This window comes from Nocardioides palaemonis, assembly GCF_018275325.1.
Lineage (GTDB): Bacteria > Actinomycetota > Actinomycetes > Propionibacteriales > Nocardioidaceae > Nocardioides > Nocardioides palaemonis.
Genome location: NZ_JAGVQR010000003.1, coordinates 336,972 through 393,394, shown reverse-complemented (window position 1 = coordinate 393,394; position 56,423 = coordinate 336,972). Strand labels below are relative to the sequence as shown.

Annotated in this window: 53 protein-coding genes and 1 pseudogene (2 of these 54 cut by a window edge); 34 read left to right on the top strand and 20 right to left on the bottom strand. The window is 71.2% G+C overall.

Annotated features, from left to right (window positions below):
* On the top strand, positions 1-640 hold the 3' portion of the coding sequence (locus tag KDN32_RS14235) for a cation diffusion facilitator family transporter (protein ID WP_211732905.1). The gene continues 266 nt to the left of window position 1, outside the view; 640 of the gene's 906 nt are visible here — the last part of the coding sequence; its start codon lies off the left edge, out of view; its stop codon occupies positions 638-640.
* A 702-nt stretch (positions 641-1,342) separates the two neighbouring features.
* Here the strand turns inward: KDN32_RS14235 and KDN32_RS14230 are convergent.
* From KDN32_RS14230 to KDN32_RS14215, 4 genes are all read right to left on the bottom strand, one after another.
* Positions 1,343-1,936 carry a cadmium resistance transporter gene (locus KDN32_RS14230; RefSeq protein ID WP_211732904.1) on the bottom strand — a complete coding sequence of 198 codons (594 nt, stop codon included), beginning with the start codon at positions 1,934-1,936 and terminating at the stop codon, positions 1,343-1,345.
* Between the two features lie 88 nt (positions 1,937-2,024).
* A complete protein-coding gene (gene lspA, locus KDN32_RS14225) occupies positions 2,025-2,537 on the bottom strand; it encodes a signal peptidase II (RefSeq protein WP_372446544.1) in 513 nt (170 codons plus the stop codon).
* A 104-nt stretch (positions 2,538-2,641) separates the two neighbouring features.
* On the bottom strand, positions 2,642-4,609 hold the full coding sequence (locus KDN32_RS14220; protein WP_211732902.1) for a heavy metal translocating P-type ATPase: 1,968 nt from the start codon (positions 4,607-4,609) through the stop codon (positions 2,642-2,644).
* A gap of 93 nt (positions 4,610-4,702) precedes the next feature.
* The gene (locus tag KDN32_RS14215; protein WP_211732901.1) at positions 4,703-5,098 is read right to left on the bottom strand and encodes an ArsR/SmtB family transcription factor; all 396 of its coding nucleotides are present in this window, start codon (positions 5,096-5,098) and stop codon (positions 4,703-4,705) included.
* A gap of 664 nt (positions 5,099-5,762) precedes the next feature.
* Here KDN32_RS14215 and KDN32_RS14210 point away from each other — a divergent pair.
* The 15 genes from KDN32_RS14210 to KDN32_RS14140 all read left to right on the top strand — a co-directional run bounded on the left by KDN32_RS14210 (position 5,763) and on the right by KDN32_RS14140 (position 19,900).
* On the top strand, positions 5,763-6,173 hold the full coding sequence (locus KDN32_RS14210; protein ID WP_211732900.1) for a hypothetical protein: 411 nt from the start codon (positions 5,763-5,765) through the stop codon (positions 6,171-6,173).
* Positions 6,170-8,539 (top strand): site-specific integrase, encoded by a 2,370-nt coding sequence (locus KDN32_RS14205; protein ID WP_211732899.1) that lies wholly within the window; start codon positions 6,170-6,172, stop codon positions 8,537-8,539. The genes KDN32_RS14210 and KDN32_RS14205 overlap by 4 nt, the downstream gene beginning before the upstream one ends.
* Positions 8,540-8,716: 177 nt before the next feature.
* Positions 8,717-11,113, top strand: a complete 2,397-nt coding sequence (locus KDN32_RS14200; RefSeq protein WP_249217059.1) for a heavy metal translocating P-type ATPase — start codon at positions 8,717-8,719, stop codon at positions 11,111-11,113.
* Between the two features lie 26 nt (positions 11,114-11,139).
* The gene (locus KDN32_RS14195) at positions 11,140-11,673 is read left to right on the top strand and encodes a hypothetical protein (RefSeq protein WP_211732897.1); all 534 of its coding nucleotides are present in this window, start codon (positions 11,140-11,142) and stop codon (positions 11,671-11,673) included.
* A gap of 123 nt (positions 11,674-11,796) precedes the next feature.
* The gene (locus KDN32_RS14190) at positions 11,797-12,438 is read left to right on the top strand and encodes a DUF305 domain-containing protein (RefSeq protein WP_211732896.1); all 642 of its coding nucleotides are present in this window, start codon (positions 11,797-11,799) and stop codon (positions 12,436-12,438) included.
* 144 nt (positions 12,439-12,582) lie between these two features.
* A complete protein-coding gene (locus KDN32_RS14185; protein ID WP_211732895.1) occupies positions 12,583-13,143 on the top strand; it encodes a hypothetical protein in 561 nt (186 codons plus the stop codon).
* On the top strand, positions 13,140-13,823 hold the full coding sequence (locus KDN32_RS14180) for a TlpA family protein disulfide reductase (protein ID WP_211732894.1): 684 nt from the start codon (positions 13,140-13,142) through the stop codon (positions 13,821-13,823). The genes KDN32_RS14185 and KDN32_RS14180 overlap by 4 nt, the downstream gene beginning before the upstream one ends.
* A complete protein-coding gene (locus KDN32_RS14175) occupies positions 13,820-14,668 on the top strand; it encodes a cytochrome c biogenesis CcdA family protein (protein ID WP_307854097.1) in 849 nt (282 codons plus the stop codon). Before KDN32_RS14180 ends, KDN32_RS14175 begins: the two co-directional genes overlap by 4 nt.
* Positions 14,665-15,417, top strand: coding sequence for an SCO family protein (locus KDN32_RS22955; RefSeq protein ID WP_211732893.1), 753 nt, complete (start codon positions 14,665-14,667; stop codon positions 15,415-15,417). The genes KDN32_RS14175 and KDN32_RS22955 overlap by 4 nt, the downstream gene beginning before the upstream one ends.
* A 176-nt stretch (positions 15,418-15,593) precedes the next feature.
* Complete coding sequence (locus KDN32_RS14165) at positions 15,594-15,971, top strand: metal-sensitive transcriptional regulator (RefSeq protein WP_211732892.1); 378 nt, start codon at positions 15,594-15,596, stop codon at positions 15,969-15,971.
* Between the two features lie 56 nt (positions 15,972-16,027).
* Positions 16,028-16,264 carry a DUF2933 domain-containing protein gene (locus KDN32_RS14160; protein WP_211732891.1) on the top strand — a complete coding sequence of 79 codons (237 nt, stop codon included), beginning with the start codon at positions 16,028-16,030 and terminating at the stop codon, positions 16,262-16,264.
* 7 nt (positions 16,265-16,271) lie between these two features.
* Positions 16,272-17,012 carry an ATP-binding cassette domain-containing protein gene (locus KDN32_RS14155; RefSeq protein ID WP_211732890.1) on the top strand — a complete coding sequence of 247 codons (741 nt, stop codon included), beginning with the start codon at positions 16,272-16,274 and terminating at the stop codon, positions 17,010-17,012.
* Between the two features lie 7 nt (positions 17,013-17,019).
* Positions 17,020-18,597 carry an ABC transporter permease gene (locus KDN32_RS14150; protein ID WP_211732889.1) on the top strand — a complete coding sequence of 526 codons (1,578 nt, stop codon included), beginning with the start codon at positions 17,020-17,022 and terminating at the stop codon, positions 18,595-18,597.
* Between the two features lie 95 nt (positions 18,598-18,692).
* Positions 18,693-19,082, top strand: a complete 390-nt coding sequence (locus tag KDN32_RS14145; RefSeq protein WP_211732888.1) for an ArsR/SmtB family transcription factor — start codon at positions 18,693-18,695, stop codon at positions 19,080-19,082.
* Positions 19,079-19,900, top strand: coding sequence for a cation diffusion facilitator family transporter (locus tag KDN32_RS14140; RefSeq protein WP_211732887.1), 822 nt, complete (start codon positions 19,079-19,081; stop codon positions 19,898-19,900). Before KDN32_RS14145 ends, KDN32_RS14140 begins: the two co-directional genes overlap by 4 nt.
* A gap of 88 nt (positions 19,901-19,988) precedes the next feature.
* Here KDN32_RS14140 and KDN32_RS14135 read toward each other — a convergent pair.
* Together KDN32_RS14135 and KDN32_RS14130 are read right to left on the bottom strand one after the other, a co-directional pair.
* Positions 19,989-20,904 (bottom strand): annotated as a pseudogene (locus tag KDN32_RS14135) (IS5 family transposase).
* 46 nt (positions 20,905-20,950) lie between these two features.
* The gene (locus KDN32_RS14130) at positions 20,951-21,229 is read right to left on the bottom strand and encodes an SHOCT domain-containing protein (RefSeq protein WP_211732886.1); all 279 of its coding nucleotides are present in this window, start codon (positions 21,227-21,229) and stop codon (positions 20,951-20,953) included.
* Positions 21,230-21,423: 194 nt separating this feature from the next.
* Here KDN32_RS14130 and KDN32_RS14125 point away from each other — a divergent pair, with 194 nt between their 5' ends.
* The 4 genes from KDN32_RS14125 (at position 21,424) to KDN32_RS14110 (ending at position 23,061) form a co-directional block, all read left to right on the top strand.
* Complete coding sequence (locus tag KDN32_RS14125) at positions 21,424-21,798, top strand: hypothetical protein (RefSeq protein ID WP_211732885.1); 375 nt, start codon at positions 21,424-21,426, stop codon at positions 21,796-21,798.
* Complete coding sequence (locus KDN32_RS14120; RefSeq protein ID WP_249217058.1) at positions 21,795-22,319, top strand: MerR family transcriptional regulator; 525 nt, start codon at positions 21,795-21,797, stop codon at positions 22,317-22,319. The genes KDN32_RS14125 and KDN32_RS14120 overlap by 4 nt, the downstream gene beginning before the upstream one ends.
* A complete protein-coding gene (locus KDN32_RS14115; RefSeq protein ID WP_211732884.1) occupies positions 22,316-22,642 on the top strand; it encodes a hypothetical protein in 327 nt (108 codons plus the stop codon). The genes KDN32_RS14120 and KDN32_RS14115 overlap by 4 nt, the downstream gene beginning before the upstream one ends.
* An 83-nt stretch (positions 22,643-22,725) precedes the next feature.
* Entirely contained in the window at positions 22,726-23,061 is a 336-nt protein-coding gene (locus KDN32_RS14110; protein ID WP_211732883.1) for a YnfA family protein, read from the top strand.
* 252 nt (positions 23,062-23,313) lie between these two features.
* Here the strand turns inward: KDN32_RS14110 and KDN32_RS14105 are convergent, their stop codons facing one another.
* Complete coding sequence (locus KDN32_RS14105) at positions 23,314-23,613, bottom strand: DF family (seleno)protein (RefSeq protein ID WP_211732882.1); 300 nt, start codon at positions 23,611-23,613, stop codon at positions 23,314-23,316.
* A gap of 148 nt (positions 23,614-23,761) precedes the next feature.
* Here KDN32_RS14105 and KDN32_RS14100 point away from each other — a divergent pair, with 148 nt between their 5' ends.
* From KDN32_RS14100 to KDN32_RS14085, 4 genes are all read left to right on the top strand, one after another.
* Entirely contained in the window at positions 23,762-26,287 is a 2,526-nt protein-coding gene (locus KDN32_RS14100) for a DinB family protein (protein WP_211732881.1), read from the top strand.
* Complete coding sequence (locus KDN32_RS14095) at positions 26,287-28,425, top strand: type ISP restriction/modification enzyme (RefSeq protein ID WP_211732880.1); 2,139 nt, start codon at positions 26,287-26,289, stop codon at positions 28,423-28,425. Before KDN32_RS14100 ends, KDN32_RS14095 begins: the two co-directional genes overlap by 1 nt.
* A gap of 122 nt (positions 28,426-28,547) precedes the next feature.
* The gene (locus KDN32_RS14090; RefSeq protein ID WP_211732879.1) at positions 28,548-28,736 is read left to right on the top strand and encodes a hypothetical protein; all 189 of its coding nucleotides are present in this window, start codon (positions 28,548-28,550) and stop codon (positions 28,734-28,736) included.
* 1 nt (position 28,737) lies between these two features.
* Positions 28,738-29,073: a hypothetical protein gene (locus KDN32_RS14085; RefSeq protein WP_211732878.1), complete on the top strand. Its 336-nt coding sequence runs from the start codon at positions 28,738-28,740 to the stop codon at positions 29,071-29,073.
* Between the two features lie 259 nt (positions 29,074-29,332).
* On the opposite strand, the gene KDN32_RS14080 is transcribed toward KDN32_RS14085, so the two are convergent.
* From KDN32_RS14080 to KDN32_RS14065, 4 genes are all read right to left on the bottom strand, one after another.
* Positions 29,333-30,034, bottom strand: a complete 702-nt coding sequence (locus KDN32_RS14080; RefSeq protein WP_307854095.1) for an FAD-binding oxidoreductase — start codon at positions 30,032-30,034, stop codon at positions 29,333-29,335.
* A 1-nt stretch (position 30,035) separates the two neighbouring features.
* On the bottom strand, positions 30,036-30,644 hold the full coding sequence (locus KDN32_RS14075; RefSeq protein ID WP_211732877.1) for a sulfite oxidase-like oxidoreductase: 609 nt from the start codon (positions 30,642-30,644) through the stop codon (positions 30,036-30,038).
* 86 nt (positions 30,645-30,730) lie between these two features.
* Positions 30,731-32,908, bottom strand: a complete 2,178-nt coding sequence (locus KDN32_RS14070) for an MMPL family transporter (protein ID WP_211732876.1) — start codon at positions 32,906-32,908, stop codon at positions 30,731-30,733.
* 60 nt (positions 32,909-32,968) lie between these two features.
* Positions 32,969-34,360 carry an MBL fold metallo-hydrolase gene (locus KDN32_RS14065; protein ID WP_307854094.1) on the bottom strand — a complete coding sequence of 464 codons (1,392 nt, stop codon included), beginning with the start codon at positions 34,358-34,360 and terminating at the stop codon, positions 32,969-32,971.
* A 229-nt stretch (positions 34,361-34,589) separates the two neighbouring features.
* Here KDN32_RS14065 and trxA point away from each other — a divergent pair, with 229 nt between their 5' ends.
* Together trxA and KDN32_RS14055 are read left to right on the top strand one after the other, a co-directional pair.
* Complete coding sequence (trxA, locus tag KDN32_RS14060) at positions 34,590-34,964, top strand: thioredoxin (protein ID WP_211732874.1); 375 nt, start codon at positions 34,590-34,592, stop codon at positions 34,962-34,964.
* 72 nt (positions 34,965-35,036) lie between these two features.
* Positions 35,037-35,303, top strand: coding sequence for a metal-sensitive transcriptional regulator (locus KDN32_RS14055; RefSeq protein WP_211732873.1), 267 nt, complete (start codon positions 35,037-35,039; stop codon positions 35,301-35,303).
* Between the two features lies 1 nt (position 35,304).
* Here the strand turns inward: KDN32_RS14055 and KDN32_RS14050 are convergent, their stop codons facing one another.
* Positions 35,305-36,189: an EamA family transporter gene (locus tag KDN32_RS14050; protein ID WP_211732872.1), complete on the bottom strand. Its 885-nt coding sequence runs from the start codon at positions 36,187-36,189 to the stop codon at positions 35,305-35,307.
* An 83-nt stretch (positions 36,190-36,272) separates the two neighbouring features.
* Between KDN32_RS14050 and KDN32_RS14045 the strand changes: the two genes are divergently transcribed.
* Positions 36,273-37,136: a LysR family transcriptional regulator gene (locus tag KDN32_RS14045; RefSeq protein ID WP_211732871.1), complete on the top strand. Its 864-nt coding sequence runs from the start codon at positions 36,273-36,275 to the stop codon at positions 37,134-37,136.
* A 6-nt stretch (positions 37,137-37,142) separates the two neighbouring features.
* On the opposite strand, the gene KDN32_RS14040 is transcribed toward KDN32_RS14045, so the two are convergent.
* From KDN32_RS14040 to KDN32_RS14025, 4 genes are all read right to left on the bottom strand, one after another.
* Positions 37,143-37,484, bottom strand: a complete 342-nt coding sequence (locus KDN32_RS14040; RefSeq protein ID WP_211732870.1) for a DUF2200 domain-containing protein — start codon at positions 37,482-37,484, stop codon at positions 37,143-37,145.
* 9 nt (positions 37,485-37,493) lie between these two features.
* Positions 37,494-37,652: a hypothetical protein gene (locus KDN32_RS14035; protein WP_211732869.1), complete on the bottom strand. Its 159-nt coding sequence runs from the start codon at positions 37,650-37,652 to the stop codon at positions 37,494-37,496.
* Entirely contained in the window at positions 37,649-40,306 is a 2,658-nt protein-coding gene (locus KDN32_RS14030; protein ID WP_211732868.1) for an FAD/NAD(P)-binding protein, read from the bottom strand. Before KDN32_RS14030 ends, KDN32_RS14035 begins: the two co-directional genes overlap by 4 nt.
* A gap of 82 nt (positions 40,307-40,388) precedes the next feature.
* Positions 40,389-40,991: a GNAT family N-acetyltransferase gene (locus KDN32_RS14025; RefSeq protein ID WP_211732867.1), complete on the bottom strand. Its 603-nt coding sequence runs from the start codon at positions 40,989-40,991 to the stop codon at positions 40,389-40,391.
* 47 nt (positions 40,992-41,038) lie between these two features.
* On the opposite strand from KDN32_RS14025, the gene KDN32_RS14020 reads away from it, so the two are divergent.
* Positions 41,039-41,740 (top strand): aspartate/glutamate racemase family protein, encoded by a 702-nt coding sequence (locus KDN32_RS14020; protein WP_283093538.1) that lies wholly within the window; start codon positions 41,039-41,041, stop codon positions 41,738-41,740.
* A gap of 234 nt (positions 41,741-41,974) precedes the next feature.
* Here KDN32_RS14020 and KDN32_RS14015 read toward each other — a convergent pair whose 3' ends face one another.
* Together KDN32_RS14015 and KDN32_RS14010 are read right to left on the bottom strand one after the other, a co-directional pair.
* Complete coding sequence (locus KDN32_RS14015) at positions 41,975-43,015, bottom strand: 1-aminocyclopropane-1-carboxylate deaminase (protein WP_211732866.1); 1,041 nt, start codon at positions 43,013-43,015, stop codon at positions 41,975-41,977.
* Positions 43,012-43,716 carry a GntR family transcriptional regulator gene (locus KDN32_RS14010; RefSeq protein WP_211732865.1) on the bottom strand — a complete coding sequence of 235 codons (705 nt, stop codon included), beginning with the start codon at positions 43,714-43,716 and terminating at the stop codon, positions 43,012-43,014. Before KDN32_RS14010 ends, KDN32_RS14015 begins: the two co-directional genes overlap by 4 nt.
* Positions 43,717-43,897: 181 nt before the next feature.
* On the opposite strand from KDN32_RS14010, the gene KDN32_RS14005 reads away from it, so the two are divergent.
* A complete protein-coding gene (locus KDN32_RS14005) occupies positions 43,898-44,836 on the top strand; it encodes a cation diffusion facilitator family transporter (protein ID WP_307854092.1) in 939 nt (312 codons plus the stop codon).
* A gap of 14 nt (positions 44,837-44,850) precedes the next feature.
* Positions 44,851-45,873, top strand: coding sequence for an LLM class flavin-dependent oxidoreductase (locus KDN32_RS14000; protein ID WP_211732864.1), 1,023 nt, complete (start codon positions 44,851-44,853; stop codon positions 45,871-45,873).
* A 15-nt stretch (positions 45,874-45,888) separates the two neighbouring features.
* Here KDN32_RS14000 and KDN32_RS13995 read toward each other — a convergent pair whose 3' ends face one another.
* Together KDN32_RS13995 and KDN32_RS13990 are read right to left on the bottom strand one after the other, a co-directional pair.
* Positions 45,889-46,446, bottom strand: a complete 558-nt coding sequence (locus KDN32_RS13995) for a hypothetical protein (RefSeq protein WP_211732863.1) — start codon at positions 46,444-46,446, stop codon at positions 45,889-45,891.
* A 1-nt stretch (position 46,447) separates the two neighbouring features.
* The gene (locus KDN32_RS13990) at positions 46,448-48,025 is read right to left on the bottom strand and encodes a multicopper oxidase family protein (RefSeq protein WP_211732862.1); all 1,578 of its coding nucleotides are present in this window, start codon (positions 48,023-48,025) and stop codon (positions 46,448-46,450) included.
* A gap of 174 nt (positions 48,026-48,199) precedes the next feature.
* On the opposite strand from KDN32_RS13990, the gene KDN32_RS13985 reads away from it, so the two are divergent.
* The 4 genes from KDN32_RS13985 to KDN32_RS13970 all read left to right on the top strand — a co-directional run.
* On the top strand, positions 48,200-53,635 hold the full coding sequence (locus KDN32_RS13985; protein WP_211732861.1) for a peroxidase family protein: 5,436 nt from the start codon (positions 48,200-48,202) through the stop codon (positions 53,633-53,635).
* Between the two features lie 125 nt (positions 53,636-53,760).
* Entirely contained in the window at positions 53,761-54,468 is a 708-nt protein-coding gene (locus tag KDN32_RS13980; protein WP_211732860.1) for a response regulator transcription factor, read from the top strand.
* A 122-nt stretch (positions 54,469-54,590) separates the two neighbouring features.
* On the top strand, positions 54,591-55,811 hold the full coding sequence (locus KDN32_RS22950) for a sensor histidine kinase (protein ID WP_211732859.1): 1,221 nt from the start codon (positions 54,591-54,593) through the stop codon (positions 55,809-55,811).
* A 138-nt stretch (positions 55,812-55,949) separates the two neighbouring features.
* Positions 55,950-56,423: the 5' portion of an AfsR/SARP family transcriptional regulator gene (locus tag KDN32_RS13970; protein ID WP_211732858.1), read on the top strand. Its footprint extends 402 nt past the window's final position; only the first 474 of its 876 coding nucleotides appear in the window; the start codon lies at positions 55,950-55,952; the stop codon falls past the right edge of the window.

The following is a 56,423-nucleotide window of genomic DNA, read 5'->3' as shown; positions in this document are numbered from 1 at the left end:
CGCTTCGGGACTCACGGTTCTCATCATGCTCGGCGTCTCGGCCTACGTGGTGATCGAAGCCCTGAGCCGGATCGGCGACGAGGTCGAGATCCAGGCAGGCCCCGTCCTGATCGTCGGCGCCATCGGTCTCCTGATCAACGTCATCTCAATCCTCCTGCTGCGGGGAGGCTCCGAGGAGTCCCTCAACATCAAGGGCGCCTACTACGAAGTCGTGGCTGACGCAGCCGGGAGCGTCGGCGTGATCCTGGCCGGACTTCTCGTCGCCACCACGGGTCAGGGCTGGTGGGACACGGTCGTCGCCCTGGCGATCGGGATCTTCGTGGCGGTCCGGGCCGTCGTCCTCGGCAGGGAGGTCCTTGCGGTCCTCGGCCAGCACGTTCCCGACGGCGTGCAGCTCGACGACGTCGTGCAGGACCTCGAGACCGTGCCGGGTGTGGCGGACGTCCACGACCTTCACGTCTGGACCCTCACCTCGGGGATGTTCGTGGCCACTGCGCACCTCGTGGTCGAGGATGGAGCGTCAGGCCAGAGCGTGCTCGACGAGGCGCGATCCCTCATGCGGACCAAGCACCACATCGAGCACGCCACGCTGCAGGTGGAGTCTCGTGCCTCGAAGGCGTGCGACGAAGCGACCTGGTGACGCCGCCTAGCGCGGCACGCGATCGGGGGGACTACGACAAGACAAGGCTTGCCGGCGCGCCCGCAGAGGCACTCGGCCGCCGTCGCCGTTCTTGAGGTGTCGCCAGGGGCGGCCGTCGTCAGCAGCAACATACGAGGACCGCGGCGTCCTCCGAGCCCTCGCCGTCGTCCAGGCCACAAGGGACGACCCCTACGATGCCGACACCGTTAACCTCTTCGCGGACAAATTCGACGGGGCTCCCTCCGCCTCATCTACGCACGTCTCGTCAGCGGCGACCAGCTGTACTTGAGCTCGTTTGTCGAGCCCGTCGCCGACCAGGGCCTGGCCGCAGCCAGCACGCTCGACCCGACCGTTGGCCCCGAACAGCGTCCTCCGCGCCGATTCGGCCAGCTTCACCGCAGCCGGCTACGGCACCATCCGCATCCCTGAGGACGTACAGTCGCGCTCGGGCAAACCGTGACCCTCACCGACGGCGAAGCCAACGCAATCGACTCCGAGGTGCTGACAATCGGCGACGACACGGCGCAGGTTCGCGTTCGTTGGAGCCAGTAGGCGAACAGCCATCTCGTGAACGGCGTGCATGTCCGGCCACGGCGAGCACGTCCCGAACTCTCCCTGTCACATTCCGCTACCGCCGTGGATAACCGCGGCCGCGCCACCGCCGGCTCGGCGCGAAGGCGAACGGTTCCTGAGCATGCGACGTCACAACCCGAAGGCGCCGCCCTCAACCAGGATGACAAGCCCAAGAACGACGAGGACCAGAGGGAACAAGATGTGCTCCCACCGCTCGAGCATCGCTGCTACCGGCTTGCGAGTGGCCACGAATCTGGCCGCCAAGACCAGGACAACGACGAGCGCCAAGAACACGATGCAGTAGGCCATCACCGCCGCCGTCCCGACGGTGAGGAACACCGGTACGTACACCCCGATGTTGTCCCCGCCGTTGGCGCACGTCACCGCCGCAACGAGCAGGACACTGACCGACTTGTCCGGCACCTCGTCGTCGTCATCGTCGCCGTCGCGCCATACGCGCCAGCCCGCGTACAAGCCCAGCAGCAGCGGGATGAGGCCGAAGTACGGGATGGCCGTGTCGGGAAGGAACAACCCCGCACCGAACGTCACAGCCACCGAGGCCAGCAGGATGCCGCCGAACCCGAGGTACTGCCCGGCAACGATGCGAGCAGTCGTCCCGCCCTGCCCGGCACCGCGAGCGAAGAACAGCGACAACACGATGATGTCGTCGATATTGGTGACGATGAACAGGCCGGCGGCCTGCAGCAGTGAGGTCACATTCATGGTCGGCGTTCCTTGGAGTTCTGGGTTGTGGCCATCGGTCCCGCATCGAGCGGTGACCTGGCGCAGGAAGGCGCAGGAAAAAGCCCGGTTACGCCGGCGGGTGGTCGTCGGCGGGCGCCGCACTTGCGGCGCGGCCGCGCGTCGTCGACGTGCCAGGAGACAGCCCACGCCCGCCGGCGGGGTCGTTCCGGTCGGTGGGGTCGGTGCGCGTATGCGCCAGCGCGAGCACGAGGAACCCGGTGACCAGGAAGGCGTCGGCGAGGTTGAACGTCGGCCACCATCCGGTGTGCAGGTAGTCGGTGACCACGCCGTCACCTGCTCGGTCGATGACGTTCGCGACAGCGCCACCGATGACCGCACCGGCGGCGATGCGTTCCACCCACCCCGCACGCGGCGCCCGGCGGAAGGCGTACACGGTGAGCGTCAGCGCGATGGCCGCTGTGATGGCCACGATGACCGCGACGGGGAGCCGGTTGCCCAGACTGAACGCGACACCCGAGTTGTACGCCAGCTGGAGCTGCAGCAGCCCCAGATCCACCGACGTGCCCGGCAGGCGTGCCTCCGATGCGGCCTTGGCAGCCAGGTCGAGACCGGCGACCACGGCCGCCGTCAGCAGGACCGCGAGTCGCCCCGTACCCCTCACCGTGCCACCGGAGCTCCTCGACCCGCCCGAGACGCCAGCGTCGCTGCTCACCGAGTCACTGCTCACCGCGTCGCTGCTTCCGCTGGCTCGACTACGGCCGCGGCCGCCGACGCGGGTGCCGGCGGAAGTGGGCGGACCCGCCCGGCGCGCACACCGTTGCCGATGACGAAGATCTCCGCCACCTCGTGAACCAACACCACCGCCGCAAGCCCGAGCACTCCGAACGCCGCGAGCGGGATGAGGATGGCGATGAGGGCGATGGACAGTCCGACGTTCTGCAGCATGATGGACCGGGCCCGTCGGGCGTGCGACAGCGTGTGCGGCAGGTGCCGAAGGTCCTCACCCATCAGGGCGACGTCAGCGGTCTCGATTGCGACGTCGCTGCCCATTGCACCCATCGCGATGCCGACATCGGCAGTCGCCAGGGCGGGGGCGTCGTTGACACCGTCGCCGACCATCGCGGTCGGCCTGCTCTCGCGGAGCCGGCGAACGATGGTCGACTTGTCCTCGGGCCGAAGGTCCGCGTGCACCTCGGTGATGCCGGCGCGAGCGGCCAGCGCGGCCGCGGTGCGCTCGTTGTCGCCGGTCAGCATCGCCACCTGGTAGCCGCCCGCACGCAGGCGTGCGACCACCTCGGCCGCCTCGGCCCGGAGGTCGTCGCGAACGGCTACTGCCCCAATGAGGGCCCCGTCGTACTCGATCATCACCGCGGTGGCCCCGGACTCCTGCATCTGAGCGACCGGGCTGCTCAAGTCGCCGGCGGGGATCCAGCCAGGGCGACCGAGCCGAGCCGGCCGCCCGTCCACCGTTCCGGTCAGGCCCGCGCCGGTGACCGCCTCCACATCAGCGGCGTCGCGATGGTTCTCGACGGCAGCCAAGATGGCGCGTGCCAGCGGGTGCTCGCTGCGCGCCTCCAACGCTGCCGCGATGTCGAGGACATGCTCACGCGTCTGACCGGCAGTGGTAGCCACCTTGACCACCGCGGGTTCGTTGCGAGTCAGCGTGCCCGTCTTGTCCAACGCAACGGCCCGGATCCGTCCGAGTGCCTCCAACGCCGCACCGCCCTTGACCAGGGCGCCGATACGGCTGCTGGCGCCGATGGCAGCGACCACCGTGACCGGTACCGAGATGGCCAGCGCGCACGGAGACGCGGCGACCAGGACGACCAAGGCCCGCTGGACCCAGGTTGCCGGGTCACCCAACACGCCGCCCACGACCGCGATGACCGCGGCCAACACCATGATGCCGGGCACCAGAGGCTTCGCGATGCGGTCGGCCAGCCGCTGTGCGTTGCCCTTGCGGGACTGCTCGGCCTCGACGATGGTCACGATGCGGGCCAACGAGTTGTCCTCGGCGGTGGCGGTGACCTCGACCTCGAGGACACCTGTGCCGTTGATGGAGCCGGCGTACACCGTGCTCCCCGGCCCAGCCTCCACCGGCACCGACTCGCCGGTGAGCGCCGAGACGTCCAAGGCCGTACGACCAGCACGGATGACACCGTCGGTCGCGACCCGCTCGCCAGGACGGACCAGGAGCGCGTCTCCCACCGCGAGTTCTGCGGGCGCCACCGTGACCTGATTGCCATCACGAAGCACGGTGGCCTCGGCCGGAACCAGCGACAGCAGCGCCCGCAGGCCGCGCCGCGTGCGCGCCACGGCGTACTCCTCCAAGCCCTCGCTGATCGAGTACAGGAACGCCAGCATCGCCGCCTCGGCGACCTCGCCCAAGATGACCGCACCAACTGCGGCGATCGTCATCAGCGTGCCGACGCCGATCTTGCCCCTACCCAGACGCCGCAGCGTGCTCGGCGCGAACGTCCATGCCCCCAACGCCAGTGCAACCGCATGCAGGCCAACGACGACGGACCCGGCAGCGTCGTTGAGGCCAGATACGAACCCTGCGAGGAGGAACACGCCCGCGGCCGCGGCGAACCTCAACTCGCTGACCTCCCACAGCTGTTGGGGCTCACGCTCCTCGGACTCGCCAGTCTCCGTTCCGAGCTCGTCGCCGCAGCCGCAGGCATCCGTCACGGTGCTACTTCCTTCGTCATTGGGGTCGTCATCGCGGTCCTACTCTGGTGCCTCGTCGGGTTCCCGTCGGGTTCCCGTCGGGTCCCAGTCGGGTCATGGCGCGAGAGTGTCGTCGGCACCCGTGGTGGGTTGCGTGCCGCGCGCGGTACTCGTCGTGCCGAAGTTCGGGCAGAGCTCGACCGCCTCGCCAGTCAGGGCGAGGAGCTGTTCGGCCGCACCCAGCAGCTCCATCAACTCGGGATGAGCGATGGAGTAGAACATCTGCCGGCCCTCAGGGCGCGCGAGGACCAGGCCGCATTCACGCAGGCAGGCCAGATGCCCCGACACGGTGCCTTGGGGCATCCCTAGGGCCACAGTCAAGTCGACCACCCGTCGCTCGCCACCAGCGAGCTCGCGCAGGATGGCGAGCCGGTTGCGCTCAGCCAAGCCGTGGAACAGGGATGCGCCACGCGTCAATGCCAGATCAGAAGGACTCGTTGTAAGCGGCATTCGCCGATGATAGCGACATCGCGGATGGCTGGCCAGAGGCCATTCGCTCCGCGTGTCGTCGTCGGTACCGTCGGCCGCGACGAATCTCCGTTTGCGGGTTGCTGAATCGTCGCGAACGGCGGCGGACCGCACCAGCGGCCCCATCAGTTAGTCGAGTGGACCGAGCAAGCGACTTGAGGGCCCGCCAGATACCTGCCACTTACAGTCCGAGCAGGACCACACCGATCCAGTAGAATTCGAGTTGACCGCAAGGTCTGCCCGCGTGAACCCAAGTAGATCCGTGATCTTCGAAGCCATCCCGTAGCGCTCGATCTCTTCCAGAGGTCGCAGGTTCAAATCCTGCCCCCGCTACAAAAGAATCGAAAGATTCGCACCTTGGCCCCCACATTTGGTGGGGGCCAAGCGCATTTCGGGCCACATCTAGTGGCTCGAGGTGCTTTCTCGAGGCCGATATCGGCTCCATTGTGCGTGGCACGCCCCTGGTGAACCCGGTCGCACCAGGTGCGCCCCACCTCCGATCCACGCTCACGGCGCCTTGACTCGCGTGCCGGACCTGGGGCGAGCGGGGGCGACCGGGGGCGCCCGGAGTGGCCTCTCGAGAAAGATTGAGCCCGACCGGTGGCGGGCATTGCGGGACCCCGAACGCGCCGGACGGTCCCCCCACATGACCGCACCGATGAAGCCCGGCGCCACGACGCCGGCCACCTACAGCCCCGACACCACCCTCACCCTCAGCGAGATCGCCGACCTCACCGGTCGCGACATCAAGACCATCAAGACCTGGAACGACTCCGGCCAGGGCCGCTGGCCCAACGCCGTCCAGGACGAGACCGGCCGCAAGACCTGGCGTGTCCCGGTCAGCGACCTCGTCGCCTCCGGCGACCTCGACCCTTCCCGGGTTGCGCAGGTCGAGAACGAGCTCGCCGCCCGTCGCGAGTCCAAGGAGACGAAGGCGCTGCGCGAGCAGGTCATCCGCCTCGAGGAGCAGCTCACCGCAGCCGTCGCGCTCGCCGACGAGCGCGCCGGCACCATCGCCCTTCTCAAGAGCCTCGTGCGCAAGGGCGGTGCAGCATGAGCCGCCCGCTGAAGGGGTCCAAGAAGCTGACGGACAAGGGCTGGACCGCCAGCCTCCCGATCCACCGCGGCGCGACCAAGCGCCAGACCTACACGTTCACCACCGAGGAGGCAGCCGACCGCTGGATCGCAGAGGGTATCCCCGCCATCGAGGGCGGCACCGACCTGCCGGTCCCTGACACCGAGGGCCGCGTCGCAGGCAAGCGGAGCACCAAGACCGGAACGGCCTTCCGCACGATGGCGGACCCGTGGCACACCGAGTACTACAGCGAGCTGAAGCGCGCGAAGCACGACCGTTCGACGGCCACCAAGGGCCACATCAAGCGCATCGAGGCCTTCATGGACCAGCGGGGTCTGGTGATGGAGACCATGGTGCGTGACGAGGTGAAGGCGTTGCAGGCGTCCCTCACCCGCTCGACGACCGAGGCCACGGTCACGGTCCCTGAGGGAGTCGACCCCACCGGTCTCGTCACGATGGCCGAGGCGCTGGCGCTGCCGAAGATGACGGCATCGAAGTCGACCCTCAAGCGCCGCAAGGCCGACGGCGTGCTCAACCCTGTCGACCCCACGGCAGCCGTGCACCGATTCCGGGTCGCCGACCTCTACAGCGAGGCCGTCCTGGGTCCGACTGGTGAGCTCCGTCGCGGCCCGCGCACCAACGGCAGCCTCTCGCAGGACGTCGCCAACGACGTCATGTGGGCCTACGACGAGGTGTGCAAGTACGCCCTCGACCACGGCGTGGACGTCCCGCAGGACCGCACCAGCCTGAAGATGCACCGCACCGACAGGGCTCCCAGCGCACCGCGCCAGCCCGTCAGCCTCCGCCGGTGCGCGGACATCGCCTCCCGCCTGCACGTCGTGCACCAGCTCGTCCTCTGGCTCATGCGCATCCTCGGCCTCCGCATCGGTGAGGCCTACGGCATCCGCGTGTACGACGTGCTCGACCAGGGTGCGGGGCAGTACGGCGCTGTGGCCGTCAAGGCACAGGGCGGCAAGAAGTTCACCCAGATCGACCCGAACGGCCAGAAGCACACCAGCGACCACACGGACGACCTCAAGACCAAGAACTCCGAGCGCGTGCTCGTCGTCCCGCCCACGCTGATGGACCTCATCCGGACCATCATCGCGGTCTTCCACACCGACGCCGACGGCGTGATCCGCCAGGACGCCCGACTCATCCCCGGTCTCACCCGACGTAACGCCGGCGGACAGGAGGCCTTCCGCGCTGCCTTGGCCGGGGCCGCCGAGGCCGTGAGGGTCGACTGCACCACAGAGGAGGACGTCATCGACGAGGTGTTCTCGTGCCAGCCCCACGACATGCGGCGCACGATCCTGTCCGACCTCGACCGTCTCGAGGTCAAGGACAGCCACACACGTCGGTTCGCCGGCCACCTGCCCGGCACCGCCGTCCTTCACCGCCACTACCTGCTCGACGACCCCAAGCTCCGGCCCGCCAAGGCCATCGCCGTCCTCATCCAGGGTGAGCTCATCGCCAACCTGCCTGCCGGGCTGCTCCTTCCCACGACGGTCCGCTGCACCACGGGCAACCAGCCCGCCCTGCAGAAGGACGGCGCCCGCATCGACGCCGAGCTCGCCGAGCGCGGTTGGCTCGTCCTCTCGACCGACGAGGGCGGCGAGCCGCTCCTCGGATCGGGCGAGGCCGCCCAGCTCTGGGGCGTGACCCCCAAGACCGCCCGCCTCTGGATGGCGGACGGGGTGGTGCCCAACATCCCGTGTGGAGGCCGTGGACAGGGAGAGGAACGCCGCGTGCGTCTTTCGGACGCCATGGCGCTCCGCGAGCGCCTGACGACGCGCATCACCCTGGTCCGGCTCGCCGAGGAGGTCGGTACGACCTACCACACCGTGTACCAGTTCGTCCGCGCTCAGGGTCTCGAGCTCGAGGCCTGGGGAGAGCGCGACTACGTTGTCCCTGCGCCCACCGCCACCGCGGTGCGCGACCACTACGCGGCTCAGGCGGCGCTGCACGAGCGTGCCGTTCCCTACTCCGTCGCTGCGAAGGCGTTGGGGACGTCGGTGGCCGCAGTGGAGCACATGGTGGACGACGGGACGCTCGACAAGGACGAGCGCGCCCACGACGGTCGTCGCATGGTCACCCGCGCGAGCCTCGCGGATGTCGAGGCCACCCAACGTCCGGTTCGTCACGGCGCTCCCAAGGTCCGCGACGACCTCATGACCTGGGCCGAGGTGTCGGCCGCAACCGGCCTTGCGAGCGCCGACATCGACGCGCTCGTTGCTGACGGCCTGCTGGTGCGGGTGCAGTACCAGCGGCGGCGCCACGTCACTCGGGTCAGCGTGCTGAGGTACTTGGCCGAGCACGACCCCTCACGCCTCGCGCTCGCCGTCTGACGGGTCCAGGCCCGAGACCCCGAGCTCCACGCGACCGATGAGGCGATTCGGCTCGCGTGGAGGGTCTTGGGGCGCCCGTATCAGAGTGGCTCGTTGTTGCGCAGCGTGGTGAACGGTACCCGGAAGAAGGTGCCTATGACCCTTGACCGCATACCCCCTAGGGGTATGCTGGTTGACATGAACGCGCACATGCACGAGTCGGACAAAGCCACGACGCACCAGGTCACGGACCCGGTGTGCGGAATGAGCGTCGACCCGGCCGCGACCGAGCACACGCTCACCCACGAGGGGCAGGAGTTCTACTTCTGCTCGGCCACCTGCAAGGACAAGTTCCGGGCCACGCCCGACCGGTACGCAAGCCACGACCAGGCCGGGAACGCTCACACGCACGCCGGACACGCTGCGACGGCCAGTGGCATTGCCCCGCCCACGCCCGGCGAGGGGGAGGCAGTGGAGTACACGTGCCCGATGCACCCCGAGATCCGCCGACCCGGCCCCGGAGCGTGCCCCATCTGCGGCATGGCGCTCGAGCCGGTGATGGTCGCGGTCGACTCCGGCCCGTCGCCGGAGCTGCGCGACATGACCCGCCGCTTCTGGTTCGGCGTCGCCCTGTCCATCCCCGTTGTCATCCTCGGCATGGGCCGCGACCTCATCGAACCGCTGCACGACGCCGTCTCCGCGACGACGTCCGCATGGGTACAGCTCGCGTTGGCCACACCGGTGGTGCTGTGGGCCGGGTGGCCGTTCTTCACGCGCGGGTGGGCGTCGGTGCGGACGATGAAGCTGAACATGTTCACGCTCATCGCGATGGGCACCGGTGTGGCGTGGCTGTTCTCTGTCGTCGCAACGGTGGCCCCGGGCATCTTCCCCGCCGCGTTCCGCGAAGACGGCGCCGTCGACGTGTACTTCGAGGCAGCCGCCGTCATCACCACCCTCGTCCTCCTCGGCCAGGTCCTCGAGCTCCGTGCCCGTGAGGCCACCTCGGGTGCCATCAAGGCCCTTCTCGACCTGTCTCCGAAGACGGCCCGGCGGCTGCGTGACGACGGCACCGAGGAGGAAGTGACCCTCGACCAGGTCCAGCTCGGCGACCTGCTCCGCGTCCGCCCCGGCGAGAAGGTCCCTGTCGACGGTGTCGTCGAGGACGGGAAGTCAGCCGTCGACGAGTCCCTGATCACTGGCGAGTCCATGCCCGTGACGAAGGAGCCGGGTGACAACGCGATCGGCGGCACCCTCAACTCCACCGGGGCGCTCCTCGTGCGCGCCAGCGCGGTCGGTCGCGACACCATGCTCGCCCGCATCGTGCAGATGGTCGCTGAAGCGCAACGCTCCCGTGCGCCCATCCAGCGCACCGTCGACAAGGTGTCCGCGGTGTTCGTGCCCGCCGTCATCGGCATCGCCGTGCTCGCGTTCATCATCTGGGCCCTCGTAGGGCCCGACCCGAAGCTCGCCCACGCGCTGGTCGTCGCCGTCAGCGTCCTCATCATCGCCTGCCCGTGTGCCCTCGGCCTGGCCACGCCCATGTCCATCATGGTCGGCGTCGGCCGGGGCGCGCAGATGGGTGTCCTCATCAAGAACGCCGAAGCACTCGAACGGATGGAGAAGGTCGACACCGTTGTCGTCGACAAGACCGGCACGCTCACCGAGGGCAAGCCGGCCGTCGTCGCCGTCGAGCCGGCCGCCGGTCACGACGCACGTGAGCTGCTTCGGCTCGCGGCTGCGGTCGAGAACGCCTCCGAGCACCCGCTCGCCCGCGCCATCGTCGACAGGGCCCAGGCCGACCTGGCCGACAGCTCGGAGCAGTTGCCCGAGGTGGCTGACTTCGACGCCCCGGCCGGCAAGGGCGTCCTCGGCACCGTGGAGGGCCGCAAGGTGCTCATCGGCACCGCGGGGTTCCTCACCAGCCAGAACATCGACCCGGGCGGCCTGACCGATTCGGCTGACCGACTGCGCCGCACCGGCGCGACTGCCGTCCTCGTGGCCCTCGACGGCACCCCCGCCGGTGTCATCGGCATCGCCGACCAGGTCAAGGAGACGACCCCGGCTGCCCTGGCGGCGCTGCGCAAGGAGGGCATCGAGGTCATCATGCTCACCGGTGACAACGAGGTCACCGCTCAGGCTGTCGCCGGCGAGCTCGGCATCGACCGGGTCGAGGCGGAGGTGCTGCCCGACCACAAGGCCGACGTCGTCAACAAGCTCCGTGCTGAGGGCCGCGTGGTCGCGTTCGCCGGCGATGGCGTGAACGACGCTCCGGCGTTGGCCGCGGCTGATGTGGGTCTGGCGATGGGCACCGGCACGGACGTCGCGATGGAGTCCGCCGGTGTGACGCTGCTGCGCGGCGACCTCAACGGCATCGCCCACGCGCGCCAGCTCTCCCACGCCGTGATGAGCAACGTACGCAGAGGTCTCGTCCTCGCGTTCGGCTACAACACCCTGGGCATCCCCATCGCCGCCGGTGTGCTCTACCCGGCCTTCGGGTGGCTGCTGTCCCCGGTCATCGCCGCCGCCGCGATGGCCCTGTCCTCGGTCAGCGTCATCATCAACGCGCTACGGCTGCGCACCCAGCGCCTGGGCTGACCGCGCCGCCCGTAACATCGACACCGATGACCTCCGCGCCCCCGACCGCCGTCCGCACCCGCAGGTTCCTGCGGGTGCCGGCGGCTGCGCGTCCCAGCGGCCGCACCGCACTCGCGGGCCTGGTCGTCGCCCTGGTCGTCGGCATCCTTGGCATGCACGCACTCGCGAGCCACGGCACTCCCGCCGCACCCGCAGCCGCGTCGAGCGCGATGAGCATGCCGGGCATGACCGCTGGCCACGATGCGGCTATGCCTTCCGGCGACTTGCACGCCGCGCGCCCCCACCACGCGTCAGCCGCCCCGTTCTCGGACCACTCCAGCGCCGGCTCAAGCCCCGGCGCCGGCTCTGGGTCCGGCCACGGCATGGCCGGCATGGTCATGCTGTGCGTCGTGATGCTCGCCGCAGCCGGCCTCACGCTCCTGGCGGTGCTCGCCGCGGGACTCTTCCGGCCACTGCTTCCGGTCGCGTTCATGCCCGCCGCAGTACGCGCGCGGGCGCTTCAGTGGGTGCGTGGCACCGGCCCACCCCACGAATGGCAGTTCTCCGTCATCAGGTGCTGACAGGCCCTGCGACCACCCGCCACCGCTGACCTCGACCGTCGAGTTCGACTTTTCGACAGCAGCGTCCGGCCGGGTGTCGCCTCCGCCTGCCCACACCACCCACCTGACTTCTGGAGAACTTCCATGCACGCCAAGAACAACATCCGCACGCGCGCGCTCAGCGCGTTCGCGCTCACCCTCGCCCTCGGCGCCGGCCTCACCGCCTGCGGCGACGACACCAGCGACGCGGCCGGCCAGGCCGAGGTCAGCACCACCGAGCACAACGACGCCGATGTCGCCTTCGCCAGCGACATGATCACCCACCACGCGCAGGCGCTCTCGATGGTCGACCTGACCCTGAAGCGAGAGCTCGACCCCGAGGTCCAGGCCCTCGCCGAGGACATCCGCGACGCACAGGGCCCTGAGATCGAGACCATGGCCGACTGGCTCACCAAGTGGGGCGAGGACGTCCCGGCGACCATGCGCGACCACGTCAACTCCGGTCACGACATGGGCGACATGTCCGACACCATGGACGACATGGGCCACGACGACATGCCCGGCATGATGACCGCCGACGAGATGAACGAGCTCGAGGACGCTCCGGACTCCGACTTCCAGGACATGTGGCTCGAGATGATGATCGAGCACCACGAAGGCGCCATCGAGATGGCCGAGACCGAGCAGGCCGACGGGCAGTTCAAGGACGCCGTCGACCTCGCCGGTCAGATCATCGACGCCCAGAAGCAAGAGATCGAGACCATGAAGGACCTGCTCGGCTCCTGAGTCGCGGCGCGCGCGGACGCCACCCTCACTGGTGGCGTCCGCCCGTCGATTCCACCGTCGCGTCCCCGCATGCCGCGTCCCGGGCCTTGGCCGACGAGCCTCACGCCCGGACGCCTCGGACACCCACATGCAGAAGAAGGCCTCATGAAGACACCCCTGGCGGCCGTCGCCGTCACAGCAGCCCTCGCCCTTACCCTGACCGGCTGCAGCAAAGCCGCCGGCCCGACCAGCTCGTCCGGTTCGAGCTCCTCGGATGCGGCCGAGGTCACGCCTGACGCCACGTCCCTCCCGCCGTGGCCCGCACCCGGCGACGTTCCCGCGCGGGTCGCCGCCGCCGGCCTCGACCTCGGCCCGATGGGCACCGCCGAGCACTACCACCCCCACCTGGCGATCACCGTCGGCGGAGAACCGGTCCCCGTCGCGCCCAACATCGGCGTCGACCCCGCCACCGGCGCGATGTCCGCGGTCCACACCCACGAGGGCGACGGCACCATCCACATCGAAGCCGACACCGTCGGCGAGAAGTTCACCCTCGGCCAACTGTTCACCCAGTGGGGCGTCGCGCTCACGCCCACCCAGATCGGTGGCGCCCAGGCGAAGCCCGGGGAGAAGATGACCGTGACCAGCAACGGCACACCCGTGACCGGCGACCCCGCCGACCTGCAGCTCGAACCTGACCAGCAGATCGAGCTGACCCTGCCATGACCGACACGCCACACCCGCAGACATCACCCCCGGGACGTCCCTCCCGGCCGGCCCGCATCGCCCTCGTCGCGGTGCTCGTCGTAGCCGTCGTGCTCCTTGGGCTGTGGTTGGTCCGCACCACACCCTGGAGCGCCGACGCCTCCGGCCGTGGCAGCGACCGCGGTATCGCGGGGCCGGGCCTCACTGTCTACCCGGCCGGTGACCGCGACCCCGCACCACCGCTCGAGGGGCGCACCCTCGACGACAGCGACTTCAACCTCGACGACCTCTCGGGCCAGATCGTCGTCATCAACGTGTGGGGCTCGTGGTGCGGGCCGTGCCGCGCCGAAACGCCTGGCCTCGTCCGCATCGCCAACGCGACCGCCAGCCAAGGCGTCCAGTTCGTCGGTATCGACACCCGCGACAGCCTCGCCTCCGCCCGGGCGTTCGTGAAGAACTACGACGTGCCCTACCCGAGCGTGTTCGACCCTGCCGGCAAGGCGCTCCTGCCGTTCGGGTCCGTCATCCCCAGCGCCGCCATCCCCAGCAGCCTTGTCGTCGACCGCGACGGCAACGTCGCAGCCCGCGTCATCGGCGCCGTCGACGAGAGCACCCTCCAGGGCATCCTCGACGACCTCCTCGCCGAAGACGACGCCCCGACCGGCACCGGCACCGACGACCCGGAAGGAGACGCGTCGTGAGCCCGCTGGCCGCCAACCCGGGCGACCTCGTCACCTACGGACCCATGCTCGTCGCCATCCCCATCGCGATGGCCGCCGGACTCGTGTCCTTCCTCAGCCCCTGCTGCCTCCCGCTCGTACCCGGCTACCTCGCCTACGTCACCGGCACCAGCGGCGCCGACGCCACTACCCAGGCGCAGACCCAGTCCCACGACGCGACCAGTACGTCGGGAACGCCCGGCGCTTCGAGCACGCTGACCCGACCCCGACCCCGGCTGCTGCCCAGCCGCACCGTCACCGGGACGCTGCTGTTCGTCCTCGGGTTCGCCGCCGTGTTCACCAGCTACGGCGCCCTCTTCGGCACCGCCGGTGCGTTCCTCATCACCTACCAAGAACCCATCACCCGAGTCCTCGGCGTCCTCACCATCGTCCTCGGCATCGTCTTCACCGGCGCCCTCACCCGCGTACCGTTCCTCAACCGCACCGTCCGTCTCGACGCCAACCCTCGCGTCGGCGTCGCCGGCGCCCCCCTGCTCGGCGTCATGTTCGGCATCGGGTGGACCCCGTGCATGGGGCCCACCCTGGCCGCGGTCCTCACCCTGTCCGTCACCGCGGGAGGAGCCGGCCGCGGTGCCGTGCTGTCCTTCGCCTACAGCCTGGGTCTCGGCATCCCGTTCCTCCTCGCCGCTCTCGGCGTCCAACGCGCGTTCCGCGTGTTCGCCTACGCGCGCCGACACGCCCGCGCCGTCACCCGCATCGGGGGCGTACTCTTCATCATCGTCGGCATCCTCCAGGTCAGCGGAGCCTGGACACTGCTGATGGCCCAACTGCAGGGCTGGGTCGCGAACTGGCAGGTCCCCCTGTGAACACCACACCGAGCCGTGCGCGACAGACCCCCCGAACCCGTCGCCGACGTCTGGCGCGGCTGGGTCTAGCCGCCGCCCTCACCCTCACCGCCGCCACGGCCTGCAGTTCCCAGGACGCCGACCCCCGCAGCGGCAACGCTGTTACCAGCCGCGACGCCGACGAGTTCCACGGCACCCTCGTCGATCCGCCACTCACCCCCGCCCCCGTCACGCTGCGCGACACCGACGGCAACCCCTACCGGATGGACGAGCCGACCCCGGACACCGCCACGGCGGTCTTCTTCGGCTTCACCAACTGCCACGACATCTGCCCCACCACCATGGCCGACCTCGCCGCCGCACGCAGGTCCCTCCCCGCCGCCGCAGCCAGCAAGGTCACCCTGGTCTTCGTCACCGTCGACCCCAAGCGCGACACCCCGCCCGTTCTCCGCAGGTGGCTGGACCAGTTCGACCCCGACATCGTCGGACTACGCGGACCCGTCAAGCGCGTGCACCGTGCAGAGGACTCCCTGTACGCCTCCAACAGCAGCAAGTCGACGCCTCCGCCCGAGGGAACCGACGCCGGCGCACACGAACATCAGTCGACGGAGGAAGGGCACACCCACCCCGACGGCGACCCCGATGGGTACGCCATGGACCACTCCAGCGTCGTCTACCTGTTCGGTCCCGACGGCAGCACCGTCATCTACACCGGCGGCGCCACCCCACCCGACTACGCCGCCGACCTGACCCGCCTTCTCCACCGCTGACCTCTCCGCCCTGACCCCCAGCAAGACGCCGCAGCCCAACGCTGAGCTGGCCCTCGATCGGCGCGAGCACGGGACGACCGCCGCGGCAAAGCAGCCACACGGGGGCCGAAAGACCCTACCCCCGGGGGTATGCGCGCGCACCATGGAACAAGAGCAGAACTCACGAGGAGCCCGCCATGGTTACCACCGAACGCACCCGCGACACGACCCGCCAAGCTGCGGACGGAGCGCACGAGTGCCACCGCCCCGCCGCCGGCAGCTCCCTCCCTGCCGCCCGCGGCTACACCGGTCGACAGCACAGCTACCTGAACCGGTTGCGTCGCATCGAGGGCCAGGTTCGCGGCGTGCAGAAGATGGTCGCCGACGACCGCTGGTGCCCCGACGTGGTCAACCAGCTCGCCGCCGTGACCCGTGCAACCGAAGAGGTCGCCGCGGCGCTTCTCGAAGACCACGTGCGCCACTGCGTCCTGGAAGCCGCCCGCGACTCCGGCGAAGCCGGACAGGCCCTCATGGACGAGGTCGCCGCCACCATCCGGCAGGTCATCCGCCTCTGAACCCACGCGCTCACCCACGAACCACCCGTCCACCAACCACGAAAAGGAGCAAAACGATGAACACCAACATGACCCGCAGCCCGAACCTTGGGCTGTACGCGGTCGCAGCCGCCATCGCCATCGTCGGCGCACTCTGGGTCGGCGTCCCCGCCGGCACCCTCGCCTTCGTCGGCATCGCCCTCATCTGCCCGCTGGTGATGATGGTGATGATGGGCGGAATGATGGGGATGCACCACGGCGGCAGCAACGACAGCAGCACGAAGTCGCACGACCGGCACCCTCAGGACCGCTGAGGCCGTCATGACCGCCCAGGCCACACCCCGCCCCGCCGGCCACGCCGCATCTACGGCGGCTGGTCGGCCGCTGATGACCGCGTCCGGTGTCGAGAAGTCGTACCGGCGCGGCATGTGGCCGGCCCGGCACGCCCAGGCGGTCCTCAAAGGCGCCAACCTCGAGCTGCTCCCGGGTGAGGTGGTCGGTCTGGTCGGGGAGAACGGGTCGGGGAAGTCCACGCTGATGAAGGTCCTCGTCGGTGAACTCGCCCCGGACGCCGGCACCGTGGAGCACGTCGGACGGCTCGGCTACTGCCCGCAAGAGCCGGTCGTGTACGAACGCCTGACGTGCGATGAGCACTTCGAGCTGTTCGGGCACGCCTACCGGATGAACCCGGCCGACGAGCACACGTCGCGTCGCCGGCTCTACGAAACGCTGGGGTTCACCCGCTACGCCGGCACGCGCGCCGACCAGCTCTCCGGCGGCACCCTGTCCAAGCTCAACCTCGGCCTCGCGCTGCTCGCCGACCCCGAAGTGCTGCTCCTCGACGAGCCGTACGCCGGGTTCGACTTCGACACCTACCTGCGGTTCTGGGACCTCGTCGCCGAACGCCGGGCCGCGGGTCGCAGTGTGCTCAGCATCAGCCACTTCGTCGTCGACGAGCACCGCTTCGACCGCATCGTCCAGCTGCACGACGGCACCACCCACGACCGGCCACCCCGGGTCGGCGCACCCCAGCCCGCCACACCCGCACCCGGCACCGTGTGAGCACCCGATGAGCACCGCACCCGCCTCCGTTGCTGGGACCGTCGATGCCGGCCGCGGGCTGCTGGTGCGCCGCTTCATCGTCGAGGCAGCCCGCAACCGCGTCACCCTCGGCCTGCTCGTCGTCGTCCCGGTCGTGTTCGTCGCCATCGTGGGCGGTGTCATCACCGACGCCGGTGAGCTCCTCGGCGGCCAGGGTGGACCTCAGGCCGAGACGACCACGGCCGGCTGGACGGCCGGGTTCGTTGCCGCGGTCGCGATGTACTTCCAGGTCCGCTCCGCCCGCGCCGCCGACCAGCGCCTCGTCCTGGCGGGACTACCCGCGGCACGCCTGGTCCTGGCACGCATGACGACCGGAGCCGCGCTCGCGGTGGTGGCCGCCACCGCGTCCTACCTGACGCTCGTGGTCCGCGTCGGTGGCCTCGACCACCCCGCCCGAGTCGCCGCGGCCACCGTGATGTTCGCGGTCATCTACCTGGCCCTCGGCGCCCTCATCGGCGCCCTGGTGGCCAACCCGGTCAACGGCACGGTGCTCGTCCTGTTCGTCTGGCTCGTCGACGTCGTCTTCGGGCCCGCGTTCCGGCCCGCCGACACCCTCGTGTCCAAGGTCTTCCCGACCCACTACCTGAGCCTGTGGATGATGGACGAGCCGTCCGGTCACGCGGGCGGGCCGGGCGACCTGGGCTGGGCGCTCATCTGGACGGTCGTCGCGGTCGCAGTCAGCTGGACGGTCGTCGCGACCACCAGTCGCACCGCGCGGACCCACGCCCGCACCAGCTCGGGCTCGGCCCGCGGCCAGCTGGCCGTGGGCACCCGGATGGGACTGAGGGAGGTCGGCCGCAACCGGGTGCTGTGGGCGCTCCTGGTCGCTGTCCCGGGCCTGTTCGTCGCCCTGTCCGCCTTCACCACGCCCGAGGGCTACGAGATGATGATGGTCCGCGAAGCCGGCCGGAACGTCGCCGCGACGTTCTGGTTCCCGGACACGCACCCGGGTCTGATGGCGCCCATCTCGGTCGGAGCGCTGGCTGCCGTCGTGAGGATGTTCACCGCGCTCGGTGCACGCGCCGCGGACCGCCGGCTCGCCCTCGCGGGGTTCCACCCGGTCAGCCTGCTCACGTCCCGGCTCCTCGTCGTGGCCGTGCTGGCCGTCGTCGTCACCGCCGCCTCGCTCGCGGTCACCGCGCTGTTCTTCGAGCCCAGCCAGTGGGCCCCGTACGTGCTCGCCAACCTCCTCATCGCCCTCACCTATGCCCTCGTCGGCGTCCTGGTCGGCTGGCTCTTCGGCCGCGTCGGCGGCGTCCTCGTCGCGTTCCTCCTCCCGTTCCTCGACCTCGCCATCGAGCAGAGCCCCATGCTCAACCCCGAGCTCTCCACCCTGGCGCACCTCCTGCCGGGGTACGGAGCCAGCCGAGTCCTCTACGACGCCGCCCTCACTAGCAGCTTCGACGAGACCGGCTCGCTGCTCATCGCGCTCGGCTGGCTCGCGGTGCTTGCCGGTCTCGTTGCCGGCCTGCTGGGCCGGCTCGTCCGACCTGCTCGCCGCCAGCGTCAGCGCGGCCTTCGCCCTCGAGCAGCAGCCCCGATCTGACGACTTCACGGACCAAACCGCAGCGTGCCTCCATGACGCTGCACCAGCCCCCATCACCATCACCAACATGATCCGGGCTAACATCACGTTTTGTGATGACTGAGACCACGAGCTCGCCACGCACGCACGCTGGCTTCACCGTCGCCGCGTGCCTGTTCCACGGGTTCTCCGACCCCACCCGCCTCGCCATCCTGCAGCGCCTCAGTGAGGGCGAACAACGCGTCGTCGACCTCGTCAACCACCTGGGCCTCCCGCAGAGCTCGTGCTCGAAGCACCTGGCCTGCCTCAAGGACTGCGGCCTGGTCACCTCCCGCGCGCAGGGCCGTGCGTCGGTGTACTCGCTCACCCACCCCGAGCTGCTGCACCGGCTCTTCGCCAGCGCCGACGAGCTGCTCGACGCCACGGGTGAGGCCGTCGCGCTGTGCGACAACTACGGCGCTCTAACGCTGCACCCGACCGTTCCCTCGGCTGAGGAGACCGCATGACGACCCACGGCCACACCTCGACGCAGCCCAAGCACACCCACCCCGTGCTGACCGGCGACGACCGAGCACGGCTCGGGCGCCGCGCGCAGCTCCTGGCCGCGGCGTCGGTGACCTACAACGTCGTCGAGGCCATCATCGCCATCACCGCCGGCATCGTCGCGGGCTCCGTCGCGCTCGTCGGGTTCGGCCTCGACTCCATCGTTGAAGTCTCCAGCGGCCTGATCATCCTGTGGCAGTTCCGCCACCGCATGCCCGAGAGCCGCGAACGCCAGGCGCTTCGCCTGATGGCGTTCTCGTTCTTCGCGCTCGCCGCGTACGTGACCTTCGAGTCCGTGCGGGCACTGCTCGGCGACCACAACCCCGACGACTCCCCGGTCGGCATCGGGCTGGCCATCGCGTCGCTGGCCATCATGCCGTTCCTGTCGTGGGCGCAACGCCGCACCGGCAAGGCCCTCGGCTCGAACGCGGTCGTCGCGGACTCCACCCAGACGCTGCTGTGCACCTACCTCTCGGCCGTGCTCCTCGTCGGGCTGCTACTGAACGCGACGCTCGGGTGGTCGTGGGCCGACCCCATCGCCGGTCTCGTCATCGCCGCGGTCGCGGTCAAGGAAGGCCGCGAAGCATTGCGCGGCGAAGGCTGCTGCGGCGCCATCGGCTCCACCCGCCACGGCAGCGACCAGGAGGACGCCGCGTGCGGGTGCAGCTCCGACGAGGGCTGCAGCGACGACTGCTGTGCGCCCGCCGTTGACGCAGGCAATCAGCAGACAGCAAACCTCGACGTGTTTGAGATCGCCAGCCAGCGACCACGCCTGACATGAAGTCGACCGGTGACTGTCGCGCTCAACTTCCACCCAACGTGTCTGAGCCGGCGTCTAGCGCGATTCGTCAGCATCTAGGGCGTGTCTCTTAAGTCGCGAGCCAGATGGTGATGGCTCGTAGGACGACCGCTCCTCGGTAGACGGTTGCGAGCTTGTCGTAGCGGGTGGCGATCCCGCGCCATTGCTTGTGGTCGTTGAAGGACCGTTCGATGACGTTGCGTCCCTTGTAGGTCTTGGCGTCGAAGCCTGGAGGCCTGCCGCCCGCGGATCCGCGGTTCTTGCGGTGCCGGATCTGATCGGAGGGCTGCGGGATCACGGCTTTGATCCCGCGGGTGCGGAGCTCGGTCCGGATCGCGCGGGAGGAGTACGCCTTGTCGCCCAGCAGTGCATCGGGGCGGGTCCGGGGACGGCCTGGTCCGAGGCGCTTGATCGCGAGCTGTGCCAGCATCGGTTTCAGCATTGGCGAGTCGCCGGCTTGGCCGGGCGTCAGGTTGACCACGAGTGGTCGTCCGCGGCCGTCGACGAGTTGATGGATCTTCGTCGACAAGCCTCCGCGAGAACGGCCCAGGGCGTGATCGGGTGGTTCTTCCCGCGGATTCTTGTAGTTCGAATCAGCCCCCTGTGTCGTGCTTGGCGCGGCGGCCGGCGGGCTCCTCGACGCGGCGCAGGGTGGTGGCGTGCTGGTGGGCGCGGTTGATGGTGGAGTCCACGCTGACCATCCAGTCGATGTCGCCTGCGGCGTCTGCCTCGGCGAGGAGGCGGGCGTGGATCTTGTCCCATGTGCCGTCGGTGGAGAAGCGGTGGTGGCGCTTCCACACCGTTTGCCATGGCCCGAAGGATGACGGGAGATCGCGCCATGCGATGCCGGTGCGGAAGCGGTAGATCACGCCCTCGACGACCTGGCGGTGGTCGCGGAAGGGCCGGGACTTCACGCCGTCCGTCGACGGCATGAACGGCGCGATCCGCTCCCACTGAGCGTCGGTCAGGACCCGTTCGCGAGACATGACCGCATCAAAACAGCCCTACCAGCCCGGACTTGGGAGACACGCCCTAGGCGGGTTCGGACAGGGCAGCCATCCGACGCCGGAACTCGTCTTCGTCGATCTCGCCCGCCGCGAACCGCCGCCGCAGGATCAGTGCTGCCTCGGACGATCCGGTAGTAGCGCCGGGTGACGAGCCGGCCGAGTCGCGTCCAGAAGGGCGTCCCGGACTTCGCAGAAACACCACGAGCAGTGCCACGGCCAACCCAACGAGCACCAACAGCAGAACGAGCATGGCGAACCAGCCGAAGCCGTACCCGTCGTGCATCTCGTTGTAGTCGCCCCACATCGCACTCACCTCGCTCGACGGCCTTGTCACCTCGCTTCTACTTCATCAGGCGGGGGGCCTCTCGCGGCTGTGCCGGATGGGTCTCGTCCGTAGGGTCGAAAGGCCCGACTTCTGGCAGCGAACCGACGCCGGCGTTGAAGGGACCTCGACCAACTCTTGCATCCTGTACCCGGGTACAGGCTTACCGTGGGCCCATGGACCAGAGCACCAGCGGCGACGCCCCCGGCACCGGGTTGGCATGGGCCGACGTCGAGGCATGCACCCTCCCAACCGCCGATCGGCCGCTACGCGTCGCGGAGTTCGACGACCTGTTCACCACGTCGCTGCTCTCGATCAACCAGCCCAGCGACACGTACGCGCACTTGGTGTTGACCGGCAACAACGAGCTCGCGCACCGCGCCCGCCAGCTCTCCGAAGCGGAGACCGCCTGCTGCTCGTTCTTCACCTTCACCGTCGGCGAGCCCCAACCCGGCCACGTGAGCCTGGACATCGAGGTGCCGCCCGCACACGCCAACGTCCTCACAGGACTCCTCGACCGCGCCCGCGCCGTGCTGGCCGCAGCATCATGAGCGCCCCCGAGGCCCAGACGCCCGGGGGAGGGGTCGCCGACACGGCAGGGATGCGTCGCGGTCAAGTCGCGGCCGCCGCCGGCCTCAACATCGAGACGCTGCGCTACTACGAACGCCGCGGCCTCCTCGCCACCCCCGACCGCAGCCCGGGAGGACACCGGCTCTACCCACCCGAGACCGTCACCGTGCTCAGGGTCATCAAGGCCGCCCAACGCCTCGGATTCACCCTCGACGAGATCTCCGACCTGCTCGAGCTCGGCCGGCACCGCCACGGAAGGCGCATCGACGCCGGACTCCAGCAACGCGCCCGCACCAAGCTCGTCGAAGTCGAGGAACGCATCGCCGACCTCACCGCCATCCGCGACAACCTCACCGCCGCACTCGACGCCGGCTGCGACGACCTCCTGGCCTGCGCGTCATCGCAGTGCTGCCCGATCCCGTTCGAGGCCATCACCCTCCACCCCGACAGCGCGCACGCACCCGCGACGAGCAGCCGGGCGAGCTCGAGGACGCACCGATGACCGAGGCCCCCGACGCCGACAGCGGCGCCACGGGCGACCGGCCCGGCAACCATCACCTCGTCGGCGCCGCAGCAGCCGCCTGTGCCGTGTGCTGCGCAGCTCCCATTGTCGGGTTCCTCGGTGTGGCCGGCTTCGCCGCCACAGCGGTCACGCTCGTGTTCGCCGGTGTCGTGTTCGCCTTCGTCGTCGGCCTGCTCACTGTCGCCGCGGTGCTCACCCGCCGTGCGCGCGTGCGACGCATGTCCTGCGCGCCAACCGACCCAACCGCCAGCGTCCCTGAGCTCGTCGAGCTCGGACCCACGCGCACCACCGACGACGCCTGACCACTAGCTCGAACCAGAGCTCCAGACTCGACCACAGCGCGGCCGTCGCCACGCGGCCGCACTCTGGTTGGGAGACTGCACGCATGACCGTCGCGAAGTCCCTGCTCCTGTTCGCCCTCGCAGCCGTCGCCGAAATCGGCGGCGCCTGGCTCGTGTGGCAGGGCGTTCGCGAACACCGCGGCTGGCTGTGGGTCGGCGCCGGCGTCATCGCACTCGGCCTGTACGGGTTCGTCGCCACGCTCCAGCCCGACGCGAACTTCGGCCGCATCCTCGCCGCGTACGGCGGCGTGTTCGTCGCGGGTTCCCTGGCGTGGGGCATGGTCATGGACGGGTTCCGGCCCGACCGCTACGACATTGTCGGAGCGCTCGTGTGCCTGGTCGGGGTCGCCGTCATCATGTACGCGCCGCGACCCGTCTGACCGGTTCGCAGGACCCCAGGCAGCGCTTGATCTACCGCAGGCCGCCAGCGGCGGCGTGCTCGACCTCGCCTTGGGTTTCAGGCTCCAACAGCTTGTGACGCCACGGGAACACCCACCGGAACAGGCTCACGCCGGGACGGCGGCACCAGCAGTCTTCCGGACATCCGCAACACCTCGCTCCGAGAGCTTCCGCAACGCGAGTGCCCCCGGCTACCGCGACGTACGCCCCGACCACGACGAGGAGACCCTTCCTCACGACAACGCCTCCACGAGCTGCTCGACCTCCGGTGAGCCCCTCAGGCCAGCCGGCGTGGGGTACATGCGGCACGACAGTCCGACCTGTTCGCCGCCAGTGACGAACGGGTCTCGTCCGTTGATGCGGATGCTGGGAGAGCCGATGAAACCCAGCTCGCCGGCCTGCTCAGGGGTCTCGACGCACCGCCGGTGCACTGTGACGTCATCCCGGCCCGCCAGAGAGAGCGCCTCCTGGAGGCGCTGGTCGGCGACCTGCCAGTTCGGGCACCCGTCGAAGTACAACAGCTCGACCTGCACGTAGAGCTCCTCATCGGCTTGAGCTGGAGACGGCTTGGGTTTGTCTCCGGACCTCCACTGTCCCACCTGGGTGCCGAGTCGACACCCCTCGCCGGCAACGGTGCGTGGTTGCTGTTCTCAGGGGGTTCCGCAGGCGGGAGACTGCCTCATGGTGTCGCAAGAGCCGGTCGACCGGGCGAGCATCCACGCCGAGCTGGAGCGGGTGCGCACCGACCTGCACCAACTCGTCTCTCGCGCCACCCCGGACGATCTACGCCGACGAACGAACGGGACCCGGTGGACGAACGGTCAGATGCTGTGGCACATGGCGTTCGGGTACCTGCTCGTCCGTCGGCTGCTTCCGCTGGTGCGACTCCTCGGACAGCTACCGGACCCGTTCAGCCGCACCTTCGCCGCCACCTTGAACGCGGGCACACGACCCTTCCATCACATCAACTACGCGGGTGCTGTCGGAGGCGCCCTGGTCTTCCACGGTCCTCGGCTGACGCGTCAGTTCGACCGCACCATCGACCGGCTTCATCGACGCCTGGACGCCGAGTCCGACGCGGCGATGGCCCGTGGGATGCACTTCCCGGTCGACTGGGACCCGTTCTTCCAGGAGACGATGACGCTCGAGCAGGTCTACCGCTACGCGACGCAGCACTACGACTTCCACCGCGCGCAGCCGGCTTGGTGGCGACAACGGCCATGTGGGGCAACGACGTCACCGACACCTGGCCGCCCCTTCGCCGTCTGCTCCGATGTCAGGGTGGGGCGCAAGACCTCCGACGACGCCGACCTCTCCACCGTCGACCTGACCGAGCCTGCCACCACGAACGCCGCGACCCTCGCCGCACGGATGGGCGTCGGACGCCACTCGTCCCCGCGGATGACCGTCGTCTTCGCGACCTACCAGTCCATCGACGTCGTCGCCGAGGCGCAGCGGCTCGGCGTACCCGGCTTCGACCTCGTCATCTGCGACGAAGCCCACCGCACCACTGGCGTCACCCTCGCCGGACAGGACGAGTCCCACTTCGTCAAGGTCCACGACGGCGACTACCTCAAGGCCGACCGACGGCTCTACATGACCGCCACACCCCGCGTCTTCGGCGACGCCATCCGCAAGAAGGCCACCGACGCCGAAGCCCTCCTCGCCGACATGAGCGACGAGACGATCTTCGGCCCCGAGCTGCACCGGCTCGGCTTCGGCGACGCCGTCGAGGCCGACCTGCTCACCGACTACAAGGTGCTCGTCCTCTCCGTGGACGAGTCCTACGTCGCCGAGCACTTCCAGTCCGCCATGGCTCAGTCCGGCGAGATCGCCCTCGGCGACGCCGCCAAGCTCATAGGCTGCTGGAACGGTCTGCGCAAGCACTTCGGCCCTGCGGACGTCGCCGGCGATGAAGCCCCGATGCGGCGCGCTGTCGCCTTCGCGAAGGACATCAAGGCCTCGAAGCTCGCGGCCGGCTCCTTCCCGGTCATGGTGGACCGCGCCCGGCAGGACGAGACCGACGACCGCGCCGACCTGCGCGTCGAGGCCCGCCACGTCGACGGCACCATGGGCATCCACGAGCGCAACACCCACCTCGCCTGGCTCAAGGAGGAGCCGCCCGCCGACGCCTGCCGGGTCCTCACCAACGCCCGCTGCCTCTCCGAGGGCGTCGACGTACCCGCGCTGGACGCGGTGCTCTTCCTGACGCCTCGCGGCTCACAGGTCGACGTCGTCCAGTCCGTCGGCCGGGTCATGCGCAAGGCGCCGGGGAAGCAGCTCGGCTACATCGTCCTGCCGATCGTTGTGCCCTCCGGCGTCGCGCCGGAGGAGGCACTGCGGGACAACGAGCGCTACAAGGTCGTGTGGCAGGTCCTCCAGGCCCTGCGCTCCCACGACGAGCGCTTTCACGCGATGATCAACCAGATCGAGCTCAACAAGCGCAAGCCCGACCGGCTCAGCATCATCGACGTCACCCCGCGTCCCGGCCGTGCCGAGCAGTCGGCAGAGCCCGAGAGCGAGCAGCTCGCCCTCGACTACGGCTTCGACGGCTTCCGCGACGCCATGTACGCCCGCATCGTGCAGAAGGTCGGCGAGCGGAAGTACTGGGAGACCTGGGCCAAGGACGTCGCCGACATCGCGCAAGCCCACATCACCCGCATCAACGGCCTCCTGAAGGATCCCGAGTCCAACCCCGCCAAGGAGTTCGAGGAGTTCCTCGCCGGCCTCCGCGGCAACCTCAACGAGGGCATCACCCGCGACGAGGCCATCGAGATGCTCGCCCAGCACCTCATCACCCGACCCATCTTCGAGGTCCTCTTCGACGACTTCGACTTCACCGCGCACAACCCCGTTGCCCGGACCATGGAGCTCATGCTCGCCTCCCTCGACGAGCACAACCTCGCAGCCGAACGTCGAAGCTCGACCGCTTCTACGACTCCGTACGCCGACGCGCCGACGGCCTGGACAACGCCCACGCCAAGCAGCGCGTCATCGTCGAGCTCTACGACCGCTTCTTCTCCGCCGCCTTCTCGCGCACAGTCGACCGGCTCGGCATCGTCTACACGCCCGTCGAGATCGTCGACTTCATCCTGCAGTCCGCCGACCAGGTCCTCCGTGCCGAGTTCGGCCAAGGCCTCACCGACCGCGGCGTTCATGTTCTCGATGGCTTCGCCGGCACCGGCACGTTCCTCACCCGGCTGCTGATGTCCGACCTCATCGAGCCCCACGACCTCGCCCGCAAGTACGCCTACGAGCTCCACGCCAACGAGATGGTGCTCTTGGCCTACTACATCGCGGCCGTGAACATCGAGACGATCTACGCCGACATCCGCCGCGAGCTCGCCCCGGTGCTGGGGGAGGAGCAAGACGACTACGGCGACGCCGTGCCGACCTACGAGCCCTTCCCCGGGCTCGTCCTCACCGACACCTTCCAGTCCTACGAGGACGGCGACCGCGACGACCTCCACATCTTCCCAGAGAACAACGAGCGCATCGCCCGCCAGCGGGCCCTACCCATCACCGTGATCGTGGGCAACCCGCCGTACTCGGTGGGGCAGGACTCCGCGAACGACGACAACGCCAACCAGGCTTACCCGACCATCGACGCGGCCATCCGGGACACCTACGCGGCCCGCTCAACGGCGACCAACAAGAACTCGCTCTACGACTCCTACATCCGCGCCATCAAGTGGGCCTCGCTACGCATCCAAGATCGTGGCGTCATCGCCTTCGTGACCAACGGCGGCTGGCTCGACGCCAACACCGCCGACGGTATGAGGCTCAGCTTGGCTGAGGAGTTCTCCGCCATCCATGTCCTCAACTTGCGCGGCAACCAGCGCACCGCCGGAGAGCAGAGTCGCAGAGAGGGCGGCAAGGTGTTCGGCGGAGGCTCTCGCGCCACCGTCGCCGTCACGGTGCTGGTCAAGAACCCCCGAGCCACAGGTCCGGCCCGGGTGCACTACACCGACATCGGCGACTACCTCACCCGCGAGGAGAAGCTCGCGAAGGTCGAAGCTGCCCAGACCTTGGAGGGCCTTGCACGGGTGGTCCTGACCCCCAACGCGCATGGCGACTGGGTCAGTCAGAGGGCTGACGACTTCAACGCGTTCATGCCGGCCGGAGACGCGTCGGAGGTAGCAGTCTTTGCGGACTACGGTCCCGGTCTGCAAACGAACCGTGACGCCTGGGTCTACAACGCAAGTCGGGACGAGATCGTGCGGAACATGACCCGCGCTGTCGACGCGTACGCAGCTGCGCTAGGAGGGGAGCGCACCAACGACTCCGAGCGGATCAAGTGGTCGTCATCGCTGGAGTCTCGGCTGAAGCGTGGCGAGAAGATCGACCTCGAACCAGGATCGACCATCAGAGCTGTGTACCGACCGTTCGAGAAGACATGGGTCTACTCCGATCGTCGCTGGATTCACCGCCAGGGCGCGATGAGGCGGGTCTACCCGACTCCCTCCCACCCCAACCGAGGCTTCTACGCACTCAACCCGGGCGCAGAGAAGCCCTTCTCGACCTTCGCCAGCAACGGGGTCGTCGACCTAGCGCTGTACGGGTCCAACGCTGGGCAGTACTTCGCGCGCTGGACCTGGGAGCCGGTAGCAGACGAAGGCGCACTGGACTTTGGAGCTGCGGACGTCGATGAGGTCGATGGATACCGTCGTAGGGACAACATCACCGACGAGGCTCTGCGGCGCTGGCAGGCGGCGTACGGGGACGCGTGGACCAAGGACGAGGTGTTCTTCTACGTCTACGGCCTGCTGCACTCGCCGGACTACCGCGAGCGCTACGCCGCCGACCTGAAGAAGATGCTCCCGCGCATCCCGCTCGTGGCCACCTCCGAGCAGGCGAGGGCATACGCCGGGGCCGGGCGGGTGCTGAGCGGCCTGCACATCGGCTACGAGTCGGTGGAGCCCTACCCGCTCGCCGGCCTCGAGGTGGGGGCCGCCGGCGACCCCTACGACTTCTACGCCGTGGGCGCGAAGAAGATGACCTTCGGCAAGGCCTCGGCAGAGCAGAAGGCTGCGGGCGAGAGATACGACCGGACGGTCATCCACTACAACGACCGGATCACCCTGTCGGGCATCCCGGGGGAGGCGTACCGCTACCAGCTCGGCGCGCGGTCGGCCGTCGAGTGGGTCATCGACCGCTACTGGGTCAAGACCGACAAGCCGTCCGGCATCGTCAACGACCCAAACGACTGGTCGAAAGAGGTCGGCGACCCGCGCTACATCCTGGACCTCCTCGCGCGGGTGGTCACGGTCAGCGTCGAGACGATGAAGATCGTTGACGCGCTGCCCGCACTCGTGGTCGCCGAGGATCAGCGCGCGTCCGGCTGACGCCGCGGCCGGTGTCGGTGGTTGTGACTAGGTTCGCCGCACGGTCGGGACAGCAGGTGTCGGCCATGACGGAGGGAACGATCACCATGTCCGTGAGGACCTGTTCGGGATGCGCAGCTCAAGTGGACGACAACGACGCGGGACGTCACCAGCAGTGGCACGACCAGATGGCCAAGGCGTTCCAGGCCCTCGCGTCGCGAGTGTCTTCCGTGGAGGGCCTGGCGGCCGCGGCGATGGAGGAGGCCGAAGACGCCCACCAAGAGGCACAGCAGGCCGCGAACGTGCTCTACCAGAACAACATCACCGTCTGACGTGGCCCGCAGAGAGAAGCCCGGCTGGGACGTCGTTGGCCGGTTGTTCGTGCAGGAGCTGCTTGCTCAGGCCATCACTGGCGAGCCGACGGCGCTGACGGTGGCTGACGCCATCGACATGGACGAGGCCGAGTCTGCGAACCTGATGGGATGGCTGGCTGGAGAGCGCCTGGTCTGCGAGGTCGACAACCCGGACGCGACCTACTGCGACCCGTACACCACCGGCCCGATCGCCGCGACGGCTCGTGGTCGGGCGTTCGCGGAGTCCGGGGTGGTGCCGGAGGGGCCGGCGACGGGATGGCCGGACGCATGGGATCAGCTCAGCAAGAGGTGGTAGAGCCGTTGCTCGCAACGGGGACGATGCTCAGACCATTGCGACAGCGCACGCGGGAGGCACCCTCATTGTCGGATCGATTGTGTGAAGTCGCGCCAGCGTGAGCCTCCCACATGGGGTCCGACCAGGTGCACGACCAGGGAAGTGAGCGTGAATGACCAGACCAAACAAGCCAAGGTGCGCGGGACCAAACAATGCCCCCGCTACAAAGTACGAAGGCCCGGACCAGATGGTCCGGGCTTTCGTCGTTCTTCCTGTCCGGTCAGCCTCCGGTCGGCCCGAAGCGCTCCACCCGGATCGCCCCGGCGTCGACACCCGCCGCGAGCAGCAGCTCCTCGGCGTAGGACGCGAATCGGGCCGAGCCGCAGGCGAAGGCGAGCTCGACGCCGTCGAGGAGCGGCTCGAGCTCGTCGCGCGTGAAGGCGCCGGCGGGCCGTCCGTCGGCCTCCGTGCGGGTCCAGGCGAAGGCGGCGCCGTGCTTCTCGAGCTCGCGGGCGTACGGCAGGTCGTCGGGGCCGCGGCCGACCGCAGCGACGCGCACCAGGTCGGGGCGGCCGAGCCGTCGGGCGGTGCGCGCCATCGCGACGGCGGGGACGACGCCGGTGCCGCCGACCAGGCACAGGACGGGGGTGGTGGTGTCCCAGACGAACCAGCGACCGATCGGGCCGCGCAGCTCGAGCACGTCGCCGACCTCGGCCACGTCGGCGAGGAACTCCGAGACCTCGCCGTCGGGCTGGCGCTCGACGAGGAACTCCAGCAGCGGGTCGTCGCTGTCGGAGGCGAGGGAGTACGAGCGCTGGGCGGTGTAGTCGTCGGGGGCGCGGAGCCGGATGAGGTAGTGCTGGCCGGGGAGGTGGCGCGGGCGGTCGTCGACGTGCATCCGCAACCGGACGGTCGTCGGGGTCGGGTGGTCCAGCTCGATGATCCGCCCGTCGGTCCAGGCGGCGAGCGGTGCGGGCGCCACGTCAGTCGCCCTGGTAGCGCTGCTCGAGCCACGGATCGCCGCGGTCGTGGTAGCCGTTCTGCTCCCAGAAGCCCGGCCGGTCCTCGGCCATCAGCTCGAGCCGGGAGACCCACTTCGCGGACTTCCAGAAGTACAGGTGCGGCACCAGCAGCCGGACCGGACCGCCGTGCTGGCGGGGGAGCGGCTTGCCGTCGACGCTCCACACGATCCACGCCTTGCCGCCGGTGACGTCGGCCAGCGGCAGGTTGGTGGTGTAGCCGGTGACGGAGTGGGCCATCACGAACGCGGCCTCCGAGGTCGGCCGGGCGACCGCGAGCAGGTCGTCCACGCTGATCCCGGTGAAGGTCATGTCGAACTTCGACCACGTCGTCACGCAGTGGATGTCGCCGAAGTAGGTCGAGCCCTCGAAGGCGTGCAGCTCCGACCAGGTCCAGGTGTGGGGTGCCTCGACCAGGCCGTCGACGCCCAGCTGCCACTCCTCGGCGGGCTGGTGCGGCGTCGCCTCGGCGGTGAGCACCGGCCACGAGGAGCCCGTGTCGTACTGCCCGGGTGGGAGGCGGCCGCGGTCGGGCTCGGGGCGGCGGCGCTGGAATCCTCGGGTGACGGGCATCGGTGTCCTCCTGGGCCGGGGTGGCCCGACCAGCGTAGTCAGGGCGTGCCGCGGGACGGCACGCCCTGACCTGCGCCGCGCCGGCGTCAGCCGTGCGAGAAGGTGATGCGCGGCAGCACGCGGGTCAGCCAGCGCGGAGTCCACCAGGCGGCACGTCCGGTGAGGCGGAGCATCACGGGGAGCAGGACGAGCCGGACGAGGAACGCGTCGAGGAGGACGGCCACGCCGAGCACGATGCCCATCTCCTTGGGCGGCAGCGGCCCGGACAGGGCGAAGGTGAAGAACACCGCGACCATGACGGCACCGGCGGCGAAGATGACCCGCCCCGAGTGGGCGAGGGACCCGACCATCGCCTCCCTGGCGTCCCCGGACTTCTCGAAGTGCTCCTTGGCGGAGGCGAGGAGGAACACCGTGTAGTCCATCGCGATGGCGAAGATCATCGCGAAGAAGAACACCGGCGCCCACGCGTCGAGGAAGCCCTGGTGCTCGAAACCGAGGAGGTCCGAGCCGTGCCCGTCCTGGAACACCAGGCGGGCGACCCCGAACGCGGCGGCCGTCGACAGCAGGCTGGCGAGCGTGCCGAGCAGCGAGATGAGCGGGGCCTGGAGCGCGACCAGCAGCAGCAGGAACCCGAGGGCGAGGACGACCCCGATGACGAGCGGCGTCGAGTCGTCGAGCTGGGCCTTGAGGTCGAGGTTCTCGACCGCGGCGCCGCCCACGAGGGCGCTGCCGGGCAGGTCGGCGCGCAGCCGGTCGACCGTGTCGGCGAGGGCCGGGTCGGACGGGTCGAACGTCGGCACGGCCTGCAGGAGGACCCAGCCCGAGTCGTCGGCCGACGGCTGGGGCGGCATCACCCCGGCGATGCCGGGGTCGTCGGCCAGGGCCGCCGCGGTGGTCTCGGCGTCCGCGGCGTCCGCGACGACCTGGAGCGTGCCGGGCGCGCCGTCGCCGAACGCGTCCTTGACCTGGTCGTAGCCGACGCGGGCGCTGGCGTCCGCGGGCAGGACCTGGATCGACGGCATCGCGGTCCGCAGGCCGAGGACGGGAGCGGCGAGGGCGAGGAGCACGACGAGGGAGGCGAGCCCGAAGGCGACGGGGCGCCGCCAGAGGCGCTCGCCCCAGGCGGCGAACCTCGGCGAGCGGTGCTCGCCGGTGTGGACCCATCGCAGCGCGCCCTTGTTGATCCGGCCGTCGAGGCTGAACAGCACGAGCGGCAGCAGCGTCAAGGTCGCCGCGAGGACGAAGACGACGGCCAGCATGATGCCGCCGGCCATCGACCTGAAGGCCGGTGACGGTACGAGCATCACCGCGGACAGCGAGACCAGCACCGTCGCGCCGGAGAGGAGGACCGCCTTTCCGGCGGTGTCCATGGTCTCGGCGATGGCCTGGCGCGGCGTCTCGTGGTGACCCATGCGGGCGGCGCGGAACCGGACGACGAGGAAGAGCGCGTAGTCGATGCCGAGCGCGAGGGCGAACATCATCGCGAAGTTCATCGCCCAGATGGAGACCGGGACGAGCTCGTTGATCAGCACCAGGGAGCCGGCGGAGGCCACCAGCCCGGCAAGCGTCAGGATGAGCGGGAGGCCGGCGGCGACCAGGGCGCCGAACGCGAGCACGAGGATGGCCAGGGTCACCGGCCACGACATCATCTCGGACTTCAGCATCGCGTCGAGGTTGGCCTCGTTGAAGTCCGACCACAGGAGCGAGGCTCCGGTGGGGTTGACCTCGACGCCGTCACCCGAGAGTGCCTCGAGCTCGCCCTTGAGGTCGTCGGCGACCCGGACCATCTCGTTGGGGTCCGCGCCGGCGCCGGCGAGGACGACGGCTGTCTCGCCGTCCCGGCTGAGCGTGGCACCGGGCTGCGGGGCGATGACCTCGGCGATCCGGGGGTCGGCCTCGAGGATGCGCGTGGCCTCGTCGAGGACGTCACCGCCGCGGCCCTCGGTCACCGGGCCGTCGGTGCTGTGCACGACGACCTGGATGGCGGAGCTGGCGTTGCCGCCGAAGCTCTCGGTGGCGAGCTCGCGGACGGCGACGGACTCGGACCCGTCGGCCTGCCACCCGGCGCCGGACAGGCTGGCCTCGACCTTCGGCGCGAAGGCGCCGAGGCCGATCACGAGGAGCACCCAGACCAGCGCGGTGGCCCTGCGGTGGTCGGTCACCCACAGGCCGAGGCGGCCCAGCGGGCCGGGTCGGTGGCCGATGCCGTACGGGTCGGGGTCGGGGGCGGGCGGGGCGTGGCGGCGGGTGGCCGTCGACGTCATGCGATGACTCGTCTCTGTGTGGAGGGGGTGGGGATGGTGGGAAGGAGGTGGTGGGTGGGGTCAGGCGTCGGGGCCGACGACCGGCAGCCCGGCCGGACCGGCCTGGTCGAAGGCGTCGTCGACCGCGACGAGGGTGCGTCCGGCCGCGGCGAGGAACGACGCGGCGACGGAGGCGCGGTAGCCGCCGGCGCAGTGCACCCAGACCTCGCCGGCCGGGACGTCGGCCAGGCGCCGGGGGAGCTCGTGGACCGGGACGTTGACCGCGCCGGCGACGTGGGCGCCGTCGTGCTCGTCGGCGCGGCGCACGTCGAGGACGACGACCTCGCGGTGGTGACGCACCTGGGCGAGGTCGGCGAAGGTGGCGGTGGGGAAGGAGCCCAGTGCGCGGTCGGACCAGTCCTCGGGCCCGCCCGTGGCGTGGGCCGCGGGACGGTCGATGCCGATGCGCACGAGCTCGCGCTGGGCCTCGGCGACGTCGTCGGCGCTCCGGCCGAGCAGCGTCACGGGGGTGCCCCAGGTGATCAGCCAGCCGAGGTAGGTCGCGAACCCGCCGTCGAGGCCGAAGTTGAGCGTGCCCGGGGCGTGACCCGCGGCGAACGCGGTGCGGTCGCGCAGGTCGACGACCCACTCGCCGGCCTCGATGCGCCGCCGCAGCTCCGCGGCGTCGGCCTCGGCAGGCGGTGTCAGGTCGGGCTCGGACGGGCCGGCGAGGTTCGCGGGAGCCATGTGCGCGTAGTAGGCCGGGTGGGCGCCGAGCCCGGCCAGCAGCTCGTCGACGTAGGTCTGCTCGTCCTGGGTGAGGACGGGGTTCGACGCCTTCTCCCGTCCGATGGTGGAGGCAGTGGCGTCGGACTGGGTGGCGGAGCAGAACGAGCCGAAGCCGTGGGTCGGCAGCACCGCGGCGTCGTCGGGCAGCAGCGTGGCGAGCCGGTGGGCGGACGCGTGCTGGTGACGGACCAGGTCGTCGGTGTGCTCCGCGCCCAGCAGGTCGGGTCGACCGGTCGACCCGAACAGGAGCGAGCCTCCCGTGAACACGGCGACCTGCTCGCCCGTGGCGCCGTCGGCCAGGACGTAGGAGAGGTGGGTGAACGTGTGGCCGGGGGTCGCCAGCGCGGTGACGCGCATCCGTCCACCCACCTCGACGACATCGCCGTCCGCCACGGGGGAGCGGTCGAAGGAGACGTCGTCCTCGCCGTTGACGAGGTACTGGGCACCGGTGCGCCGCGCGAGTGCGAGGCCACCGGTGACGTAGTCGTTGTGGATGTGGGTCTCGAAGACGTGCGTGAGGCGCACGCCGTGGGCGTCGAGCAGGTCCAGCACACGGTCGATGTCGCGCTGGGGGTCGACGACGAGGGCGACCTCGCCGTCGTGCACCAGATAGCTGCGATCGCCCAGCGTCGGGGTGTCGATGGGCACGACGGTCAGGTCGGCGTGCGGGGAGCGTGCGCTCACGAGGGGCCTCCTTCGAGGTGGTCGAGGTCGTGGGTCGCGTCGGGGGACGCAGCGGCGCCGAGCGCCGCCCACGAGACGCAGATACCCTGCGGGGTATCGGTCACGACGACCGTACACACACCCCGGGGGGTATCTCAAACCGACGGGTGTCGATGGTGCTGGGAATACCGCTGGGGGTATCCTCGTTCCAGATGGTGCATCCCCACCACCGACCACGAGGAGAGGTCCGATGACCACCCGCGACCTGACTGCTGCCACCTTCGAGACGACCGTGACCGAGCACGAGATGGTGCTCGTCGACTTCTGGGCGGCCTGGTGCGGACCGTGCCGCCAGTTCGCGCCGGTCTACGACGCCGCTGCGACGGCCCACCCCGACATCGTCTTCGGCAAGGTGGACACGGAGGCCGAGCAGCAGCTCGCCGCCGCCGCGAACATCTCCTCGATCCCGACGCTGATGGCCTTCAAGGACGGCGTCCTCGTGTTCTCCCAGCCCGGCGCGCTGCCGGCCGCAGCGCTGGAGGAGCTCATCGCCGGAGTGCGGGCCCTCGACGTCCAGGCCGCGCTGCGCGAGGCCGGCGCCGACACCGCCGCGGCCACTGCTTGACCTCGGCGTCATGATGAACCACGCCGTCGCCACCCACACCGGCCCCGGCCGCCCCGACCACCAGGAGTCCTGATGGAGCTCGACCCGACCACGATGAAGCCGGTCATCAACCGGATCAAGCGCGCCCAGGGCCAGCTGGCCGGCGTGCTGCGGCTGCTGGAGGAGGGGCGCGACTGCGAGGACGTCGTCACCCAGCTCGCCGCCGTCTCCAAGGCGCTCGACCGCGCCGGTTTCGCGATCGTCGCGAGCGGCCTGCAGCAGTGCCTGGTCGAGAACGAGGGCGACGCCGACAGCCTCGACGTCAAGAAGATGGAGAAGCTCTTCCTGTCGCTGGCGTGAGTCAGGCGGTCGACGGCAGCGGTGCCGGAGCGTCGGGCACCGGCCCGGTCCGCGCACCGCTGCGCTCGGCCCCGACACCGGCCGCCACGACGAGCCCGACGCCGACCACCGACAGCGCGTTCGGCACCTGGGCGAGGGCGAGCAGCCCGATCACGAGGGCGAAGGCGGGCTCGAGGGCCATGAGCGTGCCGAAGGCTGCCGTGGTGAGGCGGCGCAGCGCGAGCAGCTCGAGCGCGAACGGCACGACGGGGAGCAGGACGGCGAGGCCCAGGCCGAGCAGGAGCAGCTCGGGCGTCAGGCGACCGACGACGGAGGGGCCGGCGACCGCGGTGGCGAGGAGCGCCGCGACGGGCATCGAGATCGCCAGCCCGCCGAGCCCGGTCACGGCGTCCCCCACCCGCTGCGTGAGCAGGATGTAGGCCGCCCAGCAGCACGCGGCGCCGAGGGCGAAGGCGACCCCGACGGGGTCGGCGTGGCCGCTCCACGGCTGGGTGAGCAGCAGCACGCCGGCCGCGGCGAGCAGCGCCCAGAGGCGTCCGGTCCCGCGGCTGCGCACCACCGCGACCCCGAGCGGCCCGAGGAACTCCAGCGCGCTCGCGGTCCCCAGCGGCAGCCGGGCGACCGCGGCCATGAAGAGGAGGGTGACCCCGCCGGTCGCGAGTCCGAGCGCCACGGCCGCGACGACGGCCTCGCGGGTGTAGAGCGACGGGCGCGGACGCACGATCGCGACGAGCAGGACGGCGGCCCAGGCCAGGCGCAGCCACGCCGCGCCGGAGGAGCCGACGTCGTCGATCAGGCCGACGGACGCGGCGAGGCCGAGCTGGACGCAGAGCATCGACGTCACGGCCATGGCGGCGCCCGTGCGAGCGGGGGACAGGCGGGTCATGCGATTCAGTGAACCCGTCCAGATCGTTCGCGTCCACGTGAAGATCATGGACACATCGTCAAGCAGAACCGCACAATGAGGCCATGGACGTCCGTCGCCTCGAGATGCTGCTGGAGCTGTCGCGCGAGGGGTCGATGCGCGCGGTGGCCGACGTGACCGGCACGACCACCTCGAGCGTCTCGCAGTCGATCGCCGCGCTGGCGCGGGAGGTCGGCACGCCGCTCGTCGAGCCGGACGGACGCCGGGTGCGGCTCACACCGGCCGGCCGCCGCCTCGCCGACCACGCCGTCACGATCCTGGCTGCCGTCGAGGCCGCCCGGCTCGACCTGGACCCCACCTCCGAGCCGGCGGGCGTGGTGCGGGTCGCGGGCTTCGCCTCGGCCGTCCGTCGCTCGCTGCTGCCCGCCGTGGCGGACCTCCGGGCGGCCCACCCGGGCGTGGAGGTGCGGATCCACGAGTACGAGCCGCTGGAGTCCTTCGACCTGCTCGCCCGCGACGAGGTCGACCTGGCGCTGGTCTACGACTACGACCTCGCGCCCGCGCAGTGGCGCGACGACCACGTGGTCTCGTCGCTCTGGCAGGTGGAGTGGGGCGTGGGAGTCCCGACCCGGGACCGGCGGCTCGGTCTCGCGGACCTCGCCGACCGGGACTGGATCGTCAACTCGCGCCACACCGCCGACGAGCAGGCGCTGCGCACCCTGGCGGCGCGCGCCGGCTTCGCGCCGCGGGTCGTGCACCGCATCGACTCCCTCGAGCTGGTCGACGAGCTGGTGGTGGCCGGCCGCGGGGTGGGCCTGCTGCCGCGTGGTCGCACGACCCGCCGCGGGGTGAGCGTGCTGCGGCTGCGCGACCCGTCGGTGGCGCTGCGGGCCTACGCCGTGACCCGGCGCGGGCGCACCGCCTGGCCGCCGCTGCGAGCGGTCACCGAGCGCCTCGTCGGCGGCTGACCAGCGTCAGCCGCGGAGCACCTTCTCCATCGGCCGGCCCTTGGCGAGCTCGTCGACGAGCTTGTCGAGGTACCGGATCCGCCGCATCAGCGGGTCCTCGACCTCCTGCACCTTCACACCGCAGACCGACCCGGTGATCTGGTCGACGTGGGGGTTGAGCGTGGCCTCCTCGAAGAAGTCGGCGAACGTCGTCCCGGCGTCGAGGTGTCGGCGCAGCGCCGCGTCGTCGAAGCCGGTGAGCCACTCGATGACCTGGTCGACCTCGGCCTGGGTGCGCCCCGTGCGCTCGGCCTTCGTGACGTAGTGCGGGTAGACCGAGGCCACGCTCGTGGTGAAGATCCGGTGCATGTCGCGAGGCTAGGCGCGACCGCCGTCGTCGGTCGAGGCCTCGCGCAGGAGCCACCACGCCGTCGCGAAGACCACCGCGGCGACGAGCGCGTCGGCGTAGAGGTCGGCGAGGGCGAGCACGACGAGCGTGCCCGCAGCCACCGTCACCAGGACGTCGCGCGGCGTCATCGGACCGACGTCCCGGAGCCGGCGACGACCGCGCGTCGGCGGGCGTCGAGCGCCGAGGCGCGCCGCGAGAGCCGTGCGTCGAGCAGGGCGGCGGCCTCGGCGGAGCGACCGGCCATCGCGAGGGCGTGGACCAGGGTGTCCTCGACGACCTCCCGCTGGGCCTTGCTGCCGCCCAGGGGAGCCATGGTGGCGACGACGCCGGTCAGCGTGGCGCACGCGGCGTTCCACCGCTCCTCGACCACCGAGACCAGGCCGTCGCAGAGCGGCGCGACGACGTCGCGGAAGACGGGGTCCTCGCTGGCCGCCGCGGTGGCGCCGAGCGTGCGCAGCGCCGCGGCGTCACCGTCGGCGGCCAGCAGGACCGCGCCGTGCATCGCCGCGAACCCGGTCGGGGGAGCGGTCAGCCACTCGCGCGGCGCGGCGGACCGCACCTCGCCGACCGGCAGGTCGTCGGTCCAGGAGCCGGTCATCCGGCTGCGCCACAGCAGCGACCCGCTGTCGACGACGACGCGGCTGCCGCCGACCACGGACGGCGCGAGCTCGCGGGCGTAGCGCCGGCGCACGGCCTCGACGTCGTCCTGCATCAGCTCGTGGAGCGCGGCGTGCCAGGAGAAGTGGGAGCGGTGGTTGGCCTCGGGGCCCCGGGCGCGGATCCACTCGTCGAGCCACGCCAGCCCGGCGGTGTGCTCGCCGGTCTCGTAGAACACGTGGGCGCGGGCGTGCACGGCGTGGCCCGAGGCGGGCTCGACCGACAGGGCGTAGGACGCGAGGTCCTCCGCCTCGCTCCAGCGCTCCTGGTCCTGCCGGACGAACGCCAGCTGGCCGGCGTACCACCAGTCGTCGCCGTAGGAGCGGCCGAGCGACTCGACCAGCTCGGCGGTCTGGGTGCCGCTGGTGAGCCCGCCGAAGGCGACGGTCGGCACCGCGACGCTGACCGCCAGGGCGTCGCGCGGGAACAGTCGCACGTGGCGGAGCAGGGCTGCGGCGCCGGTGGCCTCGTCGGAGCGAAGGCGGGTGGTGACCGCGTCGAGGAAGCTGCACTCGCGGTCGTCGAGGTGTCGCCCGGCAGCGGCACCGTGGGCGGCGCGCAGGGAGGAGCGCCAGTGGGTGTTGGCACCCCACTCGTGGCCGAGCAGCGCGAGCGCCGCGTGGGCCTGGACGAAGTCGGGGTCGGCCGCGACCGCTGCGGTCAGGCCCTCCTCGACGCCGTCCTGCAGGCGCAGCAGCCGGCCGAGCGCGGCGTTGTAGCGCTTGGCCGCGCGACGGTTGGTCGTCAGGGTCAGGCCGTAGGGGTCGGCGGGGCGGCGGCGCGCCTCGCCGTGCAGGGAGCGGCTCACCACGCGCGCGACGTCGTAGGCCTGCTCGCGGATCTCCGGCATCGCGGTCGACTCCCAGAGGTTGCCGCGGCGCAGGGAGCCCACGGCCAGGAACGGTCGCGTCTCCGGGAGGGTGCCGACGATCCGGCCGTCGTCGGCGGTGTCGATGCCGATCCCGGCCGGGCCGGGTCGGACCAGCCCGCTGCGCGCGAGGCGGGTGAGCAGCGGGTCGGCGGCGATGGTGCCGACGGGTCCGGTGCAGTTGACCACCGCCGCCACCGCGAGCTCGGTGCCGTCGTCGAGGGTGACGTGGAGCGCGTCGGGCTCGGGCCGCACCGCGGCGATGGTGCCGCGGTGGCGGGTCAGGCGTCCCGCGCCGGCGACCGCGGAGAGACGCTCGTGGGTCAGCGGCGCCATGCGGTGGCGGTGGACGTCCCAGGTGCGGGCGTCGCCGGCGAGGAAGCGGCGCTTGTCGGCGTCGGAGAGCCCGCGCCACAGCTGGGCCGTGACCGGTCGGAGCCCGTCGATCGCCGGACGCCAGTCGCCGGTGCTCTCGACCGTGGTGCGCACGTGCGTCGCCAGGGTGTCGCGGAGCGCGTCGAGGCCCTGCAGCCGGGTGATGCCGGGCGGCGGCGGCACCGGCGGGGTGGTCGGCAGGACGTGGCGCTCGGGCACGACGTCGTTGCGCGAGACCACGTGGACGGTCCGCCCCGGACGGTCGGCGCTGATCGCGAGGTCGACCATCGTGAGGCCCGACCCGAGCATCAGCACGTCGCCCTCGTCGGGGATGGCCTGCGTCCACGGGTCGGCGACCAGGCGCGGGTCGCCGGCGAGCTCCGGCGGGGCCCAGTGGGTGCCGGGGCGGCTGCCGGTCGCGAGCACCACGGCGCGCGCGTCGAGCCGCTCGCCGTCGCCGAGCTCGACGACGAATCCGGTGCCGGCGGGGGTCACGTCGACGACGTCGGCGCGGCGGCGGACGAGCCGGGCGTTGCCGGGGAACTCCGACGCAGTGGTGAGCAGGCTCTCGACGTAGCGGCCGAACACGGCGCGGGGGGCGAAGTCGTGGGGCTGGAAGCCGGGGTCGTGGTGGTTGCGCAGCCAGCGCAGGAAGTGCTCCGGGTCGCGCGGGAAGGCGCTCATGCCGGAGGCGGGGACGTTGAGGAGGTGGCGCTCGTCGGTGGTGGAGTAGGCCTGGCCGCGACCGGTGGTGGGGGCGGGGTCGACGAGCTCGACCTTGAACCGGGAGGACAGGGCAGTCACGAGGTGGGTCGCGACCAGCGTGCCGCCCGCTCCGGCGCCGACCACCACGACCCGACAGTCGCCCTCGTTGCTCCCCATGACCCCACCTTCCATAATCCACTGACTTACTCGACAAAGGTACCAAGGGAGGTCCCGTCGCGCGAGCCGGCCGGACGGCGTGTCAGGGGGTGAGGCGCATGAGCACGCGCGGGAAGCCCGCCGACGTGGCGTCGGTGCGGGCGGCGAGCTCGAAGCCGGCCCGCTCGAAGAGGGCGCGGGTGCCGACGTAGGCCATGGTGAGGTCGACCTTCTCGCCGTGGTTGTCGACCGGGTAGCCCTCCACGGCCGGCGCGTCGCGGTCGAGCGCGTAGGCCACGGCGCCGGCGAGCAGGGCGTGCGAGATGCCCCGGCCGCGGTGGCCGGGACGCACCCGGATGCACCAGGCCGACCAGACCGGCAGGTCGTCGACGTGCGGGATCTTCGTCGACCGTGCGAAGGGGAGCTCGGACCGCGGGGCGACCGCGGCCCAGCCGACGACCTCGTCGCCGTCGTAGGCGAGCACGCCGGGCTTGGTGCGCCTGCGGGTCAGCCGCTCGACGTACGCGGCGCGCTCGGCGCCGGCCAGCTTGCGGTTGTCCTTCGCCGGGATCCGGTGGCTCAGGCACCAGCACACGCTGGACGCCGGGTTCTTCGGCCCGACCATGGTGCGGACGTCCTCGAAGCGTGCATGGGTCGCCGGGTGGACGACGATCCCGTCGCGCTCGACCAGAGGGGTGCTGGGCATGTTGCCACGCTAGACGGTGGGACCGACGGGCCGTGTTCAATGGCGCCATGGGTCAGGCGATGCGCAGGGTCGGGCTGCTCGGCGGGATGAGCTGGGAGAGCTCCGCGCTCTACTACCGGCTGCTCAACGAGGCGGTCCGCGAGCGCCTCGGCGGGTTCCACTCGGCGCGGGTCGTGATGGCCTCGGTCGACTTCGCCGAGGTCGAGGCGATGCAGGCGGCGGGGGAGTGGGACGCCGCCGGCGCGCTGCTCGCCGCCGAGGCCGCGGCGCTGGAGGCGGCGGGCGCGGAGTGCGTCGTGCTCTGCACCAACACCATGCACAAGGTCGCGGACGCGATCGAGGCGGCCGTCGACGTCCCGCTGCTGCACATCGCCGACGTGACCGCCCGCGCGGTGCAGGACGCCGGGGTCGAGCGGGTCGCCCTGCTCGGCACCCGCTTCACGATGGAGCAGGACTTCCTCGTCGACCGGCTGCGCGGCCACGGGCTCGACGTGCTGGTGCCCGACGCCGCGGGGCGCACGGTGGTGCACGACGTCATCTACGGCGAGCTCGTCCACGGGGTGGTGCGCGAGGAGTCGCGGGCGGCGTACGTCGACGTGGTGGCGGCCCTCGTCGAGCGCGGGGCGCAGGGCGTCGTCCTCGGGTGCACCGAGATCGAGCTGCTGCTGCGCCACGACGACGTCGACGTCCCGGTCTTCGCGACCACCGCGCTGCACGCGCTGGCCGCGGTGGACTTCGCGCTCGGCTGAGCGGGCTGCCCAGGCGCGACCGTCGCACGTGCGGTGGAGATGGCCCTCGCCAGGCGCGTTCGAGGGCCAGAAGCGCAGCACGTGCGGGGCGCAGGGGAGACCACGCTGTCCTAGGTCGATGCCACGACGTGGTGCAGCCAGGCGTCAACTCGCTCGGCGCCACACGTGTCCGAGACGTGGCCCCTGACGCGGTCGAACGGGGTGAATCTCTCGGACACGTGTCCAGGGAACCGCTCAGCCCTGCCCGGGCCAGAGCGAGTGGTAGGCGTTGATCGCCGGCTGGCCGCCGAGGTGGGCGTAGAGGACGTGGGAGTCGGCCGGGATGTCGCGACTGGTGACGAGGTCGACCAGGCCGGCGAGCGACTTCCCCTCGTAGACCGGGTCGGTGATCATCGCCTCGAGCTGCGCCCCGAGCGCCATCGCCTCCATCGTCGAGTCGACCGGGATGCCGTAGAGGTCGCCGGCCCAGCCCTCGAGCACCGTGATCTCGTCGTCGCGCAGGTCGCGGCCGAGCTCGATCAGCGCGGCGGTGTGCCGGGCGATCCGCTCGACCTGGGCGCGGGTCTTGTCGAGCGTCGCGCTGGCGTCGATGCCGAGCACCCGCCTCCGGACGCCGGTGAGGTCCTCGAGGGCGGCGAAGCCCGCGACCATGCCGGCGTGCGTGGAGCCGGTGACGGTGCACACGACGATCGTGTCGAAGGTGACGCCGAGCGCCTTCTCCTGCTCGGCGACCTCGAAGGCCCAGTGGGCGAACCCCAGCCCGCCGAGGCGGTGCTCGCTGGCGCCGGCCGGGATGGCGTACGGCGTCCCGCCGGACTCCTCGACCTCGCGGATCGCGTCCTTCCACGAGTCCCGGATGCCGATGTCGAAGCCGCTGTCGTCGAGACGTGAGTCGGCACCCATCATCCGGCTGAGCAGGAGGTTGCCGACCTGGGTGTTGGTCGGGTCGTCCCACGGCACCCACTTCTCCTGCACCAGGCGGCACTTCAGCCCGAGGTGCGCCGCGACCGCCGCGACCTGGCGGGTGTGGTTGGACTGGTAGCCGCCGATCGACACGAGCGTGTCGGCGCCGCTGGCGAGCACGTCGGGGACGATGTACTCCAGCTTGCGGACCTTGTTGCCGCCGAAGGCCAGGCCGCTGCTGACGTCCTCGCGCTTGGCCCACACCGTGGCGCCGCCGCCCTTCGCGGCGAGGTGCTGCGTCAGCCGGTCGAGCCGGTGGACGGGGGACGGGCCGAAGGTCAGCGGGTGGCGGGGGAACTGCTCGAGGATCACGGGGTCTCCTGCGGATCGGTCTCGGGGTCGGTCTCGGGGTCGGTCTCGGGGTCGGGGATGAGGTCGGCGAGGTTCTGCCAGGTCCGGAACGACACCTCGGCAGCCGCCGTCGCGTCGCCGCGGGCGCAGGCGTCGAGCAGGCGGTCGTGCAGCCCGACGGACTCCACGGCCTCCGCGGAGGCGAACCGCAGCCGCTCGAGGCGGCGCACGACCGGGCTGAACTGGTCGAGCACCGCGGCGACGGCGCGGTTGCCGCAGGCCGCGACCGGCACGGCGTGGAAGTCGTCGTCGGCGGTCAGCGCCGCGTCGGTGTCGCCCGCCGCGACCGCGGCGGCGAAGCGCTCGTTGGCCGCGCGCATCAGGTCGAGGTCGGCCCCGGTCATCCGCTCGACGGCCTCGGCGACGGCGAGGCGGTGCATGCCCGCGACCACGGCCTGGGCGTCGCGGACCTCCTCCGGGTCGATCTCGGCGACGACCGTGGACCTGCCGGGAGCCGTGCGTACGAGCCCGGCGTCGGCGAGGCGCAGCAGCGCCTCGCGCACGGGCGTCCGGCTGACCCCGAGCCAGCTCGCCAGCTCCGTGTCCCGGAGCACCTCGCCGGGGGCGAGCGTGCCGTCGACGATGGCGTCGCGCAGCCGGTCGTGGACGGTGTAGCGCAGCAGCGCGGGTCGGATGCTCGGGGCAGGCGCGGGTACCGGCATGCAATATATTGCACATCGCTGAGCGCCGGCTGGTCAAGGGGTAGTCCAGTGGCGGACCGTCGCGACATCGGCCTCCGGACAGCGTTTCGCCACTGGACTACCGCGGCGGGACAGCCGTTCGCCACTGGACTACCCCGACGGGGGCTGCCGGGGACCCCCCGGGTGCGGCACGCTGGCTCCCGTGCTGACCGTCGTCATCGCGCTGGCCGCCAACGTGGCCATCGCCGTCCTGAAGAGCATCGTCGCCGCGCTGACCGGGTCGGCGTCGATGGTCGCCGAGGCGGCCCACTCGTGGGCCGACGCCGGCAACGAGGTGTTCCTGCTGATCGCCGAGCGACGTGCCGAGAAGCCCGCCGACCGGACCCACCCGCTGGGCTTCGGCCGCGAGGCCTACGTATGGTCGATGATCGCCGCCTTCGGCCTCTTCGCGGTCGGCGCGGCGGTCTCGGTCATCCACGGCGTGCAGTCGCTCGGCGCCGCGGAGGAGGAGGCCGACTACCTCTGGGCCTACGTCGTGCTCGCAGTGGCGTTCGTGCTCGAGGGCACGTCGTTCGCCCAGGCCCGTCGTGAGGTGCGTCGCGGCGCTCGCCGCGCCGAGGTGAGCCGGGCGAAGTTCCTCGACATCACCTCGAACCCGACCCTGCGGGCGGTCTTCTTCGAGGACGCCGCGGCCCTCGTCGGCATCCTGATCGCGGTCGCCGGCCTCGGCCTGCACCAGGCCACCGGGCAGCCGGTCTGGGACGCGATCGGCTCGATCCTCGTCGGCGTCCTGCTCGGCTTCGTCGCGATCTACCTGCTGCGCCGCAACATGGCGTTCCTCGTGGGCCAGATCGCCGACCCGCGCGCGTACGACACCGTGCTGGAGTGGCTGCGCGAGCGCCCGGAGGTCGAGACCGTGAGCACCCTGCACCTCGAGTACGTCGGTCCCGGCAAGGTCTTCCTCGTCGGATCGGTCGACCTCGTGGGCGACGACCCGGAGAGCGAGGCGGCCGAGGAGCTGCAGCGCCTCGAGGACCACCTCGAGCAGCGCGAGGGGATCGCCCGGGCGGTCCTCTCGCTGGCCGCACCGGGGCGGGAGCCCCGGATCGGGAACGAGCACGGGAACAACGCGGGTGGTTGAGCGTTGAACCAGTCATGAAGAAGATCGGGTTCCTCAACTTCGGCCACTGGACCGACTCCCCGCAGTCGGCCGTGCGCAGCGCCTCCGACACGCTCCTGCAGTCGATCGACCTCGCGGTCGCGGCCGAGGAGCTCGGCGCGGACGGGGCGTACTTCCGCGTCCACCACTTCGCCCGCCAGCTCGCCTCGCCGTTCCCGCTGCTCGCCGCCGTGGGCGCGCGCACCAGCCGGATCGAGATCGGCACCGGCGTGATCGACATGCGCTACGAGAACCCGCTCTACATGGCCGAGGACGCCGGCTCCGCCGACCTGATCTCGGGCGGCCGGCTCCAGCTCGGCATCAGCCGTGGATCACCGGAGCAGGTGATCGACGGCTGGCGCTACTTCGGCTACGCCCCGGCCGAGGGCGAGGACCAGGCCGACATGGCCCGTCGCCACACCGAGGTGTTCCTCCAGGTGCTGAAGGGCGAGGGGTTCGCCCAGCCGAACCCGCGCCCGATGTTCCCGAACCCGCCCGGCCTGCTGCGCGTGGAGCCCCACTCCGAGGGTCTCCGCGAGCGGATCTGGTGGGGCGCGGCCTCGGACGACACGGCCCGTTGGGCCGCGGCGCAGGGGATGCACCTGATGAGCTCGACGCTGAAGAAGGACGAGACCGGCGAGCCGTTCCACGTCCAGCAGCGCAAGCAGATCGAGGTGTTCCGGCAGGCGTGGCAGGACGCCGGTCACGCGGGCGAGCCGCGGGTCTCGGTGAGCCGGTCGATCATGCCGATCACCACCGACCTCGACCGGATGTACTTCGGCCGCGAGGGTGCGAGCACCGACCAGTTCGGCCAGATCGAGGCCGACCTGCGGGCCGTCTTCGGCCGGACGTACGCCGCGGAGCCCGACGTGCTGGTCAAGGAGCTCGCCGACGACGAGGCGGTGGCGGCGGCCGACACGCTGCTGCTCACCGTGCCCAACCAGCTCGGCGTGGACTACAACGCGCACGTGCTGGAGACGGTGCTCACCCAGGTGGCGCCGGACCTCGGCTGGCGCTGACCCTCCCGCGAGGCCTCACACGAGGGCGACGGCGGCCGCACCGAGGACGGCGGTCGCCGCCAGCGCCGTCCCGACCCGGGAGCGCACCCGCGCGGGCAGCACCACGAGCAGCATCGCGACCAGCACGAGCTCGGCGACGAGGCAGGTGAGGTCGAGCGGGCCGACCGCCTCGATCCGGTCGCCGGGGTAGATCGGGATCCCGTTGCCGCGACCGCCGGCGACCGGCAGGTGGTCGACCTCGTGACCCGGCCCGTGCGCCGGCATGAACCAGAGGTCGACGGTCCGGGTCGCGACGTAGGCCGCGACGACGACCGTGTTGCCGGCCACGGCCAGCACGGTGAGCCACACCGGCAGGACCCACCGCAGCAGCACGGCCAGCGCGACCTGGGCCACGCCGACCACGACGAACGCCGTCCCGAGCCACCACGCCTCGGCGAGGTGGGCGGGCGCGACGAGCAGGTGGATCAGGCCCGCGGCCGCGCTCCACGCCATCGCGACCGGCACGGCCACGCCGCGGGGGTCGAGCTCGTCGACCCCCGCATCCGGCTCGGTCGGGTGCAGGACGGCGGTCATGTCACAGGTCCCACTCGGGCAGCGGGTGGCACGGGTCGCCGAGCGGGTCGTTGCCCGGCGAGAGCGGGTTGCGGATCTCGAACTGCGCCATCATGTCGTGGTCCTCGTGGACCAGGTTGTGGCAGTGCATCATGTACTTCCCCTCGCCCGAGTCGAAGCGGATCAGCAGGCGCACGGTCTCGTTCTCGCCGACGAACACCACGTCCTTGGCGCCCTTCTCGTGCGCCAGCGGCGGCTTGCCGTTGCGGGAGAGCACCTTGAAGTCGATGAAGTGGATGTGCAGCGGGTGGTGCCAGCCGCCCGAGGTGTTGCGGATCTCCCAGATCTCCACGTCGTCGCGCAGCGGGTCGGCGAGGACCTTCGCGAAGTCGCTGGCCACGACGTCGTCCCAGGTGGTGCCGTTGATCGTCCACTTGCTGTTGGTGCGCACCAGGTCGAAGGTGCGGGTGCGGACCGCCTGGCTCTCCGCCAGCGCCATCGTGGGCTGGGCGGGGTAGAGCTGGGCGGGCAGCGCGTTGCTGGTCTTGGAGAAGGCGTCGTCGGTGACCTCGAACATCATCACCTTGTCGGTGTGGGTGTAGGTGGTGTTGTTCTTCGGCGAGCGGTTGCGCAGCGCGAAGCGGGTGCCGGGGGCGTACTTGGCGAAGTCGATCACCACCTCGTAGCGCTCGGCCATCCCGTGCCGGAACGACGTGACCTTCTGCGGGGCGGGCACCAGCCCGGCGTCGGTGGCGATCACCGACATCGACGCGCCGTTGTCGAGGTACCACGCGTAGGAGCGGGAGACCGAGGCGTTGAGGATGCGGAAGCGGTACTTGCGGCGCGCGACCCGCATCACCGGCCACGGCACCCCGTTGACGGCGATCACGTCGCCGTAGAAACCCTTCTCGTCGGAGTTGTCGAACAGCAGCGACCCGTCGGCGTTGAACATCGCGTCGGTCACGATCAGCGGCACGTCGTAGGCGCCGGTCGGGATCTTCAGCGATCGCTCCAGGCTGTCGTGGAGCTGGTACATGCCGGCCAGGCCCATGTAGACGTTCTCGGCCGTGTGGTGCAGGCCGTGGTCGTGGTACCAGAGGGTCCGCGAGGGCTGCCAGTTCGGGTACCGGTAGTCCTTCCAGAAGCCCGGGTTGGTGATGTCGCTGGCGTAGCCGTCGTACTCCGGCAGCGAGGCGGAGCCGTGCAGGTGCACCGACGTCCACGGGGTGTAGCCGAGCTGCGGGTGGATGGTCGGCAGGTTGTTGAGGTGGCGCACGACGACCTGGCGCCCGCGCTCGACGTGGAACGTGGGGCCGGGCACCGAGCCGTTGTAGCCCCACATCGGGGTCTGCAGGCCCGGGATCATCTCGACGGTCGTGGGCCGCATCTCGACGCGGTAGTAGTCGGTCGTGGCGTCCGACCGGGTGGGCAGGATGGTCGGCGGGATCCGGAACGGCAGCGTGAACGGCGTGGGCAGCGCGCTCTCGGCGATCCGGTTGGACAGCACCAGCGGCGCGGCCAGCGCCCGCTGGAGCGGCAGCGCGAGCGCTGCGCCCCCCAGCGCCGAGAGCTTGATCATGTCGCGTCGGTTGAGCTCCACGACCCCACCACCCCTTCGTCTCGCTGCTCGCGCGTCCCCTGCGCGACATCCGCATCGTGCGGGTGGACCCCTTGGGCGCCCCTTGGGGCCGGCCCAAGGCCGGCCCAAGGAGTGCCGGCGCACCCTGACCCCCTCGCACGCCTGCCCGGGGCGAGCCATCCGACGGGGCACACCATGGACCGCACGCCGCAGCACACCCGTACGTACCGCCGGACCGCGTGCCTGGCCGTCCTGTCGGTGGTCGCGGCACTCGGCGCGCTGCTGCCGGCCGCACCACCGGCCGGCGCCGCCGGCGTGGTCGGGGCCGGGTTCACCGTGAGCAAGGGCGACCTGACCTTCATCCTGCGCCAGATCCGGATCTCGGAGCGGCACGCCAACACGCTCACCGCCGCCGACCCCTGCGGCACCCTCGTGGGCTCCGGCCCGAACCAGATCCCCGACCGGCTCACGTCCTACGGCCTGCGCACCGTCGACGGGTCGTGCAACAACCTGTTCCCGGGACGCTCCCGGTGGGGCTCGGCCGACCAGGTGTTCCCGCGCCTGGTCGACCCGACCTTCCGCGAGGCCGAGGGCATCGACGCCGGCGCGCTCTTCCCGGGGAGTCCCGGCAAGGACGCCAGCAGCTATGCCCAGAAGACGGGGTCGGTCTACGACTCCCAGCCGCGGCTGGTGAGCAACCTGGTCGTCGACCAGACCGCCACCAACCCGGCCGCCGTGGCGGCCGCCGGCAACCCGGTCCGCACGCAGGGCAACAGCGGCGTGGTGCCCTGCCAGCCGGGGGGCGACCCCAGCGAGGCCGACCCCGACGGCACGCCCGACGGCTGCGTGGGGGCGGGTGGCACCCTGTTCATCCCGAACGTCACGACCGACGTGGGCCTGTCCCCGCCCTACAACTCGACGTTCACCTTCTTCGGGCAGTTCTTCGACCACGGGGTCGACCAGACGGTGAAGGGCGGCGCGACCGTCTTCGTCCCGCTCGCGGCCGACGACCCGCTGCGCACGCTGGGTCCCGACGGCAAGGCGGGCACCGGGGACGAGCTCGGCAGCGGCCCGCAGTTCATGGCGATCACCCGCGCCAAGAACCAGCCCGGGCCCGACGGCCAGATGGGCACGGCCGACGACGTCCAGGACGCCGACAACACCGACAGCCCGTGGGTGGACCAGAGCCAGACCTACTCCTCCCACGCCGCGCACCAGGTCTACCTGCGCGAGTACGAGCTCACCGACCCCGGCCCCGACGGCGTGCTGCACGACGACCCGACCACCGACGGCGTGGACGAGGGAGCGGACGACACCGACCCGGTCTCCACCGGTCGCCTGCTGGGCGGGCTCGGCGCCGGCGAGACCTACGCCGGCTCGCCCGACGGTCGTACCGGCATGGCGTCGTGGGCGTCGACGAAGCAGCAGGCCGCGCGCGAGCTCGGCCTCCAGCTCGTCGACACCGACGTGCTCGACGTCCCGGCGCTGCTCACCGATCCCTACGGCCAGTTCGTCCCCGGTCCGGCCGGTGGCTTCCCGCAGTACGTCTGCACGCCCAACGGCGGCGACTGCCCTGAGTCCGGTCTGGTCGAGGGCGACCCGACCGCCGACGGCGGCAGGGGCGTGCGCCCGCCGAGCAGCGTCCGCCACTTCCAGACGCCGTTCCTCACCGACATCGCCCACGCCGCTGACCCGTCGCCGGTCGACGCCGACCACAACCCCGGCACGCCGGCCGTGCCGGCCGTCCCGGACGCCGACGACACCGCCGGCAGCTCGACCGACCCGGTCGCGCCGGGGGAGTACGACGACGAGCTGCTCGCCTCGCACTTCATCGCCGGCGACGGCCGCGTCAACGAGAACATCGCGCTGAGCTTCGTGCATCAGGTCTTCCACTCCGAGCACGACCGGCTCGTCGCCGACATCGACGCGACCCTCCACCAGCCCGGCAACGAGTCGCTCCTCGCCGGGTTCGCGACCACCGCGCCGCCCGAGGGGGCCGGCGCCGGGGCTCGCGCCTGGTCCTACGGCGACCGCCTCTTCCAGGCCGCCCGCTTCGTCAACGAGATGGAGTACCAGCACCTCGTGTTCGAGGAGTTCGCGCGCAAGATGGTCCCGGCGATCCACCCGTTCCACGTCTACTCCCCGGACGTTGACCCGGCCGTCGACGCCGAGTTCGCCCACGCGGTCTACCGCTTCGGTCACTCGATGCTCGACGACGTGGTGGCGCGCCGCTACAACGGCGTGGACCACGACGAGTTCCTGCTCGACGCCTTCCTCAACCCGCCGATGTACTTCGACAGCGGCGACCCGGCGCATCCCTGGACGCCGGAGCAGGCGGCGGGCGCCATCGCGATGGGGTCGGCCGACCAGGTCGGCAACGAGATCGACGAGTTCGTGACGAGGACGCTGCGCAGCAACCTGCTCGGCCTGCCGCTCGACCTCGCGGCGCTCAACATGGCCCGTGCCCGGGACGCGGGCGTGCCGCGCCTCAACGAGGTCCGGCGCGAGCTCCACGCCCGGACCAACGACCCGTCGCTGGCGCCCTACGAGAGCTGGGCCGACTTCGGCAACCACCTCAAGCACCCGGAGTCGCTGGTCAACTTCGTCGCCGCCTACGGCACGCACCCGACGATCACCGCCGCGACGACCCTCGCCGGCAAGCGGGCGGCAGCCCGGGCACTCGTCGACCCCCAGCCCGGGGACACCCCGCCCGCGGACGCCGCGTCCTTCATGTTCAGCACCGACAGCACCCAGCTGACCGCCTGCCAGGAGCCCGACGCCGGGTGCGGTGACTGGTCCAGCACGGCGGCCGGCCGGAGCGCGACGGGTGTCGACGACGTGGACCTCTGGGTGGGTGGTCTCGCGGAGGTGACCAACCTGTTCGGCGGCCTGCTCGGCAGCACCTTCACCTACGTCTTCCAGACCCAGATGGAGAAGCTGCAGGACAACGACCGGCTCTACTACCTGGCCCGGACGCCCGGACTCAACCTGCGCACGCAGCTCGAGGGCAACTCGTTCACCGAGATCATCCAGCGCAACACCGACGGCACCAGCGCGCTGAAGGCGGACGCCTTCGGCACCGCCGACTGCCACTTCCTGCTCGAGCACCTCGCCGGCACGGCGGCCGGGTTCGCCCAGAGCGGCTCGACGGTCGCGGACGACCCGGCGACCCCCGACTGCAAGGAGAACCTGCTGCTCGTCCGCAACCCCGACGGCACCATCGCCTACAGGACCCGCAACACCGTCGACCCGTCCGGCATCAACGGTCAGTCGGTCTACGAGGGCACGCCCGGCGTCGACCGGGTCAACGGCGGCAACGACAACGACACCTTCTGGGGCGGCGAGGGCAACGACCGGATCGAGGGCAACGGCGGCGACGACGTGGCCCTGGGCGGGCTCGGCGACGACATCATCACCGACCTCGACGGCGCGGACATGCACCGCGGCGGACCCGGTGACGACGCCATCGACTCAGGTCCCGGCGACGACCTCGCCTTCGCCGGCGACGGGCAGGACGTGGTCAACGGCGGTCTCAACGACAACGAGACGTTCGGCGGCGAGGGCGACGACTTCATCATCGCCGGCAACGGCGCCGACGCGGTCTTCGGCGACGGTGGCAACGACTGGATCCAGGGTGGCAACGGCCAGGACCTGCTGATGGGCGACCACGGGGCGCCCTTCTTCGACGACCCGGGTGAGCCGCAGCCGGGCCACGACGTCTTCGTCGGCCAGCCCGGCGAGAACGACTACGACGCCGAGGGCGGCGACGACATCATGTCGCAGAACGCGGCGATCGACCGGAACGCCGGGGCCGGCGGCTTCGACTGGGCCACCCACCAGTACGACACGGTGGGGGCGGACGACGACATGTTGATCAACCAGGTCCTCGCCGGGCAGCCGCTCCCGGTCGTGGTCAACCGCGACCGGTGGGCCGAGATGGAGGCCAACTCCGGGTCCGCGCTCGACGACGTGATCCGCGGCGACGACGAGTTCCCCGCGGCGGTCCAGGGCGGGGGCTTCACCGGGTGCGACGCGCTCGACGCCGCGGGCCTGGCGCGGATCCCCGGCCTCGACGCGATCGTGCCCCCGCTGAGCGACCTCGACGTCGCGGCCGTGACCCTGCCCGGCGGAGGTGGGGTGCCGGCCCGGCTGACCGGGGCGGACCTCGGCGCCGGCGCGTTCACCGGGTCCTGCCCCCTGGAGGGCGACATCTGGGGCGACGGCAACATCCTCGTCGGCGGTGCGGGGTCCGACACCCTCGAGGGTCGCGGCGGCAACGACGTCATCGACGGCGACCGGGCGCTCGAGGTGCGGATCAGCGTGCTGGACGGACCGGCGTCGAACCCCGCCAGCGCGGAGATCGGCAGCACCGACCTGCTGGAGCACCAGGCACTGACCGGCACCTTCGGCGCCGGGACCGCCGGCAGGACGCTGCAGCAGGCGGTCTTCGCCGGGCTGGTCGACCCGGGCAACCTCCGGATCGGACGTCGCATCGTCGTCCCGGCCAGCCCGGGGGCGGTGGACACCGCGGTGTTCAGCAGCGTGCGCAGCGACTACACCATCGTGCCGAACGCCAACGGCTCGATCACGGTCGCCGACAACCGGACGGCAGCCCGCAACGACGGCACGGACACGGTCCGCAACGTCGAGCAGCTGCGGTTCTCCGACCGGACGGTCCAGCTCACCACGCCGCCCAGCCCGACCGGGGTGACCGCGGTGGCGGGCAACGCGTCCGCCACGGTGTCGTGGACCGACCCGGCCTCGACCAGCCTGTTCCCGGTGTCCGAGCACCGGATCCAGGTCGTCGTCGGCGGCAGCGTCCAGCGCACCGTCGGCCAGATCACGGGGGGTGCGCGGTCGGCGGTGGTCAGCGGCCTCACGAACGGCACGACGTACACGTTCCGCGTGATCTCGGTGAACGCCGTCGGCGAGAGCGCTCCGTCCGCGGAGTCCGGTCCCGTGGTGCCTGCCAACCCGCTGCCGCGGCTGGTGTCGACGACCCCCGCCGCCAGCGCTACCGGGGTCTCCGCCTCCGCCGACCAGGTCGGGGTGTTCGACCGGTCGGTGAGCAGCCCGAGCTGGACCAGTGCGGTCCAGCTGCGCAACACCGCGACCGGGGCGCTCGTGGGGAGGGTCGTGACCTACATCGACGCGACGCGCACCGTGACCGTCAACCCGAACGCCAACCTGGCGGCGGGCACGACGTACACGCTGACCTTCCTCGGCACCGGCGCGAACGCGATCCGGGACGCGGCGGGCAACCTGCTGCCGACGACCTCGATCACCTTCACGACCGCCTCCGACGCGACGCCGCCGGTCGTGGTGAGCTCGACACCCGCGGACGGTGCCACCGGGGTGGGGCTCGGCGCCAACACGGTCGTCAACCTCAGCGAACGGGTGGTCGGGGCGAGCACGTCGACGGTCGTGCTGACCAACGTGGCGTCCGGGGCGACGGTGTCCTCGGCGGTGACCGTCAACACGGCCGGGACCCGCATCACGGTCAACCCGGTCCCGTCCCTGACCCGCAACACGCTCTACCGGGTCACGCTGACCGGCGGGGCGGGAGCGATCAGGGACGCGCTGGGCAACCCGCTGGCCACGACGACCATCACCTTCCGCACCCGACCCTGATCCCCGGGGGACCATCGAGCGCGCCGTCCCCTCGTTGGCGTATATCGCTGCGACGTGCGCGGGGAGTGGTCTGGACCGGTGGTGAATCGCTGGGCGCCGTCGCGGCGGCCGTCCCAGAATGCCCTGTGGGCACCACCTCCTCCGGGCTCACGGAGGGTGGTCGACGACCGCTCACTCCGGGGGACGACGGACCAGAGGGACCGGCGACCCGCCGGGTGCTGGTGGTCGACGACCACCGGACCGTGGCCGAGCTGCTTCGCCTGGCGCTGGACGCGGCGCCGGGCCTGGGGTGCGTGGGCGTCGCCTACGACTGCCGCACCGCCGTCCGCCTGGTCGAGGAGCTGGAGCCGGACGTCGTGCTCTGCGACCTGCACCTCGGCGCGGAGCGGATGTCGGGGGTCGAGGTCGCGCGGGCGGTCCAGGCCACCGGGACCGGCGCCACCATCTTGATCACGGGCGACTCGACGGGGATGCGCCTGACCACCCTGCACGAGTGCGGTGCCAGCGGCCTGCTGGTGAAGGACGGTGACCTCCAGGTGCTGCTGGCGACGGTGCGCGACGCCCGGCGCGACCAGCTCGTGGTCGACCCGTCCCTGCTCCGGATGCTCTCGCGCCCGCCGATGGCCGAGGTGTCGCTCAGCCCGCGCGAGGGCGACGTGCTGCGGCTGATGGGACAGGGCAAGGACGTCGTGCGGATCGCCCGCGAGCTCGGCATCACCACGGCCACCTGCCGGGGCTACGTGAAGGCGCTGCTGCACAAGCTCGACGCCCACACCCAGCTCGAGGCGGTGGTCAAGGCGCAGTCGCTCGGTCTCCTCGAGCGGGCGTCGTGACCGGGCTCGGCCGACGCGCGGCCGCGGGCGCCGCGGCGTCCTCCACGTTTCGGAGGGTGGCGCTTCGTTGTGCCCTCATCGGGGTGGGCTGCCTCCTCGCCGTGTCGGCGGCGGCGTGGGTCGTGAGCCAGCAGGTCGCCGAGCGCGAGGCGCTGCGCGACGCCTCGTCCCGCGCCCGCGGCATCGCGTGGGGGGTCGCGGGGCCGCTGGTGACCGACGGCGTGCGGCGCGGCGACCCGCAGAGCCTCGCCCGGATCGGCGACGTGCTGCGCGCTCGCATCGCGGAGGGGCGGGTGTCGCACATCGTGGTGTGGGACGAGGACGGCCGGATCCTGTGGATGTCGCGGGGCGACCTGGCGGGGCAGTCCTACGACCTCTCCCGGGACGCGATGACCGCGCTCACCACGCAGCGGGCGGTCGCCCACCTGCCCGAGGAGACCGCCCCGCACGACGCGGACCTGTTCGCCGAGCCCGGTCAGCTCGAGGTCCTCGTCGGCAGCGTGGGAGCAGACGGGGAGCCGTTCCTCTTCGAGGCGTACCTGCCGGCCGACCGGATCGCCGCCGACCGCGCCGCCGTGCTGCCCAGGCTGCTCGGGCTGGGGATCGGGTCCGTGGCCCTGCTGCTCGCGCTGCTGGTGCCGCTCGCGCTCCGCCTCGCCGGCCGCGTCGACGAGGCCCAGCGGCGACGGACCCGGGCGCTCGGGCGCAGCGTGGAGTCCTGGCGCCACCAGCGGCTGCTGCTGGCCCAGGACCTGCACGACGGGGTGATCCAGGACATGGCCGCGATCAGCATGGGCATGTCGCTGCTGGAGGGGCGTTCGCTCGACGACGCCGCGTCCCGCGAGGTCCTCACCCGGGTCGTGGGCTCCGCGCGACGGGGCGAGGCGTCGCTGCGCTCGCTCGTGGTCGACCTCGCGCCCCGACAGCTCGAGACGCGGGGGCTCGCCGACGCGGTGGTCGACCTCGCCCGCCAGCACCGCGACCAGGACCTCGACATCACGGTGTCCTACGCCCGCGACGTACGCGTGCCCGACGGCAGCGGGATCCTCGCCTTCCGCGTCGTCCGTGAGGGGCTGCGCAACGTGGTCAAGCACGCGGCCGCCGGCTCGGTGCTCGTCGACGTCCGCCCCGGGGCGCAGGCGGACACGATCGAGGTGGAGGTCCTCGACGACGGCGCCGTCCCGCCCGCCGAGGGTGCCCTCGCGTCCGGCCAGGGCCTGCGGCTGCTCGCCGAGACGATCGAGGACGTGGGCGGGTCGCTCACCCTCGGTCGCGCGCCCGGGGGAGGCACCCGGCTGGCGGCCGTGATCCCGTTCGTGCGGACCCAGCCGGCCCTGGCCTGACCACCCCCACGTTGGGGGTGTGGTCCACCCTCGCATGGCGGTTCCGGCGGCCGGTCGTGGTTGCGATGCTTCTTCGCGGGGTGAGGTCCTCTCGGCGTGGGGCCGATGGTCGGGACCGCTGGGTGGGGAGGAACACGCATGAGCACGATCAGTCTGTTCGGTCCGGTGGGGGTGTCGCACGGAGCGTTCGTGGCCCGCGGTCCCGACTTCGGGGGGCGCAAGCCCGTGGGCGTGCTGGCGCTCTTGGCGCTGGCACCGGGCGTCCCGCGCACGCGCGACGAGATCGCGGAGGCGCTGTGGGAGGGGCGACCGCCCCGCGGCTACGTCGCCACGCTGCACGGCTACGTCAGCCTGCTGCGGCGTGGCCTGTCGATGATCGGGGCGGGCCCGGTCCTGGTGACCTCCGCCCACGGCTACCTCCTCGACCCGGACCTCGTCACCGTCGACCTGCACCAGGGGCTCGCGATGCTGGCGAGCGGTGACCCGGACGCGGTGCTCGACGCGCTGGACCTCGCGGCGCGCGGCCTGCTGGTCGACGTGCCCTACGCGGAGTGGGCGACGCGTGCGCGCAGCGAGTGGGACGACGCCGTCGCGATGGCCGCGACCCGCGCC

Coding starts and splice junctions, on each gene's coding strand:
- KDN32_RS14000 (WP_211732864.1), top strand. CDS start 44,851: ATGAAGAAGATCGGGTTCCTCAACTTCGGCCACTGGACCGACTCCCCG.
- KDN32_RS14130 (WP_211732886.1), bottom strand. CDS start 21,229: ATGTGGGGCGACTACAACGAGATGCACGACGGGTACGGCTTCGGCTGG.
- KDN32_RS14150 (WP_211732889.1), top strand. CDS start 17,020: ATGAGCACCGCACCCGCCTCCGTTGCTGGGACCGTCGATGCCGGCCGC.
- KDN32_RS14025 (WP_211732867.1), bottom strand. CDS start 40,991: ATGCCCAGCACCCCTCTGGTCGAGCGCGACGGGATCGTCGTCCACCCG.
- KDN32_RS14100 (WP_211732881.1), top strand. CDS start 23,762: ATGGTGTCGCAAGAGCCGGTCGACCGGGCGAGCATCCACGCCGAGCTG.
- KDN32_RS14075 (WP_211732877.1), bottom strand. CDS start 30,644: ATGCCCGTCACCCGAGGATTCCAGCGCCGCCGCCCCGAGCCCGACCGC.
- KDN32_RS14030 (WP_211732868.1), bottom strand. CDS start 40,306: ATGGGGAGCAACGAGGGCGACTGTCGGGTCGTGGTGGTCGGCGCCGGA.
- KDN32_RS14155 (WP_211732890.1), top strand. CDS start 16,272: ATGACCGCCCAGGCCACACCCCGCCCCGCCGGCCACGCCGCATCTACG.
- KDN32_RS13995 (WP_211732863.1), bottom strand. CDS start 46,446: ATGACCGCCGTCCTGCACCCGACCGAGCCGGATGCGGGGGTCGACGAG.
- KDN32_RS14115 (WP_211732884.1), top strand. CDS start 22,316: ATGACCGAGGCCCCCGACGCCGACAGCGGCGCCACGGGCGACCGGCCC.
- KDN32_RS14190 (WP_211732896.1), top strand. CDS start 11,797: ATGCACGCCAAGAACAACATCCGCACGCGCGCGCTCAGCGCGTTCGCG.
- KDN32_RS14230 (WP_211732904.1), bottom strand. CDS start 1,936: ATGAATGTGACCTCACTGCTGCAGGCCGCCGGCCTGTTCATCGTCACC.
- KDN32_RS14070 (WP_211732876.1), bottom strand. CDS start 32,908: ATGACGTCGACGGCCACCCGCCGCCACGCCCCGCCCGCCCCCGACCCC.
- KDN32_RS14125 (WP_211732885.1), top strand. CDS start 21,424: ATGGACCAGAGCACCAGCGGCGACGCCCCCGGCACCGGGTTGGCATGG.
- KDN32_RS14020 (WP_283093538.1), top strand. CDS start 41,039: ATGGGTCAGGCGATGCGCAGGGTCGGGCTGCTCGGCGGGATGAGCTGG.
- KDN32_RS14160 (WP_211732891.1), top strand. CDS start 16,028: ATGAACACCAACATGACCCGCAGCCCGAACCTTGGGCTGTACGCGGTC.
- KDN32_RS14200 (WP_249217059.1), top strand. CDS start 8,717: ATGAACGCGCACATGCACGAGTCGGACAAAGCCACGACGCACCAGGTC.
- KDN32_RS14210 (WP_211732900.1), top strand. CDS start 5,763: ATGACCGCACCGATGAAGCCCGGCGCCACGACGCCGGCCACCTACAGC.
- KDN32_RS14215 (WP_211732901.1), bottom strand. CDS start 5,098: ATGCCGCTTACAACGAGTCCTTCTGATCTGGCATTGACGCGTGGCGCA.
- KDN32_RS14045 (WP_211732871.1), top strand. CDS start 36,273: ATGGACGTCCGTCGCCTCGAGATGCTGCTGGAGCTGTCGCGCGAGGGG.
- KDN32_RS14195 (WP_211732897.1), top strand. CDS start 11,140: ATGACCTCCGCGCCCCCGACCGCCGTCCGCACCCGCAGGTTCCTGCGG.
- KDN32_RS14180 (WP_211732894.1), top strand. CDS start 13,140: ATGACCGACACGCCACACCCGCAGACATCACCCCCGGGACGTCCCTCC.
- KDN32_RS14185 (WP_211732895.1), top strand. CDS start 12,583: ATGAAGACACCCCTGGCGGCCGTCGCCGTCACAGCAGCCCTCGCCCTT.
- KDN32_RS14145 (WP_211732888.1), top strand. CDS start 18,693: ATGACTGAGACCACGAGCTCGCCACGCACGCACGCTGGCTTCACCGTC.
- KDN32_RS14120 (WP_249217058.1), top strand. CDS start 21,795: ATGAGCGCCCCCGAGGCCCAGACGCCCGGGGGAGGGGTCGCCGACACG.
- KDN32_RS14095 (WP_211732880.1), top strand. CDS start 26,287: ATGTCCGACCTCATCGAGCCCCACGACCTCGCCCGCAAGTACGCCTAC.
- KDN32_RS14110 (WP_211732883.1), top strand. CDS start 22,726: ATGACCGTCGCGAAGTCCCTGCTCCTGTTCGCCCTCGCAGCCGTCGCC.
- KDN32_RS14035 (WP_211732869.1), bottom strand. CDS start 37,652: ATGACGCCGCGCGACGTCCTGGTGACGGTGGCTGCGGGCACGCTCGTC.
- KDN32_RS14040 (WP_211732870.1), bottom strand. CDS start 37,484: ATGCACCGGATCTTCACCACGAGCGTGGCCTCGGTCTACCCGCACTAC.
- KDN32_RS14010 (WP_211732865.1), bottom strand. CDS start 43,716: ATGCCGGTACCCGCGCCTGCCCCGAGCATCCGACCCGCGCTGCTGCGC.
- KDN32_RS14050 (WP_211732872.1), bottom strand. CDS start 36,189: ATGACCCGCCTGTCCCCCGCTCGCACGGGCGCCGCCATGGCCGTGACG.
- KDN32_RS14165 (WP_211732892.1), top strand. CDS start 15,594: ATGGTTACCACCGAACGCACCCGCGACACGACCCGCCAAGCTGCGGAC.
- KDN32_RS14055 (WP_211732873.1), top strand. CDS start 35,037: ATGGAGCTCGACCCGACCACGATGAAGCCGGTCATCAACCGGATCAAG.
- KDN32_RS14140 (WP_211732887.1), top strand. CDS start 19,079: ATGACGACCCACGGCCACACCTCGACGCAGCCCAAGCACACCCACCCC.
- KDN32_RS14205 (WP_211732899.1), top strand. CDS start 6,170: ATGAGCCGCCCGCTGAAGGGGTCCAAGAAGCTGACGGACAAGGGCTGG.
- KDN32_RS13985 (WP_211732861.1), top strand. CDS start 48,200: ATGGACCGCACGCCGCAGCACACCCGTACGTACCGCCGGACCGCGTGC.
- trxA (WP_211732874.1), top strand. CDS start 34,590: ATGACCACCCGCGACCTGACTGCTGCCACCTTCGAGACGACCGTGACC.